The organism is Bacillus sp. ISL-39 (assembly GCF_018613295.1).
GTDB lineage: Bacteria > Bacillota > Bacilli > Bacillales > Cytobacillaceae > Mesobacillus.
Genome location: NZ_JAGGQM010000005.1, coordinates 173015 through 230685 on the forward strand (window position 1 = coordinate 173015; position 57671 = coordinate 230685).

The 57671-nt window shown below is 44.6% G+C and carries 55 protein-coding genes and 1 riboswitch (2 of these 56 running past the window's edge); of the genes, 12 read left to right on the plus strand and 43 right to left on the minus strand.

Features of this window, described 5'->3' with window-relative positions; translation table 11 throughout:
• From J7E37_RS06920 to J7E37_RS06945, 6 genes are all read right to left on the minus strand, one after another.
• A protein-coding gene (locus J7E37_RS06920; protein ID WP_215023203.1) for an FMN-binding glutamate synthase family protein crosses the window boundary here: on the minus strand, positions 1–1139 show its 5' portion. It extends 478 nt beyond the left edge of the window; 1139 of the gene's 1617 nt are visible here — the first part of the coding sequence; the start codon lies at positions 1137–1139; its stop codon lies beyond the left edge, outside the window.
• Positions 1140–1154: 15 nt separating this feature from the next.
• Positions 1155–1784 (minus strand): NAD(P)H-binding protein, encoded by a 630-nt coding sequence (locus J7E37_RS06925; RefSeq protein ID WP_214780433.1) that lies wholly within the window; start codon positions 1782–1784, stop codon positions 1155–1157.
• A gap of 221 nt (positions 1785–2005) precedes the next feature.
• Positions 2006–2389: a hypothetical protein gene (locus tag J7E37_RS06930; protein WP_214780430.1), complete on the minus strand. Its 384-nt coding sequence runs from the start codon at positions 2387–2389 to the stop codon at positions 2006–2008.
• 545 nt (positions 2390–2934) lie between these two features.
• Positions 2935–3438 (minus strand): ferritin, encoded by a 504-nt coding sequence (locus tag J7E37_RS06935; RefSeq protein WP_215023205.1) that lies wholly within the window; start codon positions 3436–3438, stop codon positions 2935–2937.
• Between the two features lie 350 nt (positions 3439–3788).
• The gene (locus J7E37_RS06940; protein ID WP_353049990.1) at positions 3789–5576 is read right to left on the minus strand and encodes a YhgE/Pip domain-containing protein; all 1788 of its coding nucleotides are present in this window, start codon (positions 5574–5576) and stop codon (positions 3789–3791) included.
• 2 nt (positions 5577–5578) lie between these two features.
• Positions 5579–7636 (minus strand): efflux RND transporter permease subunit, encoded by a 2058-nt coding sequence (locus J7E37_RS06945; RefSeq protein ID WP_215023210.1) that lies wholly within the window; start codon positions 7634–7636, stop codon positions 5579–5581.
• A 163-nt stretch (positions 7637–7799) separates the two neighbouring features.
• Here J7E37_RS06945 and J7E37_RS06950 point away from each other — a divergent pair, with 163 nt between their 5' ends.
• A complete protein-coding gene (locus tag J7E37_RS06950; protein ID WP_215023212.1) occupies positions 7800–8354 on the plus strand; it encodes a TetR/AcrR family transcriptional regulator in 555 nt (184 codons plus the stop codon).
• Positions 8355–8386: 32 nt separating this feature from the next.
• Here the strand turns inward: J7E37_RS06950 and rlmD are convergent, their stop codons facing one another.
• From rlmD to pdaA, 3 genes are all read right to left on the minus strand, one after another.
• The gene (rlmD, locus tag J7E37_RS06955) at positions 8387–9781 is read right to left on the minus strand and encodes a 23S rRNA (uracil(1939)-C(5))-methyltransferase RlmD (RefSeq protein ID WP_215023379.1); all 1395 of its coding nucleotides are present in this window, start codon (positions 9779–9781) and stop codon (positions 8387–8389) included.
• 168 nt (positions 9782–9949) lie between these two features.
• Positions 9950–10810 carry a DNA-3-methyladenine glycosylase family protein gene (locus J7E37_RS06960; RefSeq protein ID WP_214780421.1) on the minus strand — a complete coding sequence of 287 codons (861 nt, stop codon included), beginning with the start codon at positions 10808–10810 and terminating at the stop codon, positions 9950–9952.
• Between the two features lie 318 nt (positions 10811–11128).
• The gene (pdaA, locus tag J7E37_RS06965) at positions 11129–11938 is read right to left on the minus strand and encodes a delta-lactam-biosynthetic de-N-acetylase (RefSeq protein ID WP_215023214.1); all 810 of its coding nucleotides are present in this window, start codon (positions 11936–11938) and stop codon (positions 11129–11131) included.
• 119 nt (positions 11939–12057) lie between these two features.
• Between pdaA and J7E37_RS06970 the strand changes: the two genes are divergently transcribed.
• Entirely contained in the window at positions 12058–13068 is a 1011-nt protein-coding gene (locus J7E37_RS06970; RefSeq protein ID WP_215023216.1) for a DUF3231 family protein, read from the plus strand.
• 105 nt (positions 13069–13173) lie between these two features.
• Here J7E37_RS06970 and J7E37_RS06975 read toward each other — a convergent pair whose 3' ends face one another.
• Positions 13174–14727, minus strand: coding sequence for a fumarate hydratase (locus J7E37_RS06975; RefSeq protein WP_251009525.1), 1554 nt, complete (start codon positions 14725–14727; stop codon positions 13174–13176).
• 351 nt (positions 14728–15078) lie between these two features.
• Positions 15079–15261: an SE1561 family protein gene (locus J7E37_RS06980; RefSeq protein ID WP_215023218.1), complete on the minus strand. Its 183-nt coding sequence runs from the start codon at positions 15259–15261 to the stop codon at positions 15079–15081.
• 165 nt (positions 15262–15426) lie between these two features.
• Between J7E37_RS06980 and J7E37_RS06985 the strand changes: the two genes are divergently transcribed.
• Positions 15427–15930 (plus strand): DUF421 domain-containing protein, encoded by a 504-nt coding sequence (locus J7E37_RS06985; RefSeq protein ID WP_214780413.1) that lies wholly within the window; start codon positions 15427–15429, stop codon positions 15928–15930.
• A gap of 38 nt (positions 15931–15968) precedes the next feature.
• On the opposite strand, the gene ggt is transcribed toward J7E37_RS06985, so the two are convergent.
• The 5 genes from ggt to J7E37_RS07010 form a co-directional block, all read right to left on the minus strand.
• Complete coding sequence (ggt, locus tag J7E37_RS06990; protein ID WP_215023220.1) at positions 15969–17654, minus strand: gamma-glutamyltransferase; 1686 nt, start codon at positions 17652–17654, stop codon at positions 15969–15971.
• A 131-nt stretch (positions 17655–17785) separates the two neighbouring features.
• On the minus strand, positions 17786–18565 hold the full coding sequence (locus tag J7E37_RS06995; RefSeq protein WP_215023222.1) for a YtxH domain-containing protein: 780 nt from the start codon (positions 18563–18565) through the stop codon (positions 17786–17788).
• Between the two features lie 175 nt (positions 18566–18740).
• A complete protein-coding gene (locus tag J7E37_RS07000; protein WP_214780407.1) occupies positions 18741–19571 on the minus strand; it encodes a YfkD famly protein in 831 nt (276 codons plus the stop codon).
• Positions 19572–19724: 153 nt separating this feature from the next.
• On the minus strand, positions 19725–20342 hold the full coding sequence (locus J7E37_RS07005; protein ID WP_215023224.1) for a YczE/YyaS/YitT family protein: 618 nt from the start codon (positions 20340–20342) through the stop codon (positions 19725–19727).
• A 521-nt stretch (positions 20343–20863) separates the two neighbouring features.
• The gene (locus J7E37_RS07010) at positions 20864–21250 is read right to left on the minus strand and encodes an OsmC family protein (RefSeq protein ID WP_214780403.1); all 387 of its coding nucleotides are present in this window, start codon (positions 21248–21250) and stop codon (positions 20864–20866) included.
• 162 nt (positions 21251–21412) lie between these two features.
• Here J7E37_RS07010 and J7E37_RS07015 point away from each other — a divergent pair, with 162 nt between their 5' ends.
• The gene (locus J7E37_RS07015; RefSeq protein ID WP_215023226.1) at positions 21413–22591 is read left to right on the plus strand and encodes an MFS transporter; all 1179 of its coding nucleotides are present in this window, start codon (positions 21413–21415) and stop codon (positions 22589–22591) included.
• Positions 22592–22739: 148 nt separating this feature from the next.
• Here the strand turns inward: J7E37_RS07015 and J7E37_RS07020 are convergent, their stop codons facing one another.
• Positions 22740–23678 (minus strand): DMT family transporter, encoded by a 939-nt coding sequence (locus tag J7E37_RS07020; protein WP_214780400.1) that lies wholly within the window; start codon positions 23676–23678, stop codon positions 22740–22742.
• 194 nt (positions 23679–23872) lie between these two features.
• On the opposite strand from J7E37_RS07020, the gene J7E37_RS07025 reads away from it, so the two are divergent.
• Positions 23873–25792, plus strand: a complete 1920-nt coding sequence (locus J7E37_RS07025) for a heavy metal translocating P-type ATPase (protein ID WP_215023228.1) — start codon at positions 23873–23875, stop codon at positions 25790–25792.
• A 654-nt stretch (positions 25793–26446) separates the two neighbouring features.
• Here J7E37_RS07025 and J7E37_RS07030 read toward each other — a convergent pair.
• Both J7E37_RS07030 and J7E37_RS07035 read right to left on the minus strand, forming a co-directional pair.
• Complete coding sequence (locus J7E37_RS07030) at positions 26447–27262, minus strand: YihY/virulence factor BrkB family protein (RefSeq protein WP_215023230.1); 816 nt, start codon at positions 27260–27262, stop codon at positions 26447–26449.
• Positions 27263–27312: 50 nt separating this feature from the next.
• Positions 27313–27675, minus strand: coding sequence for a YtxH domain-containing protein (locus J7E37_RS07035; protein ID WP_215023232.1), 363 nt, complete (start codon positions 27673–27675; stop codon positions 27313–27315).
• 332 nt (positions 27676–28007) lie between these two features.
• On the opposite strand from J7E37_RS07035, the gene J7E37_RS07040 reads away from it, so the two are divergent.
• From J7E37_RS07040 to J7E37_RS07050, 3 genes are all read left to right on the plus strand, one after another.
• Entirely contained in the window at positions 28008–29363 is a 1356-nt protein-coding gene (locus J7E37_RS07040) for an alanine/glycine:cation symporter family protein (protein WP_215023234.1), read from the plus strand.
• 95 nt (positions 29364–29458) lie between these two features.
• Positions 29459–29683: a DUF1128 domain-containing protein gene (locus tag J7E37_RS07045; RefSeq protein WP_214780390.1), complete on the plus strand. Its 225-nt coding sequence runs from the start codon at positions 29459–29461 to the stop codon at positions 29681–29683.
• A 124-nt stretch (positions 29684–29807) separates the two neighbouring features.
• On the plus strand, positions 29808–30122 hold the full coding sequence (locus tag J7E37_RS07050; RefSeq protein ID WP_215023236.1) for a hypothetical protein: 315 nt from the start codon (positions 29808–29810) through the stop codon (positions 30120–30122).
• Positions 30123–30329: 207 nt separating this feature from the next.
• Here J7E37_RS07050 and J7E37_RS07055 read toward each other — a convergent pair whose 3' ends face one another.
• The 13 genes from J7E37_RS07055 to J7E37_RS07115 form a co-directional block, all read right to left on the minus strand.
• The gene (locus tag J7E37_RS07055) at positions 30330–30956 is read right to left on the minus strand and encodes a molecular chaperone TorD family protein (protein WP_215023238.1); all 627 of its coding nucleotides are present in this window, start codon (positions 30954–30956) and stop codon (positions 30330–30332) included.
• Between the two features lie 21 nt (positions 30957–30977).
• Entirely contained in the window at positions 30978–34076 is a 3099-nt protein-coding gene (locus J7E37_RS07060) for a molybdopterin-dependent oxidoreductase (protein ID WP_215023240.1), read from the minus strand.
• Entirely contained in the window at positions 34066–35358 is a 1293-nt protein-coding gene (gene nrfD / locus J7E37_RS07065; protein ID WP_214780382.1) for an NrfD/PsrC family molybdoenzyme membrane anchor subunit, read from the minus strand. The genes J7E37_RS07060 and nrfD overlap by 11 nt, the downstream gene beginning before the upstream one ends.
• Positions 35359–35370: 12 nt before the next feature.
• Positions 35371–36258, minus strand: a complete 888-nt coding sequence (locus J7E37_RS07070; protein WP_215023242.1) for a 4Fe-4S dicluster domain-containing protein — start codon at positions 36256–36258, stop codon at positions 35371–35373.
• 24 nt (positions 36259–36282) lie between these two features.
• Entirely contained in the window at positions 36283–36483 is a 201-nt protein-coding gene (tatA, locus tag J7E37_RS07075) for a twin-arginine translocase TatA/TatE family subunit (protein WP_079505480.1), read from the minus strand.
• 392 nt (positions 36484–36875) lie between these two features.
• Positions 36876–37853: an NERD domain-containing protein gene (locus tag J7E37_RS07080; protein ID WP_215023243.1), complete on the minus strand. Its 978-nt coding sequence runs from the start codon at positions 37851–37853 to the stop codon at positions 36876–36878.
• A 237-nt stretch (positions 37854–38090) separates the two neighbouring features.
• On the minus strand, positions 38091–39431 hold the full coding sequence (locus J7E37_RS07085) for a sigma-54-dependent transcriptional regulator (protein WP_215023244.1): 1341 nt from the start codon (positions 39429–39431) through the stop codon (positions 38091–38093).
• The gene (locus tag J7E37_RS07090) at positions 39403–41673 is read right to left on the minus strand and encodes an ATP-binding protein (protein WP_215023245.1); all 2271 of its coding nucleotides are present in this window, start codon (positions 41671–41673) and stop codon (positions 39403–39405) included. The genes J7E37_RS07085 and J7E37_RS07090 overlap by 29 nt, the downstream gene beginning before the upstream one ends.
• Positions 41670–42674, minus strand: a complete 1005-nt coding sequence (locus J7E37_RS07095; RefSeq protein ID WP_215023246.1) for an ABC transporter substrate-binding protein — start codon at positions 42672–42674, stop codon at positions 41670–41672. Before J7E37_RS07095 ends, J7E37_RS07090 begins: the two co-directional genes overlap by 4 nt.
• A 126-nt stretch (positions 42675–42800) precedes the next feature.
• Positions 42801–43703, minus strand: coding sequence for a phosphogluconate dehydrogenase (NAD(+)-dependent, decarboxylating) (gnd, locus tag J7E37_RS07100; protein ID WP_214780368.1), 903 nt, complete (start codon positions 43701–43703; stop codon positions 42801–42803).
• 143 nt (positions 43704–43846) lie between these two features.
• A complete protein-coding gene (locus J7E37_RS07105; RefSeq protein WP_483297202.1) occupies positions 43847–44707 on the minus strand; it encodes a MurR/RpiR family transcriptional regulator in 861 nt (286 codons plus the stop codon).
• Positions 44708–44892: 185 nt separating this feature from the next.
• Entirely contained in the window at positions 44893–45642 is a 750-nt protein-coding gene (gene map / locus J7E37_RS07110; RefSeq protein WP_215023247.1) for a type I methionyl aminopeptidase, read from the minus strand.
• Positions 45643–46039: 397 nt separating this feature from the next.
• Positions 46040–46555, minus strand: coding sequence for a type 1 glutamine amidotransferase domain-containing protein (locus tag J7E37_RS07115; RefSeq protein ID WP_215023248.1), 516 nt, complete (start codon positions 46553–46555; stop codon positions 46040–46042).
• Between the two features lie 201 nt (positions 46556–46756).
• On the opposite strand from J7E37_RS07115, the gene J7E37_RS07120 reads away from it, so the two are divergent.
• Positions 46757–47032, plus strand: coding sequence for a late competence development ComFB family protein (locus J7E37_RS07120; RefSeq protein ID WP_226677898.1), 276 nt, complete (start codon positions 46757–46759; stop codon positions 47030–47032).
• A 29-nt stretch (positions 47033–47061) separates the two neighbouring features.
• Here the strand turns inward: J7E37_RS07120 and J7E37_RS22215 are convergent, their stop codons facing one another.
• Together J7E37_RS22215 and treR are read right to left on the minus strand one after the other, a co-directional pair.
• Positions 47062–47184, minus strand: a complete 123-nt coding sequence (locus J7E37_RS22215; protein ID WP_285290298.1) for a hypothetical protein — start codon at positions 47182–47184, stop codon at positions 47062–47064.
• Positions 47181–47906, minus strand: coding sequence for a trehalose operon repressor (gene treR, locus J7E37_RS07125; RefSeq protein WP_215023249.1), 726 nt, complete (start codon positions 47904–47906; stop codon positions 47181–47183). Before treR ends, J7E37_RS22215 begins: the two co-directional genes overlap by 4 nt.
• Positions 47907–48202: 296 nt before the next feature.
• On the opposite strand from treR, the gene J7E37_RS07130 reads away from it, so the two are divergent.
• The gene (locus J7E37_RS07130; RefSeq protein ID WP_023625726.1) at positions 48203–48523 is read left to right on the plus strand and encodes a helix-turn-helix domain-containing protein; all 321 of its coding nucleotides are present in this window, start codon (positions 48203–48205) and stop codon (positions 48521–48523) included.
• A 192-nt stretch (positions 48524–48715) separates the two neighbouring features.
• On the opposite strand, the gene J7E37_RS07135 is transcribed toward J7E37_RS07130, so the two are convergent.
• Together J7E37_RS07135 and J7E37_RS07140 are read right to left on the minus strand one after the other, a co-directional pair.
• Entirely contained in the window at positions 48716–48844 is a 129-nt protein-coding gene (locus J7E37_RS07135) for an anti-repressor SinI family protein (RefSeq protein WP_215023250.1), read from the minus strand.
• A gap of 29 nt (positions 48845–48873) precedes the next feature.
• Positions 48874–48959: riboswitch (cyclic di-GMP riboswitch) on the minus strand.
• A gap of 230 nt (positions 48960–49189) precedes the next feature.
• On the minus strand, positions 49190–49384 hold the full coding sequence (locus J7E37_RS07140) for a hypothetical protein (protein WP_215023251.1): 195 nt from the start codon (positions 49382–49384) through the stop codon (positions 49190–49192).
• A gap of 221 nt (positions 49385–49605) precedes the next feature.
• Between J7E37_RS07140 and J7E37_RS07145 the strand changes: the two genes are divergently transcribed.
• Positions 49606–49935: a helix-turn-helix domain-containing protein gene (locus tag J7E37_RS07145; RefSeq protein WP_215023252.1), complete on the plus strand. Its 330-nt coding sequence runs from the start codon at positions 49606–49608 to the stop codon at positions 49933–49935.
• A gap of 282 nt (positions 49936–50217) precedes the next feature.
• Positions 50218–50844: a nitrous oxide reductase accessory protein NosL gene (locus J7E37_RS07150; protein ID WP_215023253.1), complete on the plus strand. Its 627-nt coding sequence runs from the start codon at positions 50218–50220 to the stop codon at positions 50842–50844.
• 128 nt (positions 50845–50972) lie between these two features.
• Here J7E37_RS07150 and J7E37_RS07155 read toward each other — a convergent pair whose 3' ends face one another.
• The 7 genes from J7E37_RS07155 to motA all read right to left on the minus strand — a co-directional run.
• Positions 50973–51683 carry an ABC transporter ATP-binding protein gene (locus J7E37_RS07155; RefSeq protein WP_215023254.1) on the minus strand — a complete coding sequence of 237 codons (711 nt, stop codon included), beginning with the start codon at positions 51681–51683 and terminating at the stop codon, positions 50973–50975.
• Complete coding sequence (locus J7E37_RS07160) at positions 51676–52494, minus strand: ABC transporter permease (protein WP_215023255.1); 819 nt, start codon at positions 52492–52494, stop codon at positions 51676–51678. Before J7E37_RS07160 ends, J7E37_RS07155 begins: the two co-directional genes overlap by 8 nt.
• Positions 52491–52955: a nitrous oxide reductase accessory protein NosL gene (locus J7E37_RS07165; RefSeq protein WP_214780347.1), complete on the minus strand. Its 465-nt coding sequence runs from the start codon at positions 52953–52955 to the stop codon at positions 52491–52493. The genes J7E37_RS07160 and J7E37_RS07165 overlap by 4 nt, the downstream gene beginning before the upstream one ends.
• A complete protein-coding gene (gene nosD, locus J7E37_RS07170) occupies positions 52952–54298 on the minus strand; it encodes a nitrous oxide reductase family maturation protein NosD (protein ID WP_215023256.1) in 1347 nt (448 codons plus the stop codon). Before nosD ends, J7E37_RS07165 begins: the two co-directional genes overlap by 4 nt.
• A 615-nt stretch (positions 54299–54913) precedes the next feature.
• Positions 54914–56131 (minus strand): MDR family MFS transporter, encoded by a 1218-nt coding sequence (locus J7E37_RS07175; RefSeq protein ID WP_215023257.1) that lies wholly within the window; start codon positions 56129–56131, stop codon positions 54914–54916.
• Positions 56132–56246: 115 nt separating this feature from the next.
• The gene (motB, locus tag J7E37_RS07180; RefSeq protein WP_215023258.1) at positions 56247–57014 is read right to left on the minus strand and encodes a flagellar motor protein MotB; all 768 of its coding nucleotides are present in this window, start codon (positions 57012–57014) and stop codon (positions 56247–56249) included.
• On the minus strand, positions 57007–57671 hold the 3' portion of the coding sequence (gene motA, locus J7E37_RS07185) for a flagellar motor stator protein MotA (protein WP_214780339.1). The gene runs 130 nt beyond the window's last position; only the last 665 of its 795 coding nucleotides appear in the window; the start codon falls outside the window, past its right edge; its stop codon occupies positions 57007–57009. Before motA ends, motB begins: the two co-directional genes overlap by 8 nt.

Sequence of the window (57671 nt, forward strand, 5' to 3'; positions counted from 1 at the left end):
ACCGTGTCCGCCAGCTCCTGATAGGTTGCACCCGTGCCGCCTTCACCGCCGTCAACCGTAATGAAGTCAGGGCCTTTTCCGCTTTCTTTCATGTAGGAAATCATGTTTTCAAGCGCATCCATATCACCGACGACAATCTTGATTCCAACCGGCTTTCCGCCAACCGAACGCAATTCCTCAATCCAATCAAACATGGAAGGGACGTCGCTGAACTCATAAAATCTGTTCGGACTGTTAATTGTCTTACCGACTTCAACAAGGCGGATTTTTGCGATTTCTTCGGTTACCTTTTCCCCTTCAACATGGCCTCCGCGTGTTTTCGCTCCCTGGGCAAGCTTGATTTCAAAAGCTTTAACCTGGGGCATTTCACTCTTCTTCTTGAACTCTTCCCACGAAAACTCGCCGTTCGGCTTGCGGACTCCAAATAAATCTGGCCCGATTTGCATCATGATATCCGGATTACCGGCGAGATGATGTTCAGACAATCCGCCTTCACCTGAATTCATCCACGTTCCGCCTGCAAGTCCCAGGCCTTTGGACATCGCCTGGATTGCTTTTTCCCCAAGCGCCCCATAGCTCATCGCAGACTGGCCTACCTGGCCTTTTACACGGAATGGATAGCGGCAAGTGTGCCCGCCAAGCACTACAGCGTCATCATCCTGCAAATAATAAGGGTCAGCCAGTTTTTCCTCGCTATGTTCTTTTCTTGTAAAAAGGCCCTCCCCATCAATCTTGTAAACTCTTGTTTTAATTTTTTCCGCGTTATCGACCTTCATTTCATTAGTCAATTTAGGAAAAAGTGTATTCCTGATGTAAAAGCCTTCAGCGTCGAAATCCTTCAACGACCCGAAACCGATTAATCTATCCTTATACTTGCCTGCCTTGACGACATCCTGATATTCCTTGCGTGAAAAAGGCTTCCCCTCATTATCTCCATTGAATAAATATTGTCTTAGCTCTGGACCAATATGCTCGGTAAAATAACGAACCTTTCCGAGCACGGGGAAATTCCTTAAAATTGAATGCTGCTGCTGGTTATCGTCTTTAATGTATAAATAGATAAATAGAAGGACCGGCACCAGGATAATCAAAGCTATGAAAATAAACAAGCCGATCACTAGATAGTCCGTCAAACCCATTGAAATCCTCCTTTCCTATAATGAAGATAAAGCTTTTGTTATGACTGTATCTCCTTCTGCCACCTCGAAAGTCTTGTTAAAAGCGGCCTCGTTTTCGAGCGACATGACCAGCACCTCCGCGATATCCTCTTGTGAAATTTCAAGCTCATTCGAATCCAGTGTTTCACCTGCAGATATTTTTCCATTACCAGGTTTGTCTGTAAATGCTCCCGGCTGCACGATGGTATATGTCAAATTTGATTGCCGCAGCAACTCATCGGGCATCTCTTTCGCGCCAATTTCCCGGCTGTCATCTCCTGCCTCTTCATTGGCCATGATTGCGCTCATCATCACGAAACGCTTGACGCCCTGCTTCTCTGCTTCCTTTACAGTCTCAATGACCGACTCATGATCTACCATTACTGTTCTCCCAGTTTTAGCCTTAGGATTGATACCAGTAAGATAAATGGCAGCATCATATCCGTGGAATAAGTTCGGCAGGATTCTTTCTTCATATAGAACTACTTCTGTAGCTCCTCTCTTTTTCAGCAGCTCGATTTGATTTTCATCGCTGACGACTGCGCAGGATGTATATCCATTTTCCATCAGCTTACTGACAACAAACTCCCCGACACTGCTATGCGCACCAATCACGATTACCTTCATTACATTCCCTCCTTTGTAAAAAAGAGAAACAGATTAACCGTTTCTCTTTTTCCCTTTTGATTCGTCTTGAAAAAGTAACACAGTCTTATCTACATCCATTCTTCCTGACTAATTTGGAAGGTAATAATAAGAGAACCTATCATAAACGAACGAAATGTTGCTTTAATGGTCGTATACCACAAGCGAAAGCCCGCTAAACGATTAGTCAGCGGGCTTGCTTTTTATAAATTTTCATTCAAGTATTCCTTCGCTTCCTCAGGAGAGGCGAATGGTTTTATAAAGGTAACTTCTTTGCCGTCGTTGGCAACTGCCAGGAATCCATCCGCTACCTGGATAATATCTGCAGAAACATTCTTCTGTCCCTCTGGTTCCACGGTATCAGCGATTGTGGCCTGCCCCTTATCAACCCAGGATTGAACCTCAACAGCATAAGCATCATAATCCATTCCTTCATAGAACCTTTCCTGCAGGTAATCCGTGGTCACCGGATCCTCCTCAGTCTTCACTTCCGTTTCCGGCGGTCCCTCCTGCCCAATTTCACTATCATCAGCGCTGCATCCAGCAAGGATCCCAGCCGCTGCTAAAGATATAAGTATTTTCTTCATAAGATCCTCCTTCTTGTAAGATTCTCTTATCATCCTTTTACCCTAAATACCAGGCAGAAAAAGTATTCGTGACTATTTGGATGGAATTGGCAAAGTCAGTGTGTTAACTAGTTAAGTTGAAATCTCTCAAATGGTATTAAATTCGTTACAAATGGGATTATAACTCTTTCGTTTGTTAAAACTGGGATTAAAAACACCGATACCAGGATTATATGTGATGAAACTGGTATTATGGCTGCAAAACTGATGTTCAAACTCTGCAAATCTTCATCAATTCTACTCAACCGTTAATATATTTCTCCTAACCGTCGATAAATCTCTTCTAACCGTCGATAAATTCCTTCCAACCGTTAATAATCTCTTATAAACTGTTAAATAAAATTCTATAACTGGTAATAACTAAGCAAGAATTGTTGAAATGCATTCATCATCAGGCCAAAACAAGCGAATTTTCAAACATCCTTGCTAAAAAGGACTCTTTTTCAACAATATACACAAAAAAAACAGGATTCCGACCCTGGAAATCCTGCTTTACTACTTTATTTTCACTCTGGTGCAGTGAATGAACGCTGTGCGAGTTCGTTTTCTAGCATGAAGAATGCGTTGCTGTCCTGGTCGATCCGGCGCAGCTTCTGAATCAGGCTGTCGAACAGGGCTTCTTCTTCAACCTGTTCTTCAATGAACCATTTCAGGAATGTCATCGTCGCGTGTTCGCGCTCATCAAGGGCGATATCCGCGAGATTGTAAATTCGGCGCGTGACTTCCTTCTCATGTGCCATGCCTTTCTTAAAAACATCAAGAACAGATTCGAACTCGTTTGATGGGGCATTGAAGCCATCGAATTTCACGCGCTCACCCATATCATTGATGAAATTGTAAAATTTCATCGCATGGAAACGTTCTTCTTCAGCTTGTACCAAAAAGAAATTCGCAAAACCATCCAGGTTTTCCGCTGAACAATACGAAGCCATTGCCATGTACGCATGGGCAGAATAAAACTCATAATTCATTTGTTCGACCAAACCATTAACCAACTTATCGCTGATCATTGTGATTCCTCCTCAATTCATGCAGCTCTTTTCTTTTTACGCTAACATAGTTATTTTACCTTCACAATTGAATTTTACCCTTTTGCGCTTCTTAAAACCATGTTTATCCAAAGGTCGGCAATAAAAAAGGACAGCCCGGATGCAAACGCTTATGCCATACCTCCTGAACTGTCCTTGAAACATTAAAGGCTGTTTGCTCATTGATTATTGCTATTCGTCTAGGTTTTAGTAACCGCTACAAAGCTCTTTCGAGAAGACTTCTGAATATGGATGGCCCTAAAACTCGTAAAAACGCAGGTGCCGGTTTTTACTTTTGGTTGAGAGCAACAAAGTTTACGAAAAGAGCGTCATTAAAATAAATCCATTAAAAGATCCCAAAACCCTTTCTTTTTCTCAGGCTTTGCTTGTTTCTCTTCTTGTTCTTCTTTTTCAATCGCTTCTGTTTTGATGACGAATTGTACGGAAGTGATGTTCTCGTTCTTCGGGGACACAAAAGAAACTGGCTCGAAGTCTGATTTGTCATACTCCTTGATCATTTCATTGATTTCCTGCTGTATTTGCTCAGGCAGGTCTTTCGTTTCCTTATGCAATTCGCTTGTTCCGTTGTGGAGTTCGCCGACTCCTTTATTCAATTCACCTGTGCCATCTGCCAGACCGGCAACTCCTGAATGCAGCTGGTTATAGGAAGCTGCCAGCTTGCTCACTCCTCCTGTATAACCAACAAGACCGGAGTGGAATTCTCCGTATTGAGAGGACAATTCCGCGAGCCCTTTCTGAAGCTGTTCCAGACCGCTCATATCCATATCCTTAAGAGAAACAGACAGTTCACCGGCAATCGCTGTTAGTCCTGCGCTCATCTCCGTTACCGATCCGCTTACCTGCATGAGTGTAGGATCAACGGCTGCAAAGGCTTCCTGTACTTGTGAATAAGTACCTTTGACTTTCTGGGCAGCTGCATAGGACTCAACTAGTTTGTTGACAACATTCGCATCCGCGCCGCTGCTGTATAATGCTTTTATCTCTTCATCTGAAATCTGATGGGCCGGAATTTCTTTAATTGCACCATCAAGTGCACCGTACGCCAAAGCGTAATTTTCGCGCAAAGTTGTCAGCCCACCTGCTGCCTGGTTCATCCCGCTGGCTAATTTAGTCAGGACCGCAGGCAGTTCACTCAAACTCGACACATCCATCTGGGCAGAATCCCCGGAAAGAGAGATGCTCATTTGTTTCAATGCATCGCCAATCGAACTGGATGCACCGACGATTTGTGAGGATGAACCATTCAGCTCAGTCATGCCGTTTTTATATTTTGCCGAACCATCACGCAGGCTTGCTGCGCCATTGTTCAATTGCGAAACACCACTCTTGAGGTCGGCAACTCCATCATTCAATTCCCTGATTGCATCCGATAATGCCGACATATCATCGGTCATACTCTCCATTTCAGAAGTATCAATCGGCAGGGTCGACGGAACAGCTGCAATATCGACACCGGTGAATTCAAAATCCTCCACATCTGCTTCGACAATGAACTCTTCCTCCTGTCCAGGCAATACTGTGAAAGTAATTTGCTTGTTCTTTCCGGCATTTGCAACCATGCCGCCATCTGCTTCTATATTTTGATAATTATTTGAGAGTTGCAGGGAAACTTGCAATAAGTAATTCTCAAAGTAAATACCGTCTGCGTTTTCATTGGCAGCAGTATTGATCTTTATTTCTAAACTGCCTTCTTTTCCAGCAAGTTCGGATGCTTCAACCTCCCGCCCATCGAGTAAATAGGAAATCTCAATATCCCATGGCAGCTCAGTGTTGTCTTCCATATTGCCCTGATAATAAAACTTTCCTTCAGGGGCATCAATCTGGACGGCCTGCCCATTGTGAGCAAGTTCGAAAAGGTCAGTCAGGTTTTTGACACTGCTGTAGTTCCCATAATCGAGAATTTCTCCAGCCTTCGCTACCTCCAAAGTATTGACGACATAAATATCATCAAGGTCTCCATTGGATTTTAATGTTGCGTATACGACTTCGTCCTTGGCGGTGATTTTCCCTTCAGTTTCTGCCGCCGCTCCATAACTAAGAAATGAAGGCAAGATAATCATCGATGCGAGGGCAGCAGGAAGTAATTTGTTTGTTCTCATCATCATTTCTCCTCGTAAAAGTTTGCTTTATAGGTCGTCTTTTTAATGAATTTATCGAACACCAGCAGCATAGCCGGCAAGAAGAATACGACCATCACGAACGCAAGCAATGCGCCCCTTCCTAATAATAGGCCGATGGATCCAACAATCGGGTTGGAAGACGTCATCCATAAAATAAATCCGACACTCGATAAAATAGCTGCAGATATGGAGATGGAGAACGTTTTTTCATCCAATGTTTTCACGATTGCTTTTTTCGCGGACATTTCCTGACGGTAATGCTGGTATGCTTCCGTCAGCAAAATTGCATAGTCCACCGTTGCCGCCAGCTGTACCGTACTAATAATCAAATATCCGACAAACACCAGCGATGAACTTGTAAAATACGGAATCGACAGATTGATCCAGACGGCAGACTGGATTGTGATCAGCAATGCGAGTGGAATCGAAATCGACTTAAAGGTTGCCAGCAGGACAATGGCAATCGTTACGACTGTCAACACGTTCACGACGATATTATCCTTGTTGACGACATTCTTGATATCATACAGTGTCACACTCTCTCCCAGGCTCATTGCCTGATCACCATAATATCCTTCAGCAGCCGCTTCTACCTTCTGGACAATTGAAAAAGGAATATCCCCTTCTGTCCCCTGATTCGTATTGATGATGATCCGGCTGTAATTTTCCGAATAGAATTCGTTTGTGATTGAGTCATCCAGGTATTCAGGCGGAATGACCGAGCCTACCATATTCACATAGGCAATCACGCTCGTTACGTAATCGAGATCCTCCAGATCCTGGACTAGCTCCGCTTCCTTTGCTGTATCTCCTTTAGGAACCAAAAGGACAATCGGAGTCGTTTCTCCAAACGCTTCTTTTATCTCGATAAAATCACTGCCGGCACGTGTTGTTTCCGGCTGTTCGCCAAGCCCATACGTAAATGCCGTATTGCTTTGCGCCAAAAAGCTTGGTATGAGAATCGCAAAAACAAGCAGCAGGCTTGGCATCTTAAGTTTGACCACAATATTACCGATTCCAGTAAAGCTTGGAACAAAGCTTCTGTGCTGCGTTTTGTCCATCCATTTATAGAACAGTAAAGTGAGCGCAGGTAAAAACACCATGACGCTGATAAAGCTCAGTACAATTCCTTTAACCAGATTGATTCCAAGATCTGAGCCAATTTCAAATTTCATGAATGTCAGCGCGATGAATCCAAAAAATGTTGTCGCCGCACTGGCGGTGATCGCAGGGAATGACTTTTTCATCGCCAGACGCATGGCTTCTTCAGGATTATTAGTCTGCTTTCGATAATCAGAAAAACTGTGAAGCAGGAATACGGCATAATCGAGTGAAACGGCCAGCTGCAGGATGGGAGCGACCGACTGGGTAACGAAGGAAACCTCGCCGATAAAAATGTTCGTGCCCAGGTTGATCAGGACCGAGACTCCGATTGCCAGCAGGAAGAATAAAGGCTCGATCCACGACGTAGTCGAGACGACAAGAATGAAAATTATGATCGGAACGAGCAAAACAGCAGCATACATCGATTCTGTTCCAGCCATTTTTTGTGATGATGCCGTATTGATGGCTTCGCCCGCAATCGCTCCGTCTTCACCAATCAAGTTATATATCGCATCGGTGATCGCAACCTCATCACCAGAGCGGACACTGATCGAGAACAGCGCATTACCATCTTTGTAGTAGTTTTCGACTGTCTCTTTGTCTGCCATTTCGAGGGGTTTCTTCAAATCCACCACATCATCAAGCCAAATGACGTCGCCAACACCATCAATGGCTGACAATCTCTCTTTAAGACTGAGCGCTTCCTGCAAGGATATATCCCTTACCATCACCCTTGTATCTGGTACCTCAGCAGTGAACTCCTTTTCCATGATTTCCATTGCCCTTGTTGACTGGGCATCTTCAGGCAAATAATCGACCATATTATAATTGACCGAAACAAAAAATTGCGCCACTGTCGAAATTAACGCAAATACAACAAACGCGATCACAACAGCTTTCTTATGTTTAATGATTTTTTCTGCAATGCTTATCATTCTTCAACCTCACTTGAGTCTTTTGCCATTTCACTTTATCATTATATAAACACCGTGTTGTCTATTCAACAAACAGTTGGGCATATAACGTGCAATAAACAACATAAAGTCAATATCTGTTGGTTAACTCTATGTTTTGAAAATAAAGGAAGGGTTTAAGGAAATGGACAGACGTAAGAGATATACAAGGATGGTTTTAAAGGAAAGCCTGATGGACTTATTAAAAAACAAGCCAATTTCCAACATCACCATTAAGGAAATCTGTGAGCTGGCAGACATCAACCGCTCCACCTTCTATTCTCATTATTCCAGTCAATATGACCTGCTTAATGCAATTGAAGAGGAATTTATTGAAGACATGGTATCAACGCTTAACCAATATAATTTTTCCAAAGAAGAAGAAGCTCTAAAGATGACCGAGAAGATCCTTAAATATATTGCCAAGAATAGCGATGTATGCCAGACACTTCTGAGCGAAAATAGCGATATTCACTTCCAGAAAAAAGGAATGATGATCACCCAGGAATTCATCTTCAAAAACTGGATTTCCGACAGCCAGCTTGACCGCGAAACATTTGAATACATTAATATCTTTGTTGTCAGCGGAAGTATTTATGTGATTAAAAACTGGGTGGAGAACGGGATGGATAAAACACCGAGAGAGATGGCAGATATCATCTATAACTTCATAAATAGAGGATTATCAAATATACGATAAAGCGCCGGCCCTGATTTGGGCCGGCGCTTTCATTATTTCAACACCAGTCTCGTGACGCTCTCAATCTGAGAAGTGTGCGGGAACATGTCGACTGGCTGAATGTATTCAACTTTATATTTTGAGCCGAGTGTCGTGATATCCTTTGCAAGTGTTGAAGGATTGCAGGATACATACACAAAGGTTTTTGGCTTGATTTTCAGGACGGTCTGGAGGAATTGCTCGTCGCAGCCTGTCCGCGGAGGATCGACGACAATCACATCCGGACGCCATCCTTCCTTCAGCCATTTCGACAGCAGTTCTTCCGCTTTCCCCATATAGAATCTTGCATGCTTGACTTCGTGCTTCTCGGCATTCTTTTTGGCATCCTCGACAGAGTCTGGAATGACATCCATTCCACGGACCTCGCCTGCCTGACCGGCCATCCACAACCCAATCGTTCCGACTCCGCAATAAGCATCCACAAGCTTTTCCTTGCCTGTCAGCTTCGCGGCTGCCTTCGCTTCATTATAGAGTTTGACGGTCTGTTCTGGATTCAGCTGGAAGAATGTACGAGCCGACAATTCGAACTGCAGGTCTCCCAGTGTCTCCTGGATAAAATCGCTGCCTTCTAACGTTGCGGTTTCGCTTCCAAAAATGACAGAAGTTTTTTCTCCGTTGACGTTTTGGACAATAGAATTCACCTCAGGAAGGCGCTTCTTGATTTCCTGGATAACGATATCCTTCTTCGGCAGCTCTTTTTTGGTCGTGATCAGGACAATTTGGAGCTCCCCGGTCTGGACTCCCGTTCTCGCAACAATTGTGCGCACGAGCCCTTTGTGCTTTTTCTCATTGTAAATCGGAATCTTCAAATCCTGAAGAATGCCTTTTACAACCTCTGTAGCTTTAGTCGTTGCCGGATGCTGTACCGCGCATTGCTCGATATTGATCAGATTATGGGAGTTCAGGCCATACAGGCCGGCAAGCACTTTTCCATCCTTTTCACCTACCTGGAATTGGCTCTTGTTCCGGTAACCCCAGGGATTCTCCATACCAATCGTTGGCCGGATATCCAGGTCATCGATTTTCAGCTTTGTGTGGCGCTCCAAAGCCTGGATGACAATATCGCGCTTTTCATTAAGCTGCTGGTCATAGCGCAAATGCTGGAGCTGGCAGCCTCCGCACTGATCATAAACCGGACATAGCGGCTTGATCCGATGCTCTGATTGTTTGCGGATTTTCTTGATTTTCGCCTCAGCAAACTTAGGGTGGACCTTTGTCGCCTCCGCAACAATCTCCTCACCCGGCAGAGCACCTGGCACGAACACAACCTGGCGCTTGAAATAGCCTACGCCTTCTCCATTGATGCCAAGACGCTTGATCGTCAGCGGAAAGGTTTGTTTCAGCTCCAGCTTCGCTGTCTGCTGGTCTTTGTTCGTTTGCTGGCCCATTTTCTTATATTGGCCTTTACTTTGTACACCTTTTTTTTGCTGGACTTTGCTATCTGGACTTTTCTTGTGCTGGGCTTTGCTTTGCACCCCATTGGTGTTGTGCTGATCTTTTCTGGTATGCTGATCTACTTTTATTTGCTGCTCTTTTTTCATAAAACTTCACTCCAATTATTCAATGCTTCTCCATAAATAGAGCGAAGCATAGCTTAAATAAGGGTTCCAGGGTTCTTTAAACTTTTCCATTTCGGCAGGAGTCGGTTTTTCCTCCAAACTGAAATATTTTTTCAGCGCATTTTGGATGCCGATGTCCCCCATCGGAAACAAATTCGGCCGCCCGAGCGCGAACATTAAAAAGTTTTCAACCGTCCATGGACCGACACCGCGAATCTTTATCAATTCTCTGGTGACTTCCGCATCAGGCATTGTCTTCATTTTTTCAAAATCAAGCTGGCCAGATGCTGTCATCTCTGCGATTCCGATCACATATTCAGCCTTCCGCCCGCTGAACTGTAACTCCCGCAGCTGTTCAACTGTCAGCTGTGCTACTTTTTCCGGGTTAGGATAATACCAGACACCATCCAGTTCCTCGCCGAAAGATTTCACAAACCGTTCTGTTAAAGTAAAAGCGAATTTAAGGTTGACCTGTTGATGGATAATGCTCTTGACCAAACTTGAAAACGGATCAAACTCAAGGACGAGCGGAGTGCCATAATGTTCAATGAACAAGTCCTTTAATTCCGTCGTCTGAAAATGCTCATGGATCTGAATCAATTTCACATCCCACTGAAAAATTTCGGACAGTCGATCGAGCGTACTTTCTTTTTCGTTGTCCGCACGGATCAGGAATTCGGGCTTTTCCAGAGTCCCAGTTCCGATGACTTCTGCAACGATTTTTTTATTGTTAAAAGAAAGCGGAATCTTAACATGCCGCTTTTCGATATCAACAGAATGCAAAGGATCGAGCGCCAGCCTGCTTAAAGCTAAATCAAAATCATAGGGTCCTGAAAATGACACCTTTTCTTCCCACATATACAAACCGCCCTTTAATATTTTCCCCGTATTATAGCATTTTCAGAGGATTTTTACGAAAACAGTATAGAATCCGGCGCTTATTTCACAAAATCGAGTTGAAGACCAGGGGGATAATTTGCCCTTTCATGTTTTATTGGCGGAGTTCACAATTTTATTGGCGATAATCTCATTTTATTGGCGAAGTTCACAACTTTATTGGCGATAATTTTATTTTATTGGCAAAAATTCGATTTTATTGGCGAACTGGAAAAAATGAGCCCTTTTTTCCAATTCCAATAATCCCGACACCAGAAAAGATGCCGGGACAAACAATTTCTAGTACAACATCGGATCCTTCATTCCGCCTTTGCTTAGCATCAGATCATCCAGGCTTTTAAATTTGTAGCCTTGTTCTTTTAAATCCCTGATTACTTTTCCAAGGGCGTCGGCATTGTCCTTTGATACGGTGTGCAGCAGCAGGACTGCGCCCGGGTGGATCTGCGTCATAATTTTATCATAAGAGTATTGAGCGCCTTTTTGCTGGTCGGTATTCCAGTCAACGAAGGCGAGCGACCAGAATACATGGGTATAGCCGGCTTCCTTCGCAACTGCCATCGTCTTTTCGCTGAAAATCCCGCGCGGCGGACGCAGATACGCCATATGCTTGTTTCCAGTGATCCTTTCCGTTTCAGCCCTGACCATTTCCAGTTCCTTTTTGATTTTCTCATCGCTGATTTTCGTCATATCAGGATGGTGCCATGAATGATTGCCGATGATATGGCCTTCATTGGCCATTCGGGCAACCAGCTCTGGAGCACTCTCGAGATAATGGCCAGTCACGAAAAAAGCAGCTGGCACCTTCTCCTCCCTTAAAATATCAAGGATTTGCTCAGTATAGCCATTTTCATAACCGTTATCGAAGGTTAAATAAATATCCTTTGAATTCTTGTCTCCTTTGTAGACTGCTCCGTGGTCTTCAAGGATGACCTCAAACATCCTGCCGGCATCCGCCTGCCTTCCGTTGCGGCCCTTCTTGAAACCCCAGTGCAATGGTGAGTTGGAGTTTTCCTCCGCACCTGTTGTCGCTGGCAAGGTAATCAACAGCAGCATCGCTGAAGCAAGCAAAACTTTAACTATCTTTTTCATGATGTTCCTCCATTGATGTTTTTCCTTAGTGTTCGCCAGCTTGTCAAAAAAATTCTTATAAGTATAACTCGAATTAAATGGCGAATAGTAAAAACATACAAAACCCTAAGGAGAAAGTTATGTCAGAAGAACAAAAAATTAATTGGACATCTGGAGAAGTGGGCAATCTTTGGAATATATACATGGCTAACTCAATGGCTGCCTGCATGTTCAGGCATTTTCTATTGAATGTGGAAGACGAGGAGATTAAGGATTGCCTGATATCAGCGGATCAATTGAGCAAGAAGATTCTCTCGGAATTGGAGGAACTATTTTCAAACGAAGGAATGGCAATACCAAATGGATTTTCAGGGGCCGACGTGAACGAACAGGCTCCAAGGCTGTTTTCAGATAGTTTTTACCTGAACTATCTAGATATGATGGTCAAATATGGGGCGCTCTATTACAGCGTCGCTTTGCCTGGTTTCTCGAAGATGGACCTGCGCCATTCAATCACGAATATCCATATTTCTACCCTTAATCTTTCAAATAAGGTAACTGAAATGATGCTGAAGAAGGGATTGCATGTCAGGCCGCCATACATCCCGATAACGAATGAGACGTCTTTTGTTGAAAAACAAAGCTTTTTTAATGGTTATTTTGGTGATAAAAGACCTCTTTCAGCTTTGGAAATAACCCATTTATTCCTGAACATCCAGGTCAATGCGGTTAAAACAATCCTTGTAATGGGATTCAGCCAGGTGGCTAAGAATGAAGAAGTAAGGAATTATTTTTTACGAGGAAAAAAAATCAATATCAAGCAGCACAATACACTTTCCCAGATCATGTACAAAGAGGACTTGCCTGTAACAATTCCAAGCCAGTTTATGATTACAGAATCGACTCAGGCTCCTTACTCAGATAAGCTGATGCTATTCCATATTTCAAACCTGTCCTCCGCAAAGGTACGTAACTTCGGAGATTCAATGGCAGTAAGCCCGCGACATGATCTCGGGGCGACCTACACAAGATTCCTGATGGAAACAGCCAACTTTGCTGAAGATGGCGGGAATATCCAAATTGAAAATGAATGGCTGGAAAGGCCTCCGGGAAATGTGGACCGCGACCAGCTCGCAAAACAGAAGAAATAGAAAAGCGGAGGGATTGCCCAGCTCTTACAAGCGTCTTAAGGAGTCATAAGCACAGATAGGCATGTAAAAGGAGACTCTCAAAAAGCGAGTCTCCTTTTGTTAGTATTATTTGTAAACTCGATCTGCGAACTGTGCCAATTTTTCAAGGGAAGATTTCTCAACATCCTCGTGCAGGCTGTTCCCGTGTGAGTCCATTGTGACAACAGCAGTAAAGCCTTCCACGTTCAGGTGCCACATTGCTTCAGGAATACCAAAGTTCATCAGGTCAACACCCTCCACTGACTTAATGCAGTCAGCATAATACTGGGCAGCTCCACCGATGGCATTCAGGTAAATACCGCCATGCTCCTTCAAGGCAGCAAGCGTCTTCGCGCCCATTCCGCCTTTGCCGATGACCGCGCGGATGCCGAACTTTTTCATGATATCGCCCTGATAAGGCTCCTCACGAATGCTTGTTGTCGGGCCTGCTGCCTTCACATGCCAGTTACCTTCTTCATCCTTCAGCATAACCGGGCCGCAATGGTAGATGATCTGGCCATTCAGATCCACTGGCGAATCATGGTCTGACAGATACTTATGGATCGCGTCACGTCCGGTGTACATCATGCCGTTGATTTTCACGACATCTCCCACCTTTAGCCCGCGGATTTGCTCCTCTGTAATCGGAGCGGTCAGTGTGACAACATTCTCTTCTGCCGGTGCTTCAACAGCTGCCGCAACTTCCTGGGCAGCAGGCTGGGCAAAATCGATCTTCTCACCCTCCTGATACATCCATTCCTGGATATCCCCTGTTTCAGGATTTACTGCAACACCAAGACGTCGGTATGCCCAGCAGTTATAGGCCACGGAAACGTAGAAGCTTGCAGGAATTCGGTTCATGACACCGATTTTGCAGCCCAGAAGTGTCGTTTCGCCGCCAAAGCCCATCGTACCTATTCCAAGCTTGTTCGCATTTTCCATTACATATTCTTCAAGATCGCGAAGGTCAGGATGCGTGTTCACATCGTCTACCGTACGGAACAGCTGCTCTTTCGCAAGGTCATACCCGGAAGAACGGTCGCCGCCGATACCAACGCCGATGAAGCCGGCGCTGCAGCCTTGTCCCTGTGCCTGATAAACCGAATGCAAGATACATTTGCGGATGCCATCTAGATCGCGTCCAGCACGTCCTAGTCCTTCCAATTCTGCAGGAAGGCTGTATTGAATATTTTTATTTTCACAGCCGCCGCCTTTTAAAATCAGACGAGCATCAATATAGTCCTTTTCCCATTGCTCAAACTTGATGACAGGAGTGCCTCCGCCAAGGTTGTCACCAGTGTTATCCCCCGTCAGTGAATCAACGGAGTTCGGACGAAGCTTCCCGTCCTTCGTTGCCTGTGCAATCGCGTTGTAAATCGCTTTTTTCATTTCAAGCTGGTTTGCACCAACCGGAGTTTTGATCTTGAAGGTTGGCAGCCCAGTATCCTGGCATATAGGCGATACCTTGTCATCAGCCATTTTAATATTATTCGTTATCGTATCAAGGCTCATCGCCGAACGGGTACCCGCGTTTTCACGCTCCGCTGCCGACTTGATCGCCCTGCGCACATCCCTAGGCAGGTTCGTGGATGTTTCAACAATCAGCTGGTACATGCTTTCCTGAAACTTTTCAATATTCATCTGACTTCCCCTCTCCCCTTGTTTGCTGTCTCTTTATATGTGAAAATTTTATAACAATTTCTCCGATATCATTATACTCCTATCATCTATGTATTTAAAGATAGAAATTGAAATCGTTTACAAATACGAAAAGCGGAAGCGCCTTGGTTAGCCCTGACAAGCGTTGCCCGTCTACAACGCCGCGCCTCCCAATTAGAAGCCGCAGCTAGACAAGCTCTCTAGCTGCTCAAAGCTAACGCTTCTCACAAAATACTCGAAGAGGACACTCGGTATGAAAACTGGCTAGGCGCTGGAGCCGAACACCGGAAAAGTTTATGAAATAAAATAAGAGACCACATAAAAGGTCTCTTACTAATCGCGATGCTTAAACTCGCGGCATTTCGCGTCCATTTCTTCAACGATCTGGATCATGCGGTCGATATCCTCCAGATCCGCTTCCACTGGATCAATTGCTTCAAGCAACTCAGCAAACATATCCAAACGCTGCTTCAAAAATACCACCTGCGTATTTTTATCATTTATCGGATTACCCAAAATTCTCTCTCCTTTCACTGCCACTAACATCCTACCTAAAAATGGGCGAATGTGCAATATGACAGCTAATAGTTAACACATCATTGATATCTATTGGATAGTATTCCCCCTTTCATATATGTTTGCCCCGGCTTATTTAGGAAAAAACATATATGAGGTGATGAAATGTTCTTTAATTCATGGGATGCGGTTTGGCGAACCTTGATTGTCGGAATACTTGCTTATGCCGCACTCGTATTTATACTGCGGATATCGGGAAAAAGAACGTTATCCAAGATGAATGCTTTCGACTTGATTGTAACCGTGGCTCTTGGTTCAACTTTGGCAACTATTTTGTTGAATAAAAATGTAGCCCTCGCTGAAGGAATCTCTGCCTTCTTCATCTTAATTGCCCTTCAGTACTCGGTGGCATGGCTCTCCATCCGTTCAGACCTGTTCAAGAAGCTAATTAAGTCAGATCCGAAGCTGATTTATTATCAAGGCAATTATTTAAAAGAAAATATCGTTAAAGAGCGTGTGTTGGAGGTTGAAATTCTCCAGGCTGCGCGTTCCAGCGGCATCAATTCTATGGAACAAGTGGAAGCCGTTGTACTAGAAACAGACGGCCGCATTTCTGTCATAAAAAAATCAGATTCAGAGACCAACACGCTGAATAATGTTGACAAATAGAAGAAGCAGGCTGAATTAACAGCCTGCTTTGTTTTGATTTATTCATCAAGCCCAGTGGCCTTCCCTTCCCGGCTTGAATCGGCTGCTCCATAAAGGATGCCTTTTTCTCGATCAATCTTGATCGCCTGTACATTTCCGAGTGGGAATGGTCCATCGGCGAACTCAAATCCCCTCGATTCCATTTCGCCTTTCGCCTCCATGCTGATTCCAGATTCCCAGCCAACGAGCGGGCCGCTACTATTGAAAATCCTCGGCTCCTCAATAGCATCTTTGAGGTCCATCCTAAAATCAAGAACATTGACGATTGTTTGGAAAACCGAGCCAATGATTGTCGGTCCGCCTGGAGACCCCAGCGTTAAGACAGGTTCATTATCCTTGAATACAATCGTCGGCGTCTTGCAGCTTACCGGACGTTTGCCTGGCTGAACTTCATTCAAGCCGCCAGGGACCGCATCAAAATCAGTCAATTCGTTGTTTAATACAAACCCATGGTCCTTGACCATAATTCCAGAACCAAATGGATGCTCTACCGTTGATGTGCAGGCAACAATATTGCCCCATTTATCCATGACAGTGAAATGGGTCGTTTCGCTTCTCTCCTTTTCTGGCTCGAACGGCTGGCGCACCACGTTTATTTCTTTTCCATCCATATAAGCCCACGGGTTGCCGAAGTCGACTGCGTCATTTCTCCGCTCGAAATTAATCAGCTTGCGGCGGTCTGCAAGATACTCTTCACTAAGCAATCCTTCTAACGGGATACCCCCAAAATCAGGATCTCCGGAAAAAGCGATTTTATCTGAAAAAGCAATCCTCATTGCTTCTGTAAACAGAAAATATTTCTCCCATGATTTCACGTTATACTTACTGAGATCAAAGCCTTCAAGCAGTTTTAAAATTTGCAGCATCGTTGTTCCGCCGGCACTTGGCATATTGGAAGAAGCTATTTTGTAGTCTCGGTACGTTCCCCAGACAGGCTCATCAATCGAAATTTCATAATCTCTAAGATCTGACATTTCCATGATGCCGCCAAGTTCTTTTAGGGTCGAGATAAGGGCTTCCCCGATCTCTCCTTCATAAAAAGCTTCGATGCCGTCGCGCTGAAGGATGCGGAATGTTTTTGCAAGATGCTCCTTCTGGTAGACATCCCCTTCTTTAAGGGATTTGCCTCCAGGCTGAAACAGTTCCTTCGCATCATCGCCAAGACGGTAATCAAAGGTGTTCAGGATTTCCTCCATCACCCAGTTAACCTCGACGCCCTTTTCAGCCGCCTGGGCAGCGGGTTCGATCAATTCAGCCAGCGGCTTTGTCCCATATTCCTTCCTTGCCGCCTCCATTTCTTTCAGGATTCCAGGGACACCAACTCCAGTGGCATGTGTCGACCTTTTTTTAAATGGGATGACTTCTCCCTTTTCATCTAAAAAAAGTTCCGTATGTGCCGCTTTCGGGGCCCTTGTATGACCATCAAAAATTTTCGTTGTCTTGCTTTCGGCATGATAGACCATAAAAAAGCCGCTGCCGCCGATTCCAGTCATCATCGGTTCTCCGACATTTAAACCAAATTGGATGGCAATTGCCGCATCAATCGCATTGCCTCCTTCACGAAGGATTTTCTCCCCGGCATTCGTTGCAACTGGATGGGCTGAAGCCGCCATCGCAATTTTACCTGTCGCTGTTTCTCTATCATAATCACATCTGTTTGAGCGTGGTTTAAATTCCTTATCCATTGGCTGTGACCTCCCAATTTCTGCTTGTACTTATAAATACCCCCGTATGGAGGATAAAAACAAACAAATATATGGGAGAAAAGACAATAAAAAACCAGTCCTGGAGTTCAGGACTGGTTTCTCACATACGTTTATCGGTTGTTATCGTTCTTCTGGTTTTCCGGCGATACAGTGAAGGTATTTGAAGTATTGCCTAAACCTGTTGTATCAGACGGTTTGCTTTCCATGCCTGTAGCGTATCCGTCAGCGGCCCCGTTTGAACCTGAACCTGAGTTTGATTCAGATGCAGAGTTAACCACTGGGTTGTCCATTGCAGCAGAACCCGCCTCCTTCACTTTTGAGCTGACTTCCTTCAAGTCATCCTTTGCGTTCATCACAGTTAAGACCGCATCTCCAGAGATGGATTTAGCATCACCCATCTTGCTGAATACATCATCATTCAGGCGCTGGTAAAGGTTTTGAGCATCGCTGATCGCTTCCTTTAGAATGCTGGATGCTTCCTTGAAACTGCTCATCATTTGATCCTTTACTTCTGAAGGATTGTTTTTGACTTCGCTGATTACATTCATTGATGTGTCTTTTGCATTGACAGCCTTATCCTTCACCTTTGTACGAGTGTTCGAATCAAGCATTGCCATTGCACCGCCAATCGCTGCGCCGATTAGCACACCCTTCATAAGCTTGCCGTTTGATGAGCTAGAGTTACTTGAGCTGTTTACTCCGTAGCTGCTAGAGTAGCCACCCATTGAATTGTTGTTCGAATACGAATCACCTGAAGTGGTGCTTGCGTATGTTGTTGTTCCAGTTGTTGTATCATATGAAGCATTTTCCGTTGAAGAAGTGTACATGTTGTTGTTCGTATTATAATTTGAAGTGTTACCTGTTTGGTTAGAAAAAGTGTTGTCAGCCATAATGTATTTCCTCCTTTTAATGTTTGGTGTTTTATTTTGTTATGTCTAACTAATTCCCGCCTTGGACGACCGTTAAACAGGATATATATACCTTTTGTCAAGAGGAAAAAATTACTAGAGGATTAAAAAAGAACCTAACTCCTAAATAAAGGAATAAGGTTCTCTTATTTGATATTTATCTGGGTCTATCGCTGGAAACAAAACCAAAGCTGACATGATCCTGCACCGGGATCCATGCTCCAATCCCCTGTGAAACAACATTTTTGACGACAATGAATTTCTTGCTCCCTTTTAGCATCAAATAGACCTCTCCATATGTCACCTTTCCCTTTTCATTGATCGCCGGGGCATAAGCATAAAGGTAACCGAGGCGTTTCGGCTGGATATTATAGATATGATCTTTTTTCGTACCAGCGCCGACAATGGTTTCAAACGCTAACGGCAGCCCTGTATTCTTTGCTGCTTTTAACAGCATCATCTTTTGCACATCTTCGGCATTCTTGATTTTCGCGGTCAAGCCGCCCTTCACGACCTTTTGCTGTTCCTGTACATAATGGATTTGATAAATAGAATTCCCGCCGCGATTATCAAAGTAGTTCGTATTGATTTTCTGGAACTCCCAGTTCGGCGAAGTTTCAGTCGACACATAATTCAACGGCCATTCCCCAAGATAAACAATCGCTCGATAGCCGATTGCAAAAGGAGTGCTGTTAATGGAAGTTTCATTCAGCATACGAATCAAATCAGGATTCTCAATCTTCACTTTTGACGTTTTCAACAGATTCTTCGTCAGCTCACTTGGCTGAAGGAAAGGCAAATCCTCCGTCGGGTTGGGATAGGTGTTATCCTTTGTGATATTCATAACTGAATTCGGAATTGTATACTTTGCCTTTTCCGACTGCTTAGGCTGCGGAGCCTTTTTACCTTTCCCTTCCTCAGCAAACCCAGGCGCTAAAATGGACATCATGAAAACAATCGTCATAACAAGGATAGCTGCTTTTTTCATTGGTGTTGTCTTCTCCTTTCACTACGGGAAACTTATAAGTTTGTTTATAGTGTTTTCGGAGTTCATTAACTTTATCCAAAGTTTAGGCTGCTTTCAGAAAGTTTGTGGTTTACAGGCATAATGAAAGGCCCTGCCCAGGACAGAGCCTCACAATTATCGTGCAGACGTGAGCAGCTTATTATAGAGTTTTTCACAGTATGGGTAGAACAATTGGATCAGCGGTCCGATTGCGAAGGTTACAATCAACGTACCAATTCCGATTGGTCCTTTAAAAATGAATGCAGCGGATAAGGCAAATACTTCACCAAGCGTTTTTGCTGCCATCAGGTTAAGACCAAACCGTTCCCTTAATGCCATCATAAAATTGTCGATCGGAATCAATGGGAACTTCGGCTGCAAATAAACTGCCAGTCCAAAGCTTAGCGCGACCATTCCCAATAAAAAGACTGCAAATTGTTTTCCGTAGCCGGTTACAACCAGATCCTCAAACACACGCAAAAGCCAGAAGTCGATCAGCACACCTGTGATTAGCAGCGTGATAATCGCAGCCAAATCCGGACGCCTTTTTACTAAAGCTGCATTGATGAAGATCATGATGATACCAACGATCACAACCCAGCTGCCAGGTGTCAGTCCCACAGTTTTCGATAAACCGACATTAAGCGCATCCCATGCGCCCGTTCCCAATCCCGCTTTAATGGTCATCGATACTCCAAAAGATAGAATAATTAACCCAATGATGTAAAAAAGAGTGCGATAAACAAAAGCCATATTTCATATTCTCCTTCTTAGTAAAACCGTTCTAATGTATTGAAGCTTAGGATACTTTTGTTCCAGAAAGGCCTCTTTTTAGACATTTCCTCAGCTTATCCCGCCTGAAATGTCTATTAAGTGCCTTTTCTTAGACATTTCATCAGCTTATCTGCCCTGAAATGTCTATTAAGTGCCTTTTTTTAGACATTTCGTCTACTTATCCCGCCTGAAATGTCTATTAAGTGCCTTTTCTTAGACATTTCGTCAGCTTATCTAGCCTGAAATGTCTATTAAGTGCCTTTTCTTAGACATTTCGTCAGCTTATCTGGCCTGAAATGTCTATTAAGTGCCTTTTCTTAGACATTTCGTCATCTGATCCAGCTTAAAATGTCTATTAAAAGCTGATCCCTTCTGAACAGCGAAAAAAGAACCCTGTCCTCCCGGAACAGAGTTCATTATTTCTATTATATTAAGACAGACAAAATCCAATACTCATTATAGCATATTGCATTAATGGTGTAACTCGCATTTTTGTCGTTTTATAGAACGATTTCAAACGTTTCCTCAATCTCAATGCTGCCAAGTACAGATTGGACCATTGAGCAATTTTTTCTCGTAAGAGCCATCGCCTTTTCGATTTTCTTTTCATCGAGATCGTTGCCGGCAATGCGGAAATGGACAGTAATCTTGCTTACCCTGTTCGCTTCCTCCTCTACACGTTCTGCATCAGCCTGAATATGGATATCCTGGATGTCCATCCTCATTTTTTCCAGTACCTTGCGAAGGACGCCGCCGCTGCACACGGCAACTGATGAAACGAGCAGCTGGTAGGGCCTGAAACCATACTGATCATCACCGGCCACATCAAGCCTGCCAAAACCTGTCTCTGTAAAAAAACCTACATCCGGTTTCATTTTGAATTCCATGTTACTCTCTCCCTTTCCACAACCTCTGATACACCAGTTATATTTGACTATTACCATGAGATTACACTATTTTTTCCGTAATTAAAAATAAAAACCGTTGCACATAAAATTTTATATCGTTAACATCTAAAGAGTATTAAGTACTCAGGGAGATTTTATGATATGAATATAAGTATTAAGCTTCGTTTCTGGATTTTGGTCAGCATTGTTGCGATTTCAGGTTTTTCACAGGGAATGCTGCTTCCGTTGATTGCAATTATTTTTGAGCAGGATGGCGTGTCATCATCAATGAATGGCTTTCATGCCACAGGCTTGTATTTGGGAATTTTGATTGCCTCGCCATTGATGGAGGCCCCTCTTCGTCGATTTGGTTACAAGCCCATCATTCTCATCGGCGGTTTTACCGTAGCTATCTCACTTGCCCTGTTTCCATTATGGAAATCATTCTGGTTCTGGTTTTTGCTGAGGCTGGCGATCGGGATTGGCGATCATATGCTTCATTTTGCGACACAGACTTGGATTACTTCTTTTTCACCTAAAGACCGGATTGGAAGGAATATTTCCCTATACGGATTGTTCTTCGGGCTGGGGTTCGCTGCTGGTCCATTGATGACAGGTTTCGTGAAAATTAACACTACCCTTCCTTTTATTATTTCTTCTGCCATAAGCCTTGCCGCCTGGCTTACCGTCTGGCTGCTGAATAATGAGCGTCCCGAACATGATACTGACAGCAGTTCATTCTTCGGAACCATGAAAAGGTTTGGAAAAGTATTTAAATACGCCTGGGTCGCATTCCTGCCTCCATTTGGCTATGGATTTTTGGAAGCAAGCCTAAATGGCAACTTCCCTGTCTACGCCATGAGATCTGGCATCGGCGTCGATGCGGTTGCACTCCTGCTTCCGGCATTTGCAATAGGCGGAATCCTTTCCCAGCTTCCGTTAGGCATATTGAGCGATAAACTCGGCCGGAGGAATGTGTTGATCGTCGTCACGCTAGCCGGTTTCATCAGCTTTACCGCCGCTGGCTTGCTTGAGAATTCAACAGTTGGTCTGCTTATTTGCTTCTTTTTAGCGGGAACGGTGGTAGGTTCCACTTTCTCTCTCGGCATCAGCTATATGGCAGATTTGCTGCCGAAACAGCTGCTCCCGGCAGGTAATTTAATGTGCGGGATATTCTTCAGCTTTGGCAGCATAAGCGGTCCGTTCATTGGCGGACTGGCGATACAGTGGCTGAAAGGCATCAGTTTCTTTTATGTAATCAGCACGATGCTCCTGCTGATTTTCATCGCCCTTGTGGCGGTTCGGCATGATGGTCCAACACAACAGGCAAACTCTGTGTAATTAGAAAAGCGCAAGCGCCTTGTTTAGCCCCGACGAGCGCTGCCCGCCTAAAACGCCACATCGTGTGGCAGTGAAAATTTATACTTTCTTATCTTAAACCCAAAAGCGCAAATGTCTTGTTCCTGGTAAACAATGCAAAACAGCCTCCCTATTTCGCAGGGAGGCTGTTTCTTTTTCGGGCCGGCCGGTTGACAAGTACGATACCGACGACTACAAATATTAATCCGGCAATGACAAAATAATGTATTGGTTCAGCAAGCAGGAGCGCTGATAAAATGACGCCGAATACAGGGACCAGGAACAGGTACAAAGACACTTTGCCGACCTGGTTGTACTTCATGACATTGTTCCATAAAATAAAGCCTGCTGCTGATAGGAACGCAAGATATAGGAGCATAAGACCAGACTTAAGGTCGAAATCGAATGGAGCAAGCCCCACTGAAAAAGCTCCGATTGCAATAAGACCAAGGGAGCCCAAAATCATCTGGTAAGCTGTTAAATAAATGACCTCCATCTTTCCGCTTCCCTGTTTGGCAAGGATATTTCCGTAGGCACCGGCCATCATAGCTCCCATTAGCAGGACCTCTCCGATGCCAAAGCTGATTTCATAATCCCCATTAGGCCAGTTCGCGAAGATGACCCCGGTGAATCCGACCATCAGTCCAGCTACCTTCAAACGGCTCATCCTGTCATCGGGGTAAAGGAAATGCGCAAGCAGGATCTGGAAAAATGAAGTTGTTCCGGCAATGATCGAACCCTGGATTCCGGTTGAATAACTGAGTCCGATATAAAACAGGACATATTGTAAAAACGTCTGGAACAGGCCAATTTTCAGAAGAGACTTCGTCGTTTCCGGCCTGAATCTCATATTCCTTTTCAAAAGGAGGAACATGATCAGGATCAGCAGCCCGGCAAGCAGAAAGCGGTATCCTGCGAACAGCATTTGCTCACCCATCTCTTCCGGCCTGATATCAAGGCTGTTATAGCTCAGCTTAATAAACGGAAAGGCACTTCCCCAAAGGAAGGTCGCACCGACTGCCGAAACAGCAATTCCAAGCGGGTGGGTAAAAAAGTCTTTTGTTGTCATTAAACTATCTCCTTAGACAGACGCATTATTCTTTCAAAAAGCATATATTGTATGGTAACATAATAGTGAACACAATATGTATTTTTTGACTTGGATTCTCGCTGTCACCAATTTGGTGGCAGCTTTCGTGTTTTTTAAGGGTATTGATTGTGATTATTAGTATCATTTAGAGATTTAAAAAGGAGGAGAAAAGGATGGCACAGGGAGCAAATGCATTAGCAAAGGAAAACTCGGTTCCAGAAGTTAGCTTTTTTGGAAAGATACAGCCCCATGCGGAACTGATCGCTGCCGGAACCAGCGGAATCCTGATCGTTTTAGGCTGGATTTTAAGCAAGGGAGATTCACAAACGGCAGCTGTCATCGCTTTTATCCTGGCCTATGTAATCGGCGGTTTTGCTAAAGCGAAGGAAGGCATTGAAGCCACAATCGAAGACAAAAAATTGAACGTCGAGATGCTGATGATCTTTGCTGCTATTGGCTCGGCCATCATTGGTTACTGGACAGAAGGCGCGATTTTGATTTTCATTTTTGCGATGAGCGGAGCGCTTGAAACGTATACGATGAACAAAAGCCATAAGGAAATTTCCTCTTTGATGGAGCTGCAGCCGGAGGAAGCATTGAGGATTACGGATGGCGTTGAGGATAGAGTGCATGTTGCAGAACTTGAAATTGGCGATTTAATCTTGGTGAAACCAGGTGAAAGAATTCCCTCTGACGGGAAAGTTGCCAGGGGACAGACGACGATTGACCAGGCTGCCATCACCGGGGAATCGATTCCGGTTTCAAAGGATTCCGGCGACGATGTTTTTGCCGGCACGGTCAACCTGACTGGATCACTTACAATCGAAATTACAAAACGAAATGATGAAACATTGTTTCAAAAAATTATTCAGCTTGTCCAGAACGCACAAAGTGAAAAGTCTCCTTCCCAGCTGTTCATCGAAAGGTTTGAGGGCACTTACGTAAAAGTTGTTCTGGCAGTGGTTGTGCTGATGATGTTCGTTCCCCATTACTTGCTGGGCTGGAGCTGGACGGAGACGTTTTACCGAGCGATGATCCTGCTTGTCGTCGCTTCACCGTGCGCACTCGTTGCCTCGATCATGCCTGCTACTTTGTCGGCGATCTCAAATGGCGCAAAGCACGGAATTTTGTTTAAAGGCGGCGTCCACCTTGAGAACCTCAGCCATCTTAAAGCCATTGCTTTTGATAAAACAGGAACACTGACGAAGGGCAAGCCGGAAGTGACGGATGTGATTGTAGCTGAGGGACTGGATCCTGAGGAAGTGCTGCTCAAAGCAGCATCGATTGAGAGCCACTCGAACCACCCTTTGGCCAACGCAATCGTGAAACACTCAAAGGAGAAGCTTGGCAAGGAGCTTGTTCACCCAGAAAGCATCGAGGATGTATCAGGATGGGGCGTGAAGGCTCATTTTGAGAATGAGGATTGGAAAATTGGGAAAGCTGACTTTGTCGGAAAGTCCGCTGCTGAAGCATTTTCTGGCGGAGCGGCAGTAAAGCTTGCAGCACAAGGAAAAACGATCGTGTTTATCGAACGGAATGGGCAGCTAGCCGGCCTGATTGCCCTTAAGGATGTTGTCCGTGAAGAAACGAAGCAGGCAATCGACCTGTTGAAGTCAGAAGGCATCTACACCGTCTTGCTCACAGGCGACAGCCAAAACACTGGTAAGGCGATCGCTGCCGAAAGCCATGTCGAAGGATATATTGCTGAATGTCTGCCAGAAACAAAGGTAGAGGAATTGAAGAAATTGAAAGAACAATATGGCCAGGTTGCCATGGTCGGAGACGGTATCAACGACGCCCCGGCGCTAGCGACCGCGAATGTAGGAATCGCCATGGGAGAAGGTTCCGATGTCGCCCTGGAAACGGCAGACGTCGTCCTGATGAAAAATGACCTGCCAAAGATCGCCGAAGCCATCAACCTGTCACGCCGGATGAACAAGATCGTCAAACAAAACATCGTTTTTTCAATTCTGGTCATCATGGTGCTGATCGCATCCAACTTCCTGCAGCTGCTCGACCTGCCATACGGCGTCATCGGCCATGAAGGCAGTACGATTCTGGTTATATTAAATAGCTTGAGGCTGTTGAAGTAAATATAGCTCTCACCGGGAAAACCCAGTGGGAGTTTTTTTCTTAGAAACGACTATGTATGTAGTGTAAAAGATGACGGACACTTTTTCATTGTTTCCTCCGATTTCTGTCCGTCATTTCTCCTCTAATATCTATAAGCATTTCCGCAACAGAAAAGCGCCCACCGAGGGGGGCGCTTGTTCATTAGTGATATCCGTTTGATCCGTTTGCTGAACCGGATGTTTTTTGGCTGTGGTTGCTTTTGCCTTTCTGCTTCGTGCTTCCGTCTTTTTTCGTCTTCTTTGCCATCCTGATATTCCCCCTATTATAAGAATAGCGCAAGCGCCTTGTACAGCCCCGACAAGCGTTGCCCCCCAATAACGCCACGTCCTGTGGCTGGCGGGTCTAGCACATCGTGTGCCTCAGAGGGCGACCGGTGAAGTCGCTCTTTGACTTCATTGGGCGGACCGAAACGACTCGAGCTGCTCAAAGCTAACGCTTCTCGCAAGATACTCGAGGAAGCATTCTCGAGATGAAAACTGGCTAGGCGCTGGAGCTGGACACCAATCTAAGTGCCAAAAATCGAACTACTTTAAGAAATGAGGAGCAAGCCTCAACAGTATCTTCTGCTAAAACAGCAGACCTTACCTGAGGTAATTTCAGGATAAATAATGGTGTCAGCAGCCTGCTTTCTTTTCACTATAATAGGCATTGATTTCTCCGCCGATGATGATAATGTATGCGGACAAATAGAGCCAGATCATCAGGACGATGATTGCTCCGATACTGCCGTAAGTAGCAGTATAGGAAGCGAAGTTACTGACATAGTAGGAGAATCCCAACGATACGAGCACCCATCCACCGGTAGCAAAAATCGATCCCGGCACACCACTGATACACGTCAGTTTTTTATTGGGGGCGATCCAATATAGCCCGAGAAAAACTATAAACAAGATCAAGATACTGATTAGCCAGCGGAACATATTCCAAACATAGACGAACTCTTCCTTCAGCCCGAAATTAGCAAAAAGCCAGCTGCCGATTTCTTTGCCGAACACTGGCAGGATCAAAGCGACCAGAAACACGAAGATCATGGCAAATGTCAAAAAGATCGCCATTATTCTGTTTACGATGAACGACCTGGTTTCCTCTACCCGGTACGCACGGTTAAATGCTCTTACAACCGCATTGATTCCGTTCGAGGCTGACCAAATTGTCGCCAATAAACCAAAGCTCAGCAATTTTCCGTCTTTTTTCATGATATCCTCCAGGCTGTTCTTGATCAGATCCATCGAGTCACCTGGCGCATAATCATCAAAAAAACCGAGGATATCCACTTCTGAAATGGGCAAATAAGGGACCAATGTGACCAAAAAGATCAACAGCGGAAACAAGGAGAGCAAAAAGAAATATGCAAGCTGTGCGGCAAGTGCCGGAACATCGTCCTCCTGTATCCTCTGCCACATATGCCTGAAAAATGATATATCAACCATTGTTTCACCTCATTTATGCTTTCCTTGTCCTTCCTTGAGCTTGTCAATCATCATTCTTTTTCATCTATATGCTGCTGTGTTTGCCCAGATGCGGCAATCTTCCTAAGCGTTTCTTTTGTATCTTTGACCAGCTCAGTAACCTGAGGCGGTACATCCTTTATTTCTTCGACCTTCTCAGTGATAAAAGCCACGTCCTCTGTTACTTGTTCCACTGTAGTCCGCACTTTATTCGCTGTTTCCCTTAGGTCTTCAATAAATTCATTTGGATTTTTGACGACATACATAACGCCGCTCGATACCTTACTGAAATCCTCTTTTACAGCCTGCCGGGTCGATTTTTCCAAAAGAGTAACCGCTCCGCCGGCCATCGCACCTAAAACCATGCCCATCCAAAATTTTTTCGAACTGCCCATTTTTTCTCCTCCTAGAGTCTGCCTTTTCGTATTACAGGTTCTGTTTGCCTGTCTCCTAACTAACATTTTCCACGATTGCCATCACTTCATGCAAGTGTTGTGAAAACTTTTTTAAATATCCAATCGAAATGAGTAATTAAAGTACTCTATAAAATTTTTAAAAGTTGTATAATAATTTTTATAGGGAAAAACCCCTTAGCGACAACTATTCACGTATGATTTCACCTGCCCTCCTAAGTTTTACCTAATAGATATCGCTTGACTTACTACTAATTATCAGAATATTCTTGTTGAAGAACATTTTTTGAATATAATTTCTAAGGGGGAGCACTATGACATTTGAAGAATGGGTTGGAAAAATAAGCGGCTGGGTTTGGGGCCCGCCTCTATTGATCCTGCTTGTTGGGACGGGGATCTACCTGACCTTCCGCATTGGCTTCTTGCAAATGAGGCTGCTGCCTTACTCACTCAAGCTGGCATTTACTAAAAAACAGGACAAAAAATCGGAAGGTGATATTTCACATTTCCAGGCATTGATGACTGCACTAGCTGCAACTGTGGGTACTGGTAATATAGCCGGTGTCGCTACAGCGATCTTTACTGGCGGTCCGGGTGCCGTTTTCTGGATGTGGATTACAGCATTTTTCGGAATGGCTACAAAATACGCGGAAGCTGTTTTAGCCGTTAAATACCGGGTCGAGGACAAGGATGGAGAGATGTCCGGCGGACCGATGTATTATCTTGAACGAGGTCTTGGCCAAAAATGGCTTGGTGTTTTATTTGCCTTCTTTGGCGCGATTGCAGCTTTCGGGATTGGCAACCTTGTTCAATCAAATTCCGTTGCGAGCGTCGTCCAATCAACCTTTTCAGTGCCTGCCTGGATAACTGGTATTGTACTGACTGTCTTCACTGCACTTGCCCTGATTGGCGGGATTAAGAGCATCGGAAAAATCACTGCGCTTTTCGTGCCAGTGATGGCTGCATTTTATCTTCTTGCCGGCCTTGTGGTCATGATTATGAACTTTGACCTTGTTCCAGCGGCCGTTGCACTTATTTTTACAGATGCCTTCACTGGAGAAGCGGTAGCTGGCGGGGCACTAGGAACAGTCATCCGGATGGGTGTTGCCCGCGGTGTCTTCTCGAACGAAGCTGGTCTTGGCTCGGCACCTATTGCGGCTGCCGCAGCTAAGACGGACTTGCCTGGACGACAGGCCCTTGTGTCGATGACCCAGGTATTCATTGATACAATCGTCATCTGTTCGATCACGGGAATTACCATTGTAATGGGCGGGTTGTACACAGGAGATACAACAGCAGCCGACCTTACTTCTGCGACCTTCGGCAAGTTCCTTGGCCAGACCGGATCTGTAATCGTTGCGGTCGGATTGCTGTTCTTCGCATCATCAACGATCATCGGCTGGTCTTACTACGGGGAGAAATGCTTCTCCTATCTGTTCAGCAAAAAGGTCGTGTTATACTATCGAATCGCGTTTGTCGCTGCTGTATTCATCGGAGCAATTTCCCAGCTAGAAATTGTATGGGGCATAGCCGATGTCATGAACGGTTTGATGGCCTTCCCGAACCTGATTGGACTTCTCGGATTGTCCGGCGTAGTTGTAGTTGAGACCCGAAATATCCTGAATGCGATTAAAGAAGAAAAGAATCACCCTGACACGTATAGTACCTGATTGCAATCCGGCGTTCGAAAGGCGCCGGATTTGTAATTGACTTTTTTTGACGGACATGGAAAGATGGTTGTACAACCATTGAAAGGATGAACGGAGTGGACTTAACTAAAAATTCCCCTGAAAACGTTGATTTCATGATCGAAAAAATCAAGGAAAAATTGAATGTCATGAACCTCGGCGCTATCAAATCATCACATTTTGACGGCGAGATGTATGAAGAACTGAAGGAAATCTATGATATGATCATGCGAAAAAACACCTTCAGCCCGAATGAAATGCAGGCGATCGCTGAAGAGCTTGGAAACTTAAGAAAGCAGTAATTGGAGCAGGCACTTGTTAAGGTGCCTGTTTTTGTTTTGAGAAAAACGTCAAAACTTTTTTGTTTCCACTGTGCATATATTGTTATACGATTGTATTACTACTTTTGGAAGGGAGTGTGGGACCGTGAAAAAGCTGACCATTAATTCTCTGAGTATATTCATTTTGCTTTTACTCAGCTACGGTGCTCTTCCTGCCGAAAAACTGAAATTATTCGAGCCTAAATCAAAAGCAATCATCGCCATGGACCAAATGCACGAGGATGCTTCCGGCCCGGGTAAAGAAGACAAACAAGTTGCATTCATCCCACCCGTATTTGTCCTTCTTGTTTTAACCAGTTTTTTAAGCAAAACAATATACAGAACAAACAGGATTTCGGCTTTTGCCGCTTTTCTAACTGCAGTCTTTTTCCAGTCGAATTATGTGATCAAGTCTCTTTGATTTTTTCTCTAATAAAATCAAGGAGGAATGATAGTATGTGGTTCCGGTTTCTGATGATTGGTTTCTTTTCTATGACTGCAATGGGCTTCATGTTTTATCAGGGTTTAGAGTTTTATCAAGCGTTTATTGATCTCTTTAAACAGAATAAGTAGAAACAGCAAATTTTGAATAAAATGAAACGGTCCCCAATTATGAGGACCGTTTCATTTATGCTGCCTCCACCCAGTCTTCACTCATCAATTCAGAATAAAAGCTGAGAAACTCCATAAAGAATGGATGGTTGATTTTTGCATCCGCGTTTTTGAGCAATGGTTTCAGGACCGGCTTGATGAATCTTGTCAGCATCTCTGCCTCTATTTCTTCAAGCTGCTGGAGGTATTCCCGATCGCCTTCTTGTTCCGCTTTGATCTCTCCCTGTAAAATCGAACTCATGAACGCTGTCATGCTGCCAAAATGGTCTGGCAGCCGATCTTGCTCGAGCGGGAAGTAAAAGGCTGTTTTTTCATAAAGGCCGATCAGGCAAAGCAATTCATGCCTGCGGGCTTCTTCATCTTCATTATTTTTTGTATAAGAAGAAAAGTAAGGGGAGACAAAATGATCTCCCGGTATGAAAAAGTGATTGTCATACCAGAGCTGCACTTCATCCCGATTGTATAAGGAATGAAAGGAGAGCTCCTTCCGCATTCCTTCAGGGACGTCATTCAGGAATGCTTCATAGGTGTCCCAGTCCCCCAGCCAGATGCTTGTCATGATATTCGCAATCGCCAGCTTTCCATATCGTTCTTCCATCATTGTCTCCACCTTCATTTTCAACAAGATTTCAGGGGTGCCCACCAGGCATCCCCCGATGTTGTTTTACACTCTTTCCACGTCCACGAATACGTCCTGCTGTGCCGGTCCGCCGATCAGCAAGTCTGCGAGATAGCCTTCGAAGTAGCTTCCATCGCGGTCTGATAAGGCATTGACTGAGAAGCCCAGTCCACGCGGTTTTGCATAGCCAGATTCTTCATGGAGCGGTTTATTGAATTCATAGCTTGTATGCCCGTATTTGCCGGCTGGCTCGATTGTTTTGCCGTCCACTTTGACTGCCTTAGAGCCATAAGCATCATGGCCAAAGCTGAAGTTCGCTCCGACCACACCCGGCTTGATTCCTGGTGTTACGAGCGCGCGGCCTTTTACTCTTGAGTTATTGGATGAAATGTAGATTTCATCATCAGTCTTGATGCCTTTTTTCTTCGCGTCGATGGGGTTGATCCACAGATAGTTTTCCGGCTTCACTTCACGGAGCCAGGCATTTCCTTCAGTACGGTGCGTTGCCATATTCCTTGATTTCCAGTTGATGAACTGCAGCGGTTTGTTTGGCTTGTAAACTTCGCCGTCGTAAGTCTTGATTGCCTCTGCCACCGGCACGCCTTCAAAGAACTTGCCCGTGTAAGCACTCTTGAAGCCTGCTGCTTTTTCATCGTAAAAATAAACCTGTTTTGCCCACTGATACTTAAGCTTGTTGCCGATATATTCATCGCCTGCTGCCTCAAAGCGTCCGCCGCGATTCAGCACGTAGACAACCTTCTTCCATTCTTCCGGTTTCACAGCACTTTTGAGCTTCTGGATGTCAAAATATTTACCGAGCGCTTTTTGTCTTGCTTTTTCAAAAATCGCCAGCTCTTCAGCGTTTGCGTCCTTGACCGGCTTCTTGCCGTCAAAGGCGATGTTTGCGATGCGTTTCAAGTAGTAGTCTTCAGGTGTGTGTATCGCCGATCCATCAGCCAATGCATTGTCTCCGACACCTGGAAGGCCCAAACCTTTTAGTAAATCGATATAAACTTGCTCCGTTGGCCGTGCGTCAGGTACAACCCTTGTCACCGGCTGGATGACACCTGCGAACTTATGCTTCAGGATCGGGAAGATGTCTTCCGCGTTCCAGCTTTCCAGGTACGCAAGATCCGGCAGGATGAAGTCTGCATACTTGGAAGTCTCACCAATGATGACATCTGATGCCACAACCAGTTCAACCACCTTAGGATCCCTGATGAATTTCGCCTGCATTTCCGATCTTGGCGCAGACATGACAGGTGAAGTCCTATTGATGAGCAATGCCCTGATTTTGTATGGATAGCCTTCAGCCGAGCTTGGAAGGACATCATGGATTAGTTTATTGCCGAATGGATACCACGGGCGTTTTGCAGGATAGCCATCTTTTTCAAATAATGATGTTTTTTCATAAGGTACTTTATGCCTTGTGACCGGGATGCCCCAGCCTTTGTTCGCATTCGGTACTGTCGCAAGATCGTATCGTCCTTCGGTTGCTTTGTACTTGGCTCCAAGGACAGTATCGCCGCCTTTCCAGTCGTGGTTGCCGACAAGGTGGTTCAGCATATTGATGGCGCGTACGCTATAGTAGCCATTCGTATGCATCGCCGGTCCGCGGTAGGAATGGATCCCGACCTTTTTGCCATGGGATGTGAATTCACGGGCAATCTGGACAATCTGGTCGACTGGCACATCTGCCTGCTTTGCATATTCTTCGATCGATTTTTCCATGACCCTTTCTTTAAAAATCCGGAAGACAGATTTCACTTTGATGCCATTTATTGTTGTATCAACATCAAGCTCGCCGTTTCTTGCCTTGGCATGTGAAACTGGCTTGCCATTTTCGATGACCACAAACTCCTCGCCGCCGATTCCAAGATCCTGGGCACGGACGAACGGACGCTTCTTTTCGCCGACATTGACAAGGAAAGAGGCATCGCTCCAGGTTGTTTCGCCATCCTCATTCGCTGCTTCCTGGTTCGGGTTGCGAAGGTAAATATCGTCATATCGGTTGTTTTCAATGATCCAGCGGGACATCGCCATCGCTAGCGCACCGTCCCCGCCCGGTTTTACCGGAACCCAGACATGCGCTTTTTCGGCTGTCTTGCTGAAACGCGGATCGATCACGACCATTTTCATGCCGCGGTCGATTGCATTTGTGATTTGGGGCGCGAATGTAGTCGGCCCACGGTTTGCCACCATCGGGTTTGTACCCCAGACAATGACCATTTCAGCATTATCATAGTCCGGAATCATCCGCTTCTTCGGTTTTTCAGAATCATGTGAGCGGACATTACCCATAACGCTGGTAATACCGCAATAGCCGCCGTGATCATAATAGTTGGCTGTACCAAGGCTGTTGGCTGCGAGACGCTCGATGAATTCACGCCGATGTCCTGCCATGACCGCAATTTGGTTTGCTTTCGGGCCAAAGTCCGGGTGATTCGTGTCGATCAGGACATCCTTGTATTTTTTATCAAATTCAGCTTTGGTCATTTCGCCAGCCTTCAATTTATCCCAGTCGGCCATGACCGCTGCTTCCGGTACGTACTTCCACATTTCTTTTAACCCAGGAGTTCGAAGGTCCTTGCTGCCCTCGAGGATTTCCTTATAGGCCTCTTCCCAGCTGACCGTTTTCCAGACGCCGCTGCCTCTTTCACCAACACGCTTGAGCGGCTTCTGGATCCTGAAAGCATCATAGTTTGTCTGGATGCCGGCCTGCCCTTTCAAGCAGGTTCGTCCGCCGCGGAGTCCGCGCCCCGTTTTAGCGACATCCCCTGTACCTTTCACAGCCTGTGATACTGGAGTGTCGTAATTGATATGTCCGATTTGCACCATATTGATGGGGCTGTACTGGTTTCCGGCAATCTTGCGGACGATGGAGGAGTATGCCCCGCCTGCCGCTCCGGCTGTGATATAGGTTTTGATCGTACATGTCGCATTACACTGCTGGCATGACGTGAAAATGACATTTTCGGCCGTGTAATCCTGATAATCCGTCCCGGTTCCATGCGGTGAATCGATCCAGACATCGCCCATGACCTGCTTGATTGGCCCGACGAATGCTGGTCCGACGAACGCGACCGCTCCGAGCGTTCCGAGCGCTTTTAAAAACCCACGGCGTTTCATTGGTTTATTTTCCATTATGGCTCACCTCGTCAGAAGTTTCTTCGATTGGCAGCAGCAGCTCGCCGAATGAGTAGATTAATAGCCCCATCGCGACGACGCCGACGCTGACCATCCATTCCTTGATCGTTGGCGCGTAATTGCCCCATGGCAGTTCGTGGAACACAGGCACCACAAGCGGCGGCAGAACAATATTGAAGCGGACGCCGATAATCCCGATAACTATCAGTACCGCGGCTGCAAGAAGCGCATTGACGTTCTGGCTTGTTTTTTTCCAGAAAACAATGGTGATTGGTATGACTGCTCCCATGAGCATTTGCACTATCCAGAATGACCAGGCTTTTTCACTGGCCATCATCGTTGCCAGCGTATCAAGGTGTTCTGCCTCAAGGCCGTACCAGCCAATTAGATATTCATAGAATTGTAGGCCCAGGTCGATGATCAGGAAGCCGACCATCAGTTTTGCCAGTGATACAACCATTCCCTGGTCAATTGGCTGTTTCTGCACCTTTTTCTTAATGATATACATGGCTAAAAGAAGAGCCGTTCCTGAAACCATCGCGGATACGACGAAGATGATTGGGAAAAGGGCTGTATGCCAGGCCGGGCGTGCTTTTACCACAGCGAAAATGGTTCCTGTTCCACCGTGGACCCCGAGGATCGCCAGCGGAATCCCGATGGTGCCGAGAATTTTCATCCACATATGGTCACGCTTTTTCGTAGCCGCATTGATGGTTGCATTTTTGAACGTGATCAATTTTGCGACAAAGCCTTTCAATGAGTTCGTTTTTGCAGCGCGGACGAGGTCTTCCCTCATCGCGATGTAAAGCTCGACTGCCAGAAGTCCGATATAGACTAAATAAAAGTGGACTTCCCAGGCAAGCGGTGAAGTGACATTCCAGTAGATGATCGCATTGAGCATGCGCTCCGGACGTCCAAGGTCCATCAGGACGAAGGTCAGTGCGACGATCATACAGACTATCGCGGTAAAGAGCGCCGCCTTACCGACTCTCTCATACTCTTCCATCCCGAAAACGTAGATCAGGGTCGAAAGCAGGAATGAACCCGCACTCAAACCAACAAAGAAGATGTAAAAAGCAATCCATGCTCCCCAGGGAGTGATGCTTGATAGATTCGTAGCCGCCAGCCCGGTGATGAAGCGCTCTACAATAAAGTAACCGCCGATCAAAAAGGCAACAGTTAGGGCTGAAATCCATATTTTAAAAGCTTTTGATACGGTCACATTGATTTTTGATTTTGATGTGCTTTTCTCTTTTAAATCAACAGCAAGATTGGCCATCGCCAGTCCCTCCTATCTTAGATAAATTACATTTGGATGAGTTCCAAGCTCTTCCTTCAGGCGGAATGCTCTTGGACTTGCAGCAAGCTTCGATACCACACTGTTCGGGTCACTGATATCACCGAAGAAGCGGGCATCGCCAATGCATGTTTCCACGCAAGCCGGCTCTTCGCCTCTTTGCAAACGGTGGAAGCAGAAGCTGCACTTACGGACTGTGCCAATCGGTGTCTTGCCTTTTTCGCGGCTGCCGCGTTCGACGCCGTATTCAGGGCTTGTTACATCATTTGCGCCTTGCATTTCCTGTTCATAGCTTTCGCCGAAATCGAAGGAGCGAGCTCCATAAGGACAGGCAACGATGCAGTAGCGGCAGCCGATGCAGCGGTCATTGTCGATTGCGACAATTCCGTTTTCCATTTTATAAGTCGCTCTTGTCGGACAAACCTGGGCACAAGCCGGTTTGTCACACTGCATGCACGGCCTTGGCAGGTTGACTGCCTTAATGTTCGGGAATTCTCCTTCAAGTGATTCCATGACGACGTTGTAGGAGATTCCCGGCGGCGTCCTGTTCTCCGCCTTGCAGCTAACCGTACATGTATCGCAGCCTACGCATTTTTTCAGGTCGATGACCATCGCCCATTTCGGGCCGTCACCCTTCCTGATATCCGGTCCATCAGCTGAAGCGTAGTAGTTGCCGAATTCCTTTGTCAGTGATGAAGAATAGACTTTATGGAAGTCTTCGATTTTCAATTTGCCGCTGATAACCTTCCTGGCATCGCGCGCCATGTTCAGGCCAAGCTCTGTGTCATACTGTGATTCATCCATTTCCTTCTTAGCATCTGGAAGCATTTTGTCGACGATTTTATCGTAATCTACCTTTTTCTCATTTGAAAACAGACCCATTTCCACTCACCTCTTTTTATGCGTTTAGATTTCTTTTTTGATTTCCTTGATGTCATCCGCGATATCATCGGTAATATCACTTGTCAGCTCACGAGTCGATTTCTTGAATTCCTTCAGCGTCTGTCCAAACGCCCTGCCGATTTCAGGCAGCTTTTTCGGACCAAAGATGATCAACGCCAGGGTGAGGATTAAAATCAAACCAGGAATCCCAATATTGGATAGCATAATGCCACTTCCTTTTTAAAATTTTTTCTTTGCTTACTTATAATGCAAGCTGCGTGCCAACTTTTTTGATATGGTTGGTTATTAAGGAACCGGACTGGTGGAGTGCTTGTGGGAGTAAGGCGCGGGGTAATCGTGACACTTTTGTGAACGAGAAAAAACGGATGAAATCGAATTTCTGGTTCGATCTCATCCGCTGGTTATATGACATTTTGGCATGGTACTGCAATTTTGACATGTGACATTTTGGCATGGTACTGCAATTTGGGGCATGTTAGATTATTAGAATGGACTGCAATCATGGCATGGTACATTTTTTTGCCATGGGCTGCAATGTTGGGCACGTTACATTTAACTTAGTACTAATTTTACATGTCGTGCAGGTCTGGCCTAGTTCATTCCCATAAGTGAAAGTTTTTGCCCGGGGTGTAAATTTTCCCTTTTGTGGATCCAGCACTATCAAGGTCCAGCGCCGAAAGCAGCCTTTTTGACTGGTGAATGGATGAAATGTTGAGGAAATTGCTGAATTGTCTGCTCGTAATCGCAGGACCATAAATGATGAAAAAATCGTTAAGCCCATCAATATGAGCATCTTTCGATAAATGTCCGCATTTTTTACAAACCCAGTTGCCATAAATTTTTTTCATGCCGATCTGGCGGCATTCCGGACATTGGACTCCCTTCTGTACTTGATCCATAGGCAAGTTCATTGAAGAAATATCAGGAATATACGGTTCATGGCTTTTCAATAACAGCTTGGTGATTTTTCTGATTTCTTTAGTTGATAAAACCTCGTTATGATATTTGTCGTTAAAGGACTGAATCTTATAGGCAACAGCAGGTGTTTTACAAACCCTCATTTTTACTTCCTGGTTGTTCCCAGGATTTCTGATTATAGCCTGTGAGTTGCTGATGGAAACAAGGAATTCGATTGGGGGTGGGGAAAAATGATTTTTAATTAGGAAGGATTTTAATTGTGAAGCCTGGGTTCTCGTTTGCAGGATTGGATCTGGATAGACTTTTTCAATTCCATTCCATGTTTGAAGCAAATAATTGAATTCCGGATAGAAATCCAAAGTGCCAGCGTAATTTTTTGAGTCAATGATAAGCATGAAGTTGTCTGATATTAGGAGGGAATCAATCTGGAAGTCAGTATTCTTATGTGGAATCCTTAAATCATGTAAAATATAGAACTTTGTGTGGTCAAATTGCGACAAATGGTAGTCTAGTTCCTTTTCACCTTTGTAGCCTGCTAATTTTCTTGATAATTTGCTTTCAAGCTCTGATTTCAGCTGCGGATTTAAGCTGAATCTCTTTAATATTGTCTTCAAAACAGTAATTTCTCTTGGAAAATCCCGATTTTTTTCAATCAAGCACATCACTCCCTTTTATTTTTCCACTATAATGATTCTCTTTCCACTCTTCAAAACCCTTTTATCATTTCACTAAAATTTTTATAGCGAGTTTTTTGTTTTTATAGCGAGTTTCTCATTTATATAGCGAGTTTTTCTTTTTTATAGCGAGTTTTTCAATTATATAGCGCAAATAAAATTATTATAGCGAACTGGAAATTCTAAGCGATTTTTTCCAGTTCGCCGTCCACCCAAAAACTATTCTTTCAACCCATACTGATCAATCTTCCGATAAAGATTCCGGACGCTGATTCCCAGCACGTCCGCAGCCTTTGTTTTGTTCCAGTTCATTTGTTTCAAGGCGTTTTCGATATGCACTTTTTCGACTTCTTCCAAAGAGCATAGCGGAGAAAGCCGAACTTCTGTCTCAGCTTTTGTTTTTACAGACTGAGGCAAAAGCAGATCTTCCGCTTCAATCAAACTACCTTTTGATAATAGCACGCCGCGTTCAATCAGATGGCTGAGCTCGCGGACATTTCCCGGAAAATCATATTTCCCCAGCGCGAGCCAGGCTTCTGCCGACAGCCGCTTCGATGGATCTTTGGTTTTACCGATGAAATGGTCGATCAGCGCAGGCAGGTCATCCTTTCGTTCACGCAGCGGCGGGATGGTCAGCTTGACGACATTCAACCGGTAATACAGGTCTTCACGGAAACGTCCTTCAGCCACTTCTTTTACCATGTCGCGGTTCGTGGCAGCGACGACGCGGACAGTAACATGCCTTTCCCTGACATCGCCGACCCGGCGGAATTCTCCCGTTTCCAGGAAGCGCAGCAACTTTACCTGAAGCGCCAGCGGCATTTCCCCTAGCTCATCTAAAAATAAGGTTCCGCCTTTTGCAGCTTCAACAAGACCTTTCTTATCCTGGCTCGCTCCGGTAAAAGCACCGCGGGCATGCCCGAACAATTCACTTTCCAGCAGATGTTCAGGGAGCGCACCGGAGTTCACCGGCACGAATGGTTCATCAGCACGGCTGCTCCAATAATGGAGGGCCTTCGCGAACAGCTCCTTCCCTGTACCGCTTTCACCCTCAATCAGGACAGGTACATCGCTGTCGGCAATCTTCCTGGTCATCTCAAGTACTTCGCAAAAATTGGCACTGTCGCCAATGATATTGAACCCATTATGCTGGGCGATAATTTTTTTCATAGAATCGTTTTTTTCTTTCAACGCTTTATTCTCTGCAGCCTTCCCGATCGTCAATTCCAATTCAGATAGATTATAAGGCTTTGTGATATAATCGAACGCCCCCACTTTCATCGCTTCAATTGCGGTATCAATCGTCCCGTGCCCGGTCAGAATCAACACTTCTACATCAGGCTGGATTTTCTTTGTTTCTTTTAAAAGCTCGATGCCGTCCATATTCGGCAGCCTGATATCATAGACGCCAATATCGTAATCCTTCCTCTTTACCAGTTCAAGGGCATCCTCGGCCGTGCCAGCGCTGTCCACATCAAATCCCTTACGCTTCAGCCTTCTTACCAAAAGCTCAAGCAAATCCTGTTCATCGTCAACGACTAGCAATCTTGTTGCTGACATCGCAGCCCACCTCCATTGTTTCTTGTTTCGGCGGCTCGCCGTTTTCTTCGCGATCCACTGCTGATCTATCTCCCGGGACACGACTGCTGATACTCTGATCCACTGCTGATTTATCTCCCGGGACACGACTGCCGTTACTGCGATCCATCACTATTGGCTGATTCTCCACATCCAGTGCACCCCCTGCAGGCAATTGGATTTCCACTGTCGTTCCTTCTGCTGGTTTGCTGTCTATCAAAATATTTCCGCCGAATTGCTGGATGATGCCGTAGCATACTGACAAACCAAGGCCGGTTCCTTTGCCGACTGGCTTGGTCGTAAAGAATGGGTCAAACAGTTTATCCATCGCTTCGGCGGGGATTCCGTGGCCGCTGTCGGTCACTTTTATTGAAACTGCTTCCCGGCTGCTTACTGACGCGGAAACAATCAGTTTTCCTTCGCTTTCCATCGCATCCACGGCGTTGTTGATCAGGTTGACGATGACCTGCATCAGCTTTAGGCCATCCCCATTCACGGCTGGCAAGCCTTCATCAACATGAATTTCAAGCTGGATTCGCTGCTTTTTCAATTGATGCTCAACCAGGCTGACACTATTTTCAATGATTTCCTTCACTCGAATCCGGTCATCTGTCCAGTCATTCTTCCGGGAAAAATTCAGCAGGTTTCCGGTAATCCGTTTGCAGCGCTCGGTATTTTCCTTGATTTTACGGAGATAATGCTCCATTTCCTGTTCATCCAGGTCATCGTCACCACCCTGGATTCTGTCGATCAAATCCTCTGCGTAGACATTGATTGTCGCCAGCGGGTTATTGACCTCATGCGCAAAGCTCGAAGCCATGATCCCGAGCGCGCTTAGTTTATCTGTCTGGATCATTGTTTCTTCCATTTGTTTTTGCTCGGTGATATCCTCTAGCACGACAAGGAATTCTCCCTCTTCTTCGATCGCGTGGTTGAGCGGAAATACTCTGTGCCTGAAAATCCGCTCACCATTGGCACCGTCCTTGAATTTCATGACTTCGTCGGCGATTTTATCAAGGTCCGGACAGGTAATCGGACAATTCAGGCAAGGCATACTTTCCCCGCCAATCACAGCGTAACAAGGCAGCGTCAACCGGTCCTCCTTCAGCCACCCTTTTAAAATCGGGTTCATCCAGGTGATCCGGTATTCTTTTGTCACAAGCGCCAGCCCGGCACCAATTCCGTTGACAACCACATCGAGCCTTTCCTTCTCCTGCTCAAGCAGCCTTGATTTTTCAAGCAACTCCTTGCTCATATCATTGAACGAATCAGCAAGCTTTCCCAACTCATCTGTCCGTTTCATCTTCACCGGTTCGATTTTGCGGCCTTTCTTCAAGTTGTTCATTTCCCTGTCAATTGAAACTATTGGCCTTGTAAAATAAAGCCCTGCCCAAACGCTGATCAAGCTGACGGTTAAAATCAGCAGGGCAACTGCACCTATGCCGCTTTGCAGCATCCTGTTGATTGGGGCAAAAGCCGTTGTTTTCGGCTGCTCCATCACCAGCGCCCAGTTCAAGTCTTCAATTTCTGCCGTTACACCAATCTCGTCCCGGCTGCCAGATGTCTGTTTTCGCCAGAGCTTGCTGTAATCCTGATGGGCGATGACCCGGTCGTTATCATCGACTAGATAAATATATGCGGAATGATCCTGCCTCATCGAGGAGATTTTCCCGATGATCTTCTGCAGCTGGACAACGACTCCAATTGCTTTTTTCGACTCACCTTCGTAAAAAGGGATCGCCAATTTCATGACAGGCTGGCCATATTGGTTGAACTCCACCTGGCCGTACACCTTGTCACGAGTTTGCAGCTGGAACCACATATCATCCGTGAACCAGCGCTCGTTATTCCCTGTAATATTAAGCTCGTAGCGGGACACCCTTTTTTCCACAAAGCCATTATCATCCGCGATGATGACCTCCTCGATTGATTCGCTTTGCTGCAGGAGCTCATATAAAGCGCTTTGTTTTTCATTCAAAAGATTAAGTGATGCAAGGACATGGATCCGCTGGAATGTCTGGCTGAAATCATATTCGATTTCCCGGGACAGATTCTCGAGCACCAGATGCTGTTTTTCCACGATTCTTGTTTCCAAATCCGCTTTTACAAAAGAATAGTAATATAAACTGATCAGCAGCAAGGGAATGGTCGACATCACTACTCCGAATACAAGGACCTTGTTGCGGATTGTCTGCGAGTGCATGAAATCAATCAGTACTCTCATCGCTTCCTGCCTCCTTGGACCTCAGGATGGATCAGTTCGGCGATATGCAGCAAATCCTGGTTAATGGTGACTCCAAGCGCGTCCTTCGTCTGCTGGTTGACAACAAAACGAATCCCATCTGGCAGTTCAACAGGCAACTCCCCCGGCTTGTTTCCCTGAAGAATCAGGCTGACGAACCTTGAAGCCTGGTAGCCCTGTGAATAAAAGCTGGATCCGTAGCTTGCCAGCAGCCCTTTCTCCGCTTCAAAATCATACAATCCCATCGCCGGGATTTTTTTCTCCTCTGTCAGCTTCACAATCTCCTCTGTAAGAGATTCAATCCTGAAACTGGGAAGAACAAGGATCGCCTCTCCATCACCCACCGATTTCCACAGAGTATCCAGACATCGTTTTGAAGCATCACATGGGGCGATGGCCACTCCCAACTCTCTGGCGGCATGCCTCGTTTCCTCAAGACTCAATTTGCTGACATCAATCTTGCTGTCATAAATTACATGCACCCTGCCAATAGCGGGCACCAGTGAAGTCAGCATCTCGAGACGCTTTCCAGAGATACTCGCATGGTAGTTGTTAATTCCTGTAAAAAGGCCTCCTGGTGACTTGTAATCTTTGATCAAACCAAGTTCCTTCGGTGCAGCAAGACCTGCAAAAACAACCGGAATCTCGATATTGGCCTCATCCATTTTTTCCTTTAGCCTAAGTGTTTCAATTCCGCCGAGCGTAACGATCAGGTCTGGACCTTCTTTTAGAAGCTGATCGATTTGCTTGTCAATCAGCTCTTCATCATCATGTGCATTTTTCACCGTAAAATGGACTTCTTTCGCGCTATATCCCAGATCCTTCAATCCCGCTTCCAGACCAGTGAATTTCTCATAACGGTTTTCGCCGATCATCAGGATGCCAACTTCTGTCGGCTTATCTCCCTTGATTCCAAGAAAAGCATATAAAAGAGCCGAAATGGCTATCGTTGTCAGAAAAAAGAAATACCACTTTGTTTTCACAGCCTCCGCCCCCATTTCCAGTAGTCACTTCCACTATAACGGAAAAAGCAACGTAGCCATCTTGATAAAAAGGATAATTTTATGAACATAAAAAAGGTTCCCCCCATATAGAGGAGAACCTAGTTTTTAATTTTCTTTTCTTTCAACCGCATGGCCGCCAAACTCATTTCTTAGCGCAGCAACCACTTTTCCTGTAAAAGTATCTTCTTCCAGAGAGCGATATCTCATCATTAATGACAGTGCGATGACCGGCGCAGCTGTTTGGAGGTCAAGCGCAGTTTCGACTGTCCATTTTCCTTCGCCTGATGAATGCATGACCCCTTTGATGCTTTCAAGCTTTGGTTCTTTATCGAATGCGTTTTCCATCAATTCCATCAGCCAGCTGCGGATGACAGAACCATGGTTCCATACGCGTGAAACTTCCTTATAGTCGTAATCAAACGGACTTTTCTCAAGGATCTCGAACCCTTCCGCCATCGCCTGCATCATGCCGTACTCTATTCCGTTATGCACCATTTTCAGGAAGTGGCCGCTGCCAGCCTTACCTGTGTAAAGGTAGCCCTTTTCAATCGAAATGTCCTTGAAGATTGGCTCTACATGCGCAAAAACTTCCGCATCCCCGCCAATCATTGTGCAGGCACCATTACGGGCACCCTCCATTCCGCCGCTTGTCCCGACATCCATGAAGTGAATGCCAGCCGCTGAAAGCTTATCAGCACGTCTTAATGTATCCTTATAGTTTGAGTTCCCTCCATCGATAAGGATGTCACCTTCTTCTAAATATGGTGTGAACTTCTCGATCACCTGGTCGATCAATTCACCTGCAGGAATCATCAGCCAGATGACACGCGGCTTTGGCAGCATATCTGCCATTGTCTTATAATCAGCAGCAATCTCTGCACCCTCTGCTTTGATGTCCTGCATTGCTTGCTCATTAATATCGTTCGCAACAACCTCATGGCCATTTTCCATTAAATTCAATACCAAGTTATAGCCCATTTTCCCAAGGCCAACCATTCCTATCTTCACATCGATGCACTCCTTTTCGTCAGGCTCTTTTTCGAATGAACTTCCCTACTGGTCTCCGTTATTCCGAAAGAGCTTCGTTATAATCTGATAGTATCAAATATTTTTTCGTATGTATATCTATTTTATGAAAATTTTTTTCATGATTAATATCTTTTAATCGATATCGCTTCCCTAATTTTTTGCAGGTTGCCAAGAGTTTGTTCCTGCCTGCGGACGGATACAGCGACGTGAAGCACATCAATCAAGCTTAGCTGAACCAGTCTTGACGCCAGTGCTTCTGACTTGAACAACGTTTCCCTTGATGTCGTATATAGTACATAATCCGCTTCTTTCGACAGAGGCGACTTGTAATGGCCTGTGATCGCGATGGTCGCTGCCCCGTTAGCTTTTGCTATCTTCAATGCTTCTATGACATCTTTATTACTGCCGCTATGCGAAATGCCGATCGCCGCCTGCCCGGAGCCGAGCAGCGCTGCCGAAATGATTTGCTGGTGGCCATCACTGTGGGCATTGCAATGAATGCCTGTCCGGAGAAATTTATGGTAGGCATCAAGTGCGATAGCCGATGACCCTCCTGATCCGTAAAAATCGATTCTCGAAGCTTTGCCAAGAACTTCGATGATGCTTTCAAGCACGGTGGCATCCAATAGATCCAGCGTTTCTTTCATTGCTTCAATATGCCCTGCGAAAACTTTTTGCGCAAGGGTGACGACCTCATCTTCTTCCTTTATTTCCTCATGGATATTCTTGATCGGTTCCACGAGTTCACTCGCAAGGGCGATTTTGAAAGCTTGATATCCCCTGAATCCAAGCCTTTTGCAAAAGCGAAAAATCGTTGCTTCGGCAACAGAGGCATGCTCCGAAAATTCGGTGATTGATAGATGGATGATTTCCTGAGTATTATTTAATATGTAATCTGCGACCGTTTTCTCCTTTGAGGAAAGAGATGAGTAGATCGCGTTTATTTTAACGATGACATTTTTTCCATTCAGTTCACTGGCCATTTTTCCGCCCCCTTTTCTGATTACTTTATTTTACCAAATAATTTTCATCATTATTTACGAATGATGAAAATTTTTTTCATAATTAATAAAATGATCGGGCCAAACTTTGGTTTAGCCCGATGAATTAGTTAATCTTGTTCTGTTAAAATGACCGGACCAAACTAACGGTTTAGCGCGAAGCATTTTTAATCCTGTTCCGTCAGAATGACAGGACCGTCCCTCATGATCGCAATGGTATGCTCATACTGGGCAGACAGCTTTCCGTCCACTGTTCTTGCTGTCCAGCCATTATCGTCCATCTTTGTTTTCCACTCACCGACATTGACCATCGGCTCGATAGTGAACACCATGCCTTCCTTGAGCCTCGGCCCCTTGCCTGGCAGGCCATAGTGGGGAATATCAGGCTTTTCATGAATAACAGAGCCAATGCCGTGGCCGATGAACTCGCGCACAACAGAAAAGCCTTCACCCTCCACATATGACTGGATCGCATGGCCGATATCGCCGACCCGATTGCCTGGTACGGATGCAGCAATACCGCGATATAATGCCTCTTTTGTTACCTCCAGCAGCCTTTGCGATTGTTCGCTGATATTGCCGACTGCATAGCTCCAGGCTGAATCGGCGAGGGCGCCATTCAAGTTGACGACCATATCGATTGTGACGATATCGCCATCATTCAACGCCTCTCTCCGAGGAAAGCCATGGCAAACCTCATCATTGATGCTGGCACACGTTGCATATTGATAATTACGGTAGCCCTTCTGCTGAGGAGTGGCTCCATGCTTTTTCAAGTAATCCTCAACAAACTGGTCGATTTCCCAAGTGGTTACCCCCGGCTTGATAAGTTTGCGCAATTCTTTATGCACGGAAGCGAGCAGCTTGCCCGCTGCCTTCATATTTTCAATCTCACGTGCCGATTTTAAAACAATCATTCCGTCATCTCCCTGATTTATTTCATCCTTTATATTATCTTATACGTAAAATTTCGCAAAATGAACCAGTTCACCGAAGGGTAAAAATGAAAATAGCATTAGTTTACTGGATTGGATCATGTGACTTGGCGTAACATCCTAAAAACAAATCTCTGCAATATTTTTTTATAGCGTAAACTTCACTTTTATAGCGACTTTATCATTTTTATAGCGACTTTATCATTTTTATAGCGACTTTCTCGTTTTTATAGCGACTTTCTCGTTTTTATAGCGAGTTTTTCGGTTTTATAGCGAGTTTTTCATTTTTATAGCGAATTGGAAATTCCACAGGTTTTTTTCCAGTTTCCACACACAATAAAAAACCCTTCTGCCGAGGCAAAAGGGTTCTCTACCAATATTATCCCAGAACCTTAAGTGCTTCACGGTTGAACGCCGGGATATCCTTCGGCTCCCTGCTTGTCACGAGCTGATTGCAGCAGACTACGACTTCTTTGTCCATGTATTTTGCTCCGGCATATTCCATGTCGACGCGGATGGACTTGTAGCCTGTCGCGCCTCTGCCTTCGAGTGTTTTAGCTGTCAGCAGCAGCTGTGGTCCGTGGCAAATCGCGAAGACTGGCTTCTTCTCGTCCATGAAGTACTTGGCGAATTGCACGAATCGGTCATCTTCACGCAGCTGGTCTGGTGAGAAGCCGCCCGGAATGAATAAGGCATCGAAATCTTCGGGCTTGACGTTGTCGATGCTCTCATCAATCTTGACCTCGGCTTTTCCTTGCTTCCCTGTTACGGTCTTCCCTTTTTCCTTTTCAATTGTTATAACTTCATGCCCTGCTTCGGTAAAAGCACGTGAAGGCTCGAGATATTCTACATCTTCAAATAAGTCTGTTATTACACAGGCAATTTTTTTACCCATAGTTTCAACATCTCCTTTTAAAAAATTCTCCACTATCTAAAATTCCCTGTCCTACGACTATGAAACATCCAGCTGAACTTCCATTATTTTGTATAACGAAGTGTAATTAGACCTATCTTATAACAAAGATAAAAAAAAGATTTTATATTTGCGTCATTCAACTATAATTTAACTTAGGACATCAATAGGGAGAGAGACACCATGAAATTTAGTTATGTCAATGTAATGGAAGAGGTCGTTTCGACTCTTGTTAATGTGCTGATGATGAGCCCGGATTACCAGACTTTTTGCAATTGTCAGAAGTGCCGGAATGATATTATCGCCATCAGCCTGAATACTCTTCCAAGTCACTATGTCACTACAGAAGACGGCCGGAAGATGGTCTACGAACAGCTAAATACCCAGGAAAACAGAGCCTGGATCAATAAAAGAATCATCAGCGCCATCCACCTTGTCGGGAAGTACCCGAAGCATTAATCAGAAAAGTACCTTTCCGACTGGAGAAGTCAGGAGCTGGAGAAGAGCACGTCTTTAAGTGAAGTATCCAGTTCCTTACTGAATAAATAAAAAGCTGCCATTTGATTGCCTGGTTCACCCGGCATCATCAATGGCAGCTTCTTTTTATTCATAGAGTCTGCGTATCCATCCGTCTGGCAAAATCAACGAACCGGAACTTGTCGGGACGGTGCCTTGACTCTGTATATTGGAACAGGGTGGCATCATCAAAATAAATATAGTTTTTCACGATGACGATTGCATGGAATCCTTCCATATCAAGAAGCTCCCGGTCCTCCTCGCTGGGTTCCTCCACCGTGAATTCTTTCTTCGCAAAGCTGATTTTTTTCTCAAGCTGACCTTCAATGTACTCAAATATTGAGTTTTCGCATTTCTCGCGTGACAGTCCTGGCACATGCCTTTCTACGAGATAATCCTTATCGAGAATCACTCGTTCTTCATCAATATGCCGGACTCTTTTTACCTTCCAAACCTTTTCATCATCCGCTACATTCAATTCCCGGGCAATTTCCCGGCCCGCCAGCTCGAGAGTGAACTCTTCCACAGTCGTTTTCGCTTTTCCGCCCATGTTCTCCGCCAGTTCTTTGAAACTGATCAATCCGGTTATCGGAAACTGATGTCGTTTCAAGTCCAGCACCAGTGAACCTTTGCCGCGGATTTTTTGGATGAATCCATTTTGAGCTAGCAGATTCAGCGCTTTGCGGATGGTTTCCCTGGAAGTTTGATACATATCCGCAAATTCGTTTTCAGAAGGCAAAATCGTTTTAGGAGGATAAACACCTTCCTGAATCTGTTTTGAAATTTCTTCATAGATCAATAAATATTTTTTCTGCATAACACATCACCCGTATCTTGTCTTATTGCTACCATTTTACCTTTTTTAGGCCCGTTTGAATACAGCGGACAACTGTGTTTGGATTTTAATTAATTATCCCTAAAATGATGTATAACTGAGCACTGCAATGGCCGATATAAAAGCAACGAGTTTTTTCCCAACATGTTTTTTATTAAAAGTAGACCAGGAAGACTTGATGTTTGGTTATAATTGTTCTATAAGTTGTTCTCAATATGGAACTATTTTATCAGATTTGTTATGATGTAAATATAAATTGATAAGGTGTGTGGATAACATTGATTGGTGAACGCGTCAAAAAACTTCGACAAGAAAAAAGAATGTCCCTATCCGAATTGGCAGAGCAAGCTGGCGTGGCAAAATCATATTTGAGTTCCCTAGAGCGAAATCTCCAAACAAATCCTTCAATACAATTTTTAGAAAAAATAGCTGGAGTACTGAATGTACCTGTGGACCATCTCATTCATGAACAACCCGATAAAGAGAACATGGATTCAGACTGGGTCAATCTTGTAAAAGAGGCAATGGATTCTGGAATCACGAAGGATCAATTCCGTGAGTTTCTGGAATTCAATAAATGGAGACTCCATAATAAATAATTCAAGGACAGCCTTCATGGCTGTCCTTTAGAATTCTCCTCGAAAAGAGCCCCGATACCTTAATAAACTCGGATTCCAGTATATGTTCGAAAAGCAGCAATCAATATAAAAAAAACAGCCATTACGAAAAAAATAAAAAGCACCTCCATAAGAGCTGCTCGATCGCACTTTTATTCTCTATGTATAAACCACTTAGCTATTTTTCGTCTTCGTTAAAAATTCCCTGATTTCTTCTTTGTTAATTCCCATTTCTAATGCTGTTAATATTAGCTGCATCCATTCTGTATCCAGTTCTTCGAAAACTACCTGCTCTTTAATCAAGTTCTTCCCCCCAAAATACAGTTAGTATTCCAGGCAGTCCGGCCATCATAGTCGATTGCACCTTAGACCCGTGACTTTGCGTCCTAGTTTTTCAACAAGTTTGCCTTTTTCTGTACCTTTTTACTCACTTCTGAACTCCCAATGTCATTGTACCTTGTTCTATATATTTAACATGTAATTATTTGTCGCCAGCATTTGAAGGTTTTTTTCTTTTTTCTTCCAAACAATTACAAAATCACAGCTATAACGGTCATTTATCTAAAAATTACAATCATTTAAATAAAGTTTTTTGTCAAATAACATCCTTAATTGTTGTACTCTTTTTATTCATTTACCCCCATAAACTTATGGATGGGTAGTTTTTTTATACTTTTGCTTTTTCCAGTCTGATAACATGGCCACTTTTTCAAGACTGATGGCATTAAAGAACGGATATCTCGTTAAATCATTTCCGCAAATCGGGCAGAGCCACTCCCCAACCTCGCTGCTGCTAAACGAAGGACGATTGCATCGATCACAATTTTTTCTGTACACGGCCATCCAGCCCCCTTTTTAAAGTGCCTTGCTGCATTATTCCATTGAAGTATAGTTCATTTGTACCAATCTTGAAAAAGTCTAAAATATGGCTAATTTTCTCAAAAAAGAACAAAAATCGTTCTTTTTTAAGAAAATACTCCGTTTATCTCAGTTTCTTGTATTTTTAAAAGAACTATTCTGTTCGTTATAATGAATTAATAGATGAATTAAAAGGAGATTCCCCTATGGCGATTGGCGAGAAAATTAAAAGCTTAAGGCTTGAAAAAAAGTATTCTATTAGCGAGCTCTCAGAAAAAGCGAATGTTTCCAAATCCTATCTCAGTTATATCGAAAGGGGGATCCAGGGAAACCCCTCTCTACAGGTGCTTTCCAGACTGGCAGACCATCTGGATACAACCGTTGAGTATTTGATGGGACAGCAAATGATGCCTGTTGATGAGGAATGGGCTGGGCTCGTTGATGAAGCGATAAAAAATGGAATCAGCAAGGAAGATTTTGCTTACTATCTGGATTTCATGAAGTTTAAAAGCATGAATAAACAGGATAAACAGTAAAGCTTTTATATAAATTACAGTGCCAGCTCGCTCTTTAGACCATGTATTTTCACGTTCATTTATGCTTAACGAACACACCAGGATGTGAATTCCTTTTTGAACTTATAAAGTGCCTAATAAGTTGTTCAGGAACTGCAATCTGGCATACCATATACGAGGTTGGAAAACCTGTCACAAAATATTCATAAAAACAGTGAGCTTCTCACGTTTTCCCCATTGATTTTTCGTATTTTAATCACAACTCCTTGATAGGATTAAATTCGATCAAAGGAGGAGAATTTAATGAAGAAATTATTTGCTGTCATGATAGCATTCTTTTTAATGATAATTGTTTCTGCCTGCGGAGAAGAAGCAGCTGAAAACGAGCAGAAAGACGGTCAGGAGACTGCCGCAACAGAAGTGAAACACGAGGATGATGGTCATGCAGATGGCCCCCATGAACCCGGTGCCGATGATGTTTGTGCTTTCTGCAATATGAAAGTATATCAGGAAGCTGACCCAATGGGTGTTTTCACAGCTCAGGCCAAAACGAAAGACGGAAAGTATGTTTTCTTTGATGACTCCGGATGTCTGTTGAATATCACACGGCGTGATGATGTAGAATTTGAAGAAAAGTGGGTACGTGACTATATTACGTCAGAATGGATCGAAGCAAATTCCGCAATTCCTGTAAAAGCAGACCTGAAAACACCTATGAAATACGGCTATGCTTTCTTCAATGACAATGAAAGTGCCGAAAAATTCATTTCAGAAAACGGCGACAAGAATCCCTCAATGGCAACATGGGAGCAAATCGACCAAATCGCAAACGAACGCTATATGAAAAAAATGAAAATGAATGGCGATAGCATGGATCAGGATAAGGACAATGATATGGATGGTGAAAGCGAAGAGGAAAGTGCCCATTAAAATAGTGGAATCAAAAAAGGCCCCAAAAAGCATTTTTTAAAAAACTCCCGGTGCAGAAATCAGCATCGGGAGTTTTCGCATTGCATGCAAGATCGTTTTCTCATTCAAGCTCTGGAAACAAACAAGAATTAATGAAAGAAGACTTTTTCAAGCGGTGTATAGACACCGTTATTTTCTATAAGTGATTTTACTGAATCACAATACTGAAGCTGCCCCTCCTGCATGAACGCAGCCCGGTCTGCCAATTCCTCAACGAGACTAAGGATGTGGGTAGTAAAAAGAATCGTCCTGCCCTGTTTTTTCTCTTCCAGGATAATTTCCTTGAAGCGGAACACCCACAATGGATCTAGCCCATTGGTTGGTTCGTCGAGGATCCGAAGAGGGACATCCGGCAATAGCACCTGCGCCAGTGAAAGACGTTGCTGCATTCCTTTAGAGTATTGTTTAATCTGCATATTCTTTACTTCAAATAACCCAACCTGCTTAAGAGCTTCCATTACTTTTTCATCACTTATTCCTCTTAACCTAGCAAAAAAGGTCAAAACCTCCAAACCTGTCAGCTGTCGAGGAAAGAGCATTTCATCCGGCATATAAGAAAACAGTTTTTTGAATCCTTGTTTTTGCGGGTCGATTACCTTACCGTCCAACAGAATTTTTCCGGCAGTCGGTTTCATCATCCCTGTAAGCATTTTGATCAACGTACTCTTACCTGCGCCGTTTCCGCCGCATAATGCAAAGATTTCAGGCTTATTGATGGTCAAGTCAATGTCGGTAATCTTTTTCGTCTCACTGTAATGTTTTGCCAGTCCTTCAATCCGCATCCATTCGCTGCTATTCATCACTAACCCCCCGTTTCGTCCTGTACACTGTGTATAGGACAGGCAGTACCGTCCAGAGCAAAACGGCAAGTACAAATAACGTTTTCCCGATCCATCCATCTGCCCAGATTGTTAAATCATATAAGCGCGGGCCGAATACTGATGCTCCCTCCAGCGACAAAATTGACTGGACGCGGATTAGCTCCACCGGATTCAGAAAGATGGAAACAGTAAGCATTGGCAGCAGCCATTGCTTCATCAAGAACATGCTTAATCCCATGATGATAAATTCATAGAAAAGCACAAGGAAAGCCCAGACAATCAGGCTTATCCCCAGTGCCTGGAATCGTGTTTTGGCGATTATGCCAATCATCATTGCCAGCGACAGGAAGGTAGACGCCAACAGGATCGAATACAGATAAAATAATATCAGCAAGGAAACAGAGACTCCCCCGCCGGCGAAGAAGATAACGAGCAAGGCTGCACCATACCCAAACGTCAAAACAGACCAGACGGAAACGAATAATCCTGCATACTTCCCCAGGATAACTGCCCACGGCGAAATCGGGTATGTCAGCAGCAGCATTAGCCCCCGGTCTTCCTTTTCGCCTGACAGGAACAGGCTGCCGATCAGCAAAGACAGCAAGGGAATCAGCAGGAAGTTGATATTCAGCAAGCTTGCTGTCATCCTGTTAAAACCATCAAACCCAGTTCCGCCGATGTTCCCAAGGAAAGCGACCATTACCGCCAGGGATGAGAACAATAAGCCAAAGCCGACAAGCCAATGGCTTCTCATCATCAAGGTCATTTGCTGCCTCGCGATGTGCCTCATTGCTCCCAGCTCCACTCATGTTTCTTTAATGACTCATAATCCAGCACTTCGCCCATTCCCTGTTCCTTAATATATTTTTCAGCGCTCTGTTGATCCTTGAAACTGACAACGCCATTTGCCATTGGTGTCCAGAAATCAGGGTGGTACGCATGGAAGGCTTTTTCCAGCTCGACCCATTCCCCTGTGTCCACATCACGCACATATTGTTTTGCAGCATTTTCTTCCTTGAGATGTTCCTCCATCTCCATGAATTCATCCATACATCCTATATCATCAAATTTATACACTTCACCATCAGCAGTGACGACCTCGGCGGCAAAGTGCTCATGGGCAAGACCCATGTTGCACACCTCACATACATCGATTTCCGGGTTGATTTCCTCCGGCTCCATCTTGCTGTTATTGCAGCCCGATACTACCGCTGCCGACATTATCAAAAAAACTCCAAGCTTTTTGATCATCGCAGTTTCCTTCCTTTCGCAATGACAAATATCGAGAACAAAATAAACAGTATGCCTATAATTCCGGGAATCATCCGGTCTTTGCTGTACTGTTCGATTTCCTGAAGCATGGTAACCGGTTCGACCAGCGGGCGGGCATCATACACATCTGCTGACCCAAATGAAGGAAACAAAGCTTCCGCCTTGGTCCACAGCTTGATCGATGGGCTTTCAAAAAAGAATTGCCAGTAAGGCTGTTTGCGCAAAAGGCGATCGTACAGTGAACCTGCCTTGTATGCTTCTTCTCCCACACCATCACCTGAAAGGTCAAAACTGCTGTAATCATCCCAGTAATTTCCCTTCACTCCATCATCGAGCCTCATATCCTCCCCAGAAATCTTTGATTGGACGACATTTCCGATAAAATTGTTTTCGGAAAACGTGTTATTTTCATTCTTGCCCATGAATTCAAGGCCAACTTGATTGGCAGCAATCTGATTCCTGCTGATCAAGGTATCGACCCCATATTCCAGGGACAGTCCTGTGCTGTTCCGAAGTATTTCATTCCCCTCAACGAGGATATCTTCTGTTTCATAAATCAGGATTCCATAGCCGCGGAAGTGAAAGTGGTCGGTTACCTTGTTTTCAATAAAATCAATGCTGACCGAATCCATTACCATGAGGCCGGTCACATTTTTTTCTACATGGTTTCTTTCTGCCAGTATGCCTTCACTGAACATGAAATGCATGCCATAGCGTGAGTCCTTGATGTGATTCCTTTGCACCTTGATGCCTTTCGTAAAATCAAAATAAATTCCATCCCGAACATTGGAAATCTCATTCTCTATCAGTAAATGGCCTCCACCCTTAAACATATGGATTCCGTTCCCGCGCTTAGAGAAATGAGATTCATTGCTTGCAATCCTATTTCCATGCAGCTTGTTTTCATTGCTGTTCGCTATATAAATTCCATTCTGGACATTTTTCAATGTATTGTTCTTGATCACATTATAATGGGCTTTTTTAATGTAGATCCCGCTGTCTTCCTGACCAGTACCGCTATTCTGGATCGTGAGTCCCTCAAGGACCACATTTGAAACTGTGACCATAATGACATTCCCTTTTCCACCGCCATCAATTACGGTTCCTTCTTCTCCTTTTATGGAGATTTCCTTTGTGATCATCACATTTTCTTTAAATAATCCAGAAGAGACAAAGATGGTATCTCCATTTTCGGCACCTTCGACGGCACTCTGGATCGATTGGCCGCTCTCCACTTTGAACTCATCGGCAAAGGCATTAACAGGGACGAGTAAAAGAAGCAAAAAGATAAAGATTGCAAATGGCTTTTTCAGCTTCCGCATACAGCTGCCTCCTCCCGGCTTTATTCTCTTTTTAAAACTAGCAAATAAATGTGATGAAACCTTGAAATATTTGTTGGGAATCGTTGAAGTTAATGATGTGAATTACTGTGAAAATAGGGGTTAATTCGTTAAAATTTTTAAGTTTTCAGAATAATTAAAAGTATTTGTGTCTATTTTGTGACAAATAAAATATAATGTTATTAATATGTAAACCTTATTAAGGTTAAGGGAGGACTTGGACATGACAATTGTTCATATTTTAAACTTCTCCATTCCGATTGCGATGATGCTCGTGATCGGTGTCTGTATCGATAAAATGTGCCAGCCGGATACACCGGAACAGGAAGCCGAGTAATGATGGCGGCTTTTTTTAACAGAAAGATGGTATTTAAGAATGTAATTACCATTTCGCTATAAAAAAGAATTTCTCGCTATATAAATGAAAAAGTCGCTATAAAAAAGAATTTTCAGCTATATAAATTAATTTTTTGCTATAAAAAAATTCCCCGTTAAAAAAGCCACCCTTTCAACGTAATTTTCGAGGCAATAATGCCTTATATTCAGGCTAATCTGCACAAAAAAAAGCAAGATTCCTTGTGGAATCTTGCTTTTTTATCATCCCTTAACGACTGTTGCTGCTGTTTTTACGAATATCTTGTTCCCCTGAATGAAAAAGATGATACTTCCGAGCACTGCAAGGGCGATGAACGAGAATAAAACCGTTCCTCCTGCTTCATTCAATAAATAACCTCCCGCAATCGGACCGAGGAAATGGCCGATTCTCCGGAACTGCGCTGCCCCGAAATAGGTTCCCCGAAGTTCATCTGTTGCAAGCTGATCGACAAGATAACTGCTTGAGGGGAAGATCAAGATTTCCCCTATTGTGATGAAGACAATCGCCAATATGCCTGTATACCAACCTGTTACAAACCCGAATGCCAGCATGCCCGCTGACAGGAAGACTGCACCGGCCATCATGACCTGCATCGTTTTGAACCTTTCTGCAAAGTGGCTGATCGGCATCTGCAGCAAGACGACCATGACAGCATTGATGGACAACATCACTGAATATACGAAAACTCCATTAGCAATTGTTGATTCAAGATACTGCGGGACATTTGATTCCATTTGGGAATATCCAAAATTAATGACGATTGTTCCTAAAATCAAGTACCTTAATGCCTTATCTTTGCTAATTATTTTCAGGGAGCTGGCGATCGTTACTTTAGAGACTGTTTGACTTGCTGGATTCCCCAAATTGTATTTCTTCATCATCAGTGCCAGAATCAGTACATATATGAAATACATGATCCCTGTTACCATGAAAGCCGATTTTGCTGAAACCACCGCGAGATAGGCACCGAGCAACGGGCCAACCGAAGCTCCGATATTGATCGCCGTATACCTTAGAGAGAACGCTCTCATTCGCTTGCTTTTTTCAGTCAGATCGGCAATCAGCGCCTGGCCGGTTGGTTCGAAAAATGACCCGCTTAAACCATTCAGCGCATTAAGAATAATGAACCATCCCGGGGTCTCGGCGATCATAAAGCCGAAATAGACGAGCGACATCGAAAACAATGAACCGATCATGACTGGCTTGCGTCCAAATCGGTCAGATAAATGTCCGCCCAGGAAACCGCCGACCACGCCTGATAATGGGCTAATCCCAATCGTGATCCCTATTAATACTGGATGCAAATCAAGATTCCTGGATAAGTAAATGGCCAGGAAAGGAAGCGTCGCAAACGCTGAACCCCTTGCAAGAACAGTCCCGCTTAGCAGAACCCATACAATCGGATGGAATTGCCGGTAATAGTTTTTAAGTTTATTCATTTTTGGTTTACCTCGTAATTTCAGATTCCTAAATCATAGCAAATAACCAAATTTATGAAAATACCTTTTGTAAAATAAAAACCGCCGCCAAATAACATGGCAGCGGTTCCTGATCTTATTGTCCCGGATTATTGCTTGTCCTTGGTAGGATTAAAATTTCTACCCGTCTGTTCCTTGCTTTGCCTTCGACGGTATCATTCGCAGCCACTGGCTGGAATTCACCGAAACCCTTGGCGCTGAACCAGCGCGGGTCAAGTTGTTCATTTTTCAAGATGATCTTCATGAATTCGACGGCACGCATGACGCTGAGTTCCCAGTTTGATTCATATCTGGCGGTCCTGATTGGCACATTGTCAGTGTGGCCGCTGATTATGATGTTCCGCGGCGGCTCCATTACCAGCAAGTTCGCAATTTCATTTGCAATATTCATATCTGACGTACGGACATCCGCCCGTCCTGATTCAAACAGGACATTGTCACGGATTGTCAGCAGCAGTCCCTCGTCCGTCAGCTTCGTATCCAATTTATCTGTCAGCCTTTTCTCTTTTATATAAGAGTTGACCTTCTGCTGGATGGCCAGAAGCTCCATTTGATCCTTGGCGATATCATCCTGGTCATTCTTTTCGACATCTTCCTTGCGTACGTCAGGCGATTCCATTTGGCCTTCCGGCATTGGACTCTGGAATTCGAATACTCCAGTACCCCCGGCAAAAACATCATTGAAGGCCTTCGACAGCTGCTGGAACTTAGTGGCATCGACCGAGCTCATCGCAAATAGAACAATGAACAATGCGAGCAGGAGAGTGAGCAGATCGGCATACGGGATCAGCCAGGACTCATCCATATGCTCCTCATGATGCTTCTTCTTCCTTTTCCTACTCATCCTTCGCCACGCTGCTTTCTTCGAGGATCATTTTCCGTTCGCCAGCTGGCAGATAGGAGGCAAGCTTCTGCTCAATTACCCTTGGTGCTTCACCTTCAAGGATTGAAAGAATTCCCTCAATCATCATGTATTTCACTTGTGCTTCCTGTTTTGATTTACGCTTCAGTTTATTGGCGAATGGATGCCATAGAACGTAACCAGTGAAAATCCCCAATAGTGTCGCCACGAAAGCAGCACTGATCGCTCTGCCAAGCTCATCGGTATTGTCCATATGGCTCAGCGCCGCAATCAAACCCACTACTGCACCAAGAACTCCCAATGTCGGAGCATATGTTCCAGCCTGGGTGAAAATGGCCGCTCCTGAGAGGTGGCGTTCTTCCATCGCTTCAACTTCTTCTGTTAAAACGTCCCTGATATAATCAGCGCTCTGGCCATCTACCGCAAGCGAAAGCCCATTCTTTAGAAACTCATCATCGATTTCACTTGTTTTCGCTTCAAGTGCAAGCAAGCCTTCTTTTCGGGCTAGCTGGGCCCATTCAGAAAATAAACGGATCAATGAAGGTAAATCCGCACTTTCCTGTTCCTTGAATAAAATCTTGAAAAGCTTGGGGACTTTCTTCAGTTCTTTTGCAGGAAAGGCAATTGTCACCGCTGCAA

Excerpts from the sequence above, each read along its gene's own strand:
- J7E37_RS06925 (WP_214780433.1), bottom strand. The coding sequence starts at position 1,784 with ATGAAGGTAATCGTGATTGGTGCGCATAGCAGTGTCGGGGAGTTTGTT.
- J7E37_RS06930 (WP_214780430.1), bottom strand. The coding sequence starts at position 2,389 with ATGAAGAAAATACTTATATCTTTAGCAGCGGCTGGGATCCTTGCTGGA.
- J7E37_RS06935 (WP_215023205.1), bottom strand. The coding sequence starts at position 3,438 with ATGATCAGCGATAAGTTGGTTAATGGTTTGGTCGAACAAATGAATTAT.
- J7E37_RS06940 (WP_353049990.1), bottom strand. The coding sequence starts at position 5,576 with ATGAGAACAAACAAATTACTTCCTGCTGCCCTCGCATCGATGATTATC.
- J7E37_RS06945 (WP_215023210.1), bottom strand. The coding sequence starts at position 7,636 with ATGATAAGCATTGCAGAAAAAATCATTAAACATAAGAAAGCTGTTGTG.
- J7E37_RS06950 (WP_215023212.1), top strand. The coding sequence starts at position 7,800 with ATGGACAGACGTAAGAGATATACAAGGATGGTTTTAAAGGAAAGCCTG.
- rlmD (WP_215023379.1), bottom strand. The coding sequence starts at position 9,781 with ATGGGCCAGCAAACGAACAAAGACCAGCAGACAGCGAAGCTGGAGCTG.
- J7E37_RS06960 (WP_214780421.1), bottom strand. The coding sequence starts at position 10,810 with ATGTGGGAAGAAAAGGTGTCATTTTCAGGACCCTATGATTTTGATTTA.
- pdaA (WP_215023214.1), bottom strand. The coding sequence starts at position 11,938 with ATGAAAAAGATAGTTAAAGTTTTGCTTGCTTCAGCGATGCTGCTGTTG.
- J7E37_RS06970 (WP_215023216.1), top strand. The coding sequence starts at position 12,058 with ATGTCAGAAGAACAAAAAATTAATTGGACATCTGGAGAAGTGGGCAAT.
- J7E37_RS06975 (WP_251009525.1), bottom strand. The coding sequence starts at position 14,727 with ATGAATATTGAAAAGTTTCAGGAAAGCATGTACCAGCTGATTGTTGAA.
- J7E37_RS06985 (WP_214780413.1), top strand. The coding sequence starts at position 15,427 with ATGTTCTTTAATTCATGGGATGCGGTTTGGCGAACCTTGATTGTCGGA.
- ggt (WP_215023220.1), bottom strand. The coding sequence starts at position 17,654 with ATGGATAAGGAATTTAAACCACGCTCAAACAGATGTGATTATGATAGA.
- J7E37_RS06995 (WP_215023222.1), bottom strand. The coding sequence starts at position 18,565 with ATGGCTGACAACACTTTTTCTAACCAAACAGGTAACACTTCAAATTAT.
- J7E37_RS07000 (WP_214780407.1), bottom strand. The coding sequence starts at position 19,571 with ATGAAAAAAGCAGCTATCCTTGTTATGACGATTGTTTTCATGATGTCC.
- J7E37_RS07005 (WP_215023224.1), bottom strand. The coding sequence starts at position 20,342 with ATGGCTTTTGTTTATCGCACTCTTTTTTACATCATTGGGTTAATTATT.
- J7E37_RS07010 (WP_214780403.1), bottom strand. The coding sequence starts at position 21,250 with ATGGAATTCAAAATGAAACCGGATGTAGGTTTTTTTACAGAGACAGGT.
- J7E37_RS07015 (WP_215023226.1), top strand. The coding sequence starts at position 21,413 with ATGAATATAAGTATTAAGCTTCGTTTCTGGATTTTGGTCAGCATTGTT.
- J7E37_RS07020 (WP_214780400.1), bottom strand. The coding sequence starts at position 23,678 with ATGACAACAAAAGACTTTTTTACCCACCCGCTTGGAATTGCTGTTTCG.
- J7E37_RS07025 (WP_215023228.1), top strand. The coding sequence starts at position 23,873 with ATGGCACAGGGAGCAAATGCATTAGCAAAGGAAAACTCGGTTCCAGAA.
- J7E37_RS07030 (WP_215023230.1), bottom strand. The coding sequence starts at position 27,262 with ATGGTTGATATATCATTTTTCAGGCATATGTGGCAGAGGATACAGGAG.
- J7E37_RS07035 (WP_215023232.1), bottom strand. The coding sequence starts at position 27,675 with ATGGGCAGTTCGAAAAAATTTTGGATGGGCATGGTTTTAGGTGCGATG.
- J7E37_RS07040 (WP_215023234.1), top strand. The coding sequence starts at position 28,008 with ATGACATTTGAAGAATGGGTTGGAAAAATAAGCGGCTGGGTTTGGGGC.
- J7E37_RS07060 (WP_215023240.1), bottom strand. The coding sequence starts at position 34,076 with ATGGAAAATAAACCAATGAAACGCCGTGGGTTTTTAAAAGCGCTCGGA.
- nrfD (WP_214780382.1), bottom strand. The coding sequence starts at position 35,358 with ATGGCCAATCTTGCTGTTGATTTAAAAGAGAAAAGCACATCAAAATCA.
- J7E37_RS07070 (WP_215023242.1), bottom strand. The coding sequence starts at position 36,258 with ATGGGTCTGTTTTCAAATGAGAAAAAGGTAGATTACGATAAAATCGTC.
- tatA (WP_079505480.1), bottom strand. The coding sequence starts at position 36,483 with ATGCTATCCAATATTGGGATTCCTGGTTTGATTTTAATCCTCACCCTG.
- J7E37_RS07085 (WP_215023244.1), bottom strand. The coding sequence starts at position 39,431 with ATGTCAGCAACAAGATTGCTAGTCGTTGACGATGAACAGGATTTGCTT.
- J7E37_RS07090 (WP_215023245.1), bottom strand. The coding sequence starts at position 41,673 with ATGAGAGTACTGATTGATTTCATGCACTCGCAGACAATCCGCAACAAG.
- J7E37_RS07105 (WP_483297202.1), bottom strand. The coding sequence starts at position 44,707 with ATGGCCAGTGAACTGAATGGAAAAAATGTCATCGTTAAAATAAACGCG.
- map (WP_215023247.1), bottom strand. The coding sequence starts at position 45,642 with ATGATTGTTTTAAAATCGGCACGTGAGATTGAAAATATGAAGGCAGCG.
- J7E37_RS07115 (WP_215023248.1), bottom strand. The coding sequence starts at position 46,555 with ATGGGTAAAAAAATTGCCTGTGTAATAACAGACTTATTTGAAGATGTA.
- J7E37_RS07120 (WP_226677898.1), top strand. The coding sequence starts at position 46,757 with ATGAAATTTAGTTATGTCAATGTAATGGAAGAGGTCGTTTCGACTCTT.
- J7E37_RS22215 (WP_285290298.1), bottom strand. The coding sequence starts at position 47,184 with ATGAATAAAAAGAAGCTGCCATTGATGATGCCGGGTGAACCAGGCAAT.
- treR (WP_215023249.1), bottom strand. The coding sequence starts at position 47,906 with ATGCAGAAAAAATATTTATTGATCTATGAAGAAATTTCAAAACAGATT.
- J7E37_RS07140 (WP_215023251.1), bottom strand. The coding sequence starts at position 49,384 with ATGGCCGTGTACAGAAAAAATTGTGATCGATGCAATCGTCCTTCGTTT.
- J7E37_RS07145 (WP_215023252.1), top strand. The coding sequence starts at position 49,606 with ATGGCGATTGGCGAGAAAATTAAAAGCTTAAGGCTTGAAAAAAAGTAT.
- J7E37_RS07150 (WP_215023253.1), top strand. The coding sequence starts at position 50,218 with ATGAAGAAATTATTTGCTGTCATGATAGCATTCTTTTTAATGATAATT.
- J7E37_RS07155 (WP_215023254.1), bottom strand. The coding sequence starts at position 51,683 with ATGAATAGCAGCGAATGGATGCGGATTGAAGGACTGGCAAAACATTAC.
- J7E37_RS07160 (WP_215023255.1), bottom strand. The coding sequence starts at position 52,494 with ATGAGGCACATCGCGAGGCAGCAAATGACCTTGATGATGAGAAGCCAT.
- J7E37_RS07165 (WP_214780347.1), bottom strand. The coding sequence starts at position 52,955 with ATGATCAAAAAGCTTGGAGTTTTTTTGATAATGTCGGCAGCGGTAGTA.
- nosD (WP_215023256.1), bottom strand. The coding sequence starts at position 54,298 with ATGCGGAAGCTGAAAAAGCCATTTGCAATCTTTATCTTTTTGCTTCTT.
- J7E37_RS07175 (WP_215023257.1), bottom strand. The coding sequence starts at position 56,131 with ATGAATAAACTTAAAAACTATTACCGGCAATTCCATCCGATTGTATGG.
- motB (WP_215023258.1), bottom strand. The coding sequence starts at position 57,014 with ATGAGTAGGAAAAGGAAGAAGAAGCATCATGAGGAGCATATGGATGAG.